Below are 57,671 nucleotides of genomic sequence, written 5' to 3' on the forward strand. Positions count from 1 at the left end.
CACCAACGAGGCACATAACCGGATGATCCGCCAGGACTTCCCTAAGGGCATGTCCCTAGATGACATTAGCCCTAGTCAAGTGCAGGCCACGCAAGACCGCTTGAATCAGTTGCCTCGCAAACAACAGGGCTACTGCACACCCCAGCAAAACTTTGAGGCCGAAGCTCGGCGCGTTCGCCGCATGGCCCAGTAGTCTCTCTAGCGCCACAACTTCTATTTGATAACGGCCTGTTCTGGGATTGTCCTCAACGACTGGCTAACTTGTTCTTGCAATTTACGAATTCTTTTTTCCCCGCTTCGTTCATCAGTAAGCTCCTCTATTATGGTGCTATTTTGACGATAGACATCGTCGGTCGTGTAGTCCCTTGTCCAAGTATATCCATTATAAATTAGGAACTCAATGAACTGCCCAACATAGACTGCACAAAAACAGACTAACATTAGTGGTGAATCATGATTCGACGGAATCGTGGTTCACCACTTTTCTTTTTGGTAAAGTGGGGTCGAAGTTGACATGCCGTGGGCCTTTTTGGCGCATTGACGCCGTAACAAAAACTGGCAACTTCGCTTGATCCACCAAGAAACTCGTTCGCAGTCTGTTGGCGCAAGACGCCGTGTATTGAAAATTGGGATGAGTGAATCGGTGAAACAACTTCAAAAGGTGGTGTTTGTATGGAATGTGTATTTGGTATTGATGTCAGCAAGGCGACCGCGAACGTGGCGGTACTCGTTGATAACGTGGTCATCAAACAGTTTAAGATCACGTTAGACCATCCAGGGTTTAACCGATTAGGCGATGAACTCAATAGCTTCAGTGCACCCCTGATCATTTACGAGGCGACCGCAATGTACTCTCGTCGCTTACGCGCCTTCCTTCAGCGGGACGGCTGGGAATATACGGAGCTCAATCCACTCGCCGCAAAGAAGGCAATGGAGGAGTTCAGACACACCAAGACTGATGCGCTGGACGCGATTGGGTTGGCTAGAGCGATGATCAATAACCACTTCAAGCCGACCTATCAAGAGAAGCCAGTGTACACAGAACTGCGTGACTTGGAGCGGACGTATCAGCAGCACAACGAGGATATTGTGACCAACAAGAATCGTTTGCACAGGGCCCTCCAGCTAACCTTTCCAGAGGTTGAACATTTCATGAGTTCCACCGATGGTGCCCTCTATTGGCACATCGTTCAACGTTTTCCGCACCCAATGTTAGTACTGGCTCATGAAGTGAATGAACTAGCGGAAATCATCTTAGCCGAGACGCCAAAAAGGATGGGAATCAAGCGGGCCATGAAGTTAGCCGATCGGTTACTAGAACTCGCTCAGAGTTCAGCACCGGCAACCGAGCCGCAATCACATGCCGTCAGAGGCGTTGTCTCCTTGGGCATGGAGGTTGAACGCATCGACCGGTTAAAGGCTGAGACGATCGAGGAAATGGCCTTGGTGGGCAAAAATCTAAGCGAAGTGCAGCTCCTAACCTCAATTCCAGGTATCGGCATTAAGACAGCATTATGTCTGATCGCAGAGCTCGGTGATATTCGCCGATTCCACAGTGCCAATGCGATCAATGCCTATATTGGAATCGACTTGATTCGTTATGAATCAGGACAGTACGAGGCGGCGATGCACATCCGAAAGCGTGGCAACGCCTATGCCAGGAAGATTCTGTACAAGGCAATTTTGAACATTATCAGCGCCTCGAAATATCGTCCAACACGAATCAGCACAAACTACAAACGAAAAAAGCAATCTACCCAGTCCCATGGGACTAAGAAGATTGCCATCGCCGCAATGAGTCAGTTCAACCGGCTCATGCGCCACCTGATACTAAACAACGAGCCATATGATTCAACAACGTTCATGCCCGAACAGTAAATCATCACTCGCTTAGTTCGATTGTACCACCTCGCAAAACTAATATCTGTGAGGTCTAATTTGGTGTACACCCAGACAGCTGTACAACCGGTTCAAGTGAAGTGCCAAGTTCAAAAACAAAGTGCAAAGAAAAGAGAAAGCCGATTAAATCAGCTTTCTCTTGACTAACGGTAGAAAATAGACTGCCTCCAGATAGACACATGTATCGCTTTTTTCGTAGATTTGAGTTAAACAAAAAAATCCCCGCCAACTCAGCCCTCAATCGGCCCAAACTTGGCGGGGATTTTGGCGGGGAACGTAACAATTCCCCCGCCAATCATATCCTTTGCATCTCCCGAAAACGCCGTTAAATCAACATTCCGGGTTCAATTTACATGTACCTTTTATTCCCACTCGACAGTTGCCGGCGGCTTCGAGGTGATGTCGTAGACAACGCGGTTGACGTGCGCGACTTCGTTGACGATGCGAGCTGAGATCTTCTGAAGCACATCCCAGTCGATGCGGGCAAAGTCGGCGGTCATGCCATCAATCGAAGTGATGGCGCGAATGGCGATGGTGTAATCGTACGTGCGGCCATCCCCCATCACACCGACCGAACGGAAGCCCGGCAGCACGGTGAAGTACTGCCAGATTTTTTCTTGTAAGCCGGCTTTGGCGATTTCATCGCGCAGGACCCAGTCAGACTCGCGGACGATTTCCAGCTTATCCTTGGTGACTTCGCCAAGAACGCGAATCCCAAGGCCAGGGCCTGGAAACGGCTGACGCCATACCAAGTCATGCGGCAGGCCAAGGCGTTCGCCGAGCTCGCGAGCTTCGTCCTTGAACAGCTTGTTCAGCGGTTCAATCAGTTTGAACTTCAAGTCCTTAGGCAGGCCGCCAACGTTGTGGTGTGACTTGATGGTCTGCGCGGTGTCAGTGCCAGATTCGACCACGTCAGTGTACAGCGTGCCCTGAGCCAAGTACTCGATGCCATGCAACTTGCGCGCTTCATCGTTGAAGACTTCGATGAAGTCGCGGCCGATGATCTTGCGCTTTTGCTCGGGATCAGTAACACCTTTCAGGTCGCCCAAGAAGCGGTCTGCGGCGTTGACCTTGATGATTTTCACGCCGAGGCGACCGTTGAGACTTTCCATGACCTGGTCGGCCTCGTTCTTGCGCAGCAGGCCGTGATCCACAAAGATGCAGGTCAGCTGCTCGCCGATGGCTTTGTGCAGCAAGGCGGCCACCACTGAGCTGTCCACCCCACCGGAAAGGCCGAGCAGGACTTGCTTGTCGCCAACTTCGGCGCGAATCGCGTCAATCTGGTCGTCAATGAAGTCGCCCATGTTCCAGTTGGCCTGGGCACCGCAAACGTCAAAGGCAAAATGGTGCAGGATCTCATGCCCGTACTTGGTATTTTGCACTTCGGCGTGGAACTGGATGCCGTAAAACTTACGCTCATCGTCGTCCATCGCGGAAATCGGGCAGTTGTGCGAGGTCGCGGTTACGCGGAAGCCGGCTGGCGCCTTTTGCACGAGGTCGCCATGGCTCATCCACACAGTCTGCGTTTCCGGAAGATCTTGGAATAGCTTGGCGGTTTTGTCCGTCACCGTGATGTCGACCTTGCCGTACTCACGGTTGTCGGCTGGCTCCACGTCGCCGCCGAGGCGCTGGGCCATCAGCTGCATGCCGTAGCAGACACCGAGAATCGGAATGCCGAGTTCAAAAATCTCGTTGTCCACACCCAGCGCGCCGTCATCGTACACCGAATTCGGCCCACCGGAGAAAATAATGCCTTTTGGCGCGATCTTGCGGACTTCCGCCGCGGTGATAGTATGCGGCTTGAGTTCAGAATAGACGCCAAATTCGCGGATGCGCCGCGTGATCAGCTGATTGTACTGACTCCCATAATCGAGGACGATGATCTTGTCGTAGTCCTGGCCCTGGTTTGCCAAGTGTGCCCACACTCCCTTGTTTTGAATTGTTACTACTATACGGAAAATTTTGGCGCCGGTCAATTTTCAATGAGAAAAGCCTCATTAGTTGAACTTGCGCAGCGCGACCTCATCGATCAAATGATTGGCAGTTTTGTGCAAAATGACGTCCGCGCGGTTCTTGGTCGGCAGAATGTACTCCTTAAGGTTCTTGAGGTTGACGTCGCGCCAGACCTGCTTAGCCATTTTGAACGCATCGTCCCGATTGCCAATCGCGTACTGGTAGTAATAGTTGGTCGGATCGGTGAACGCAGTGTCCAGCAGCATGCCGAACCGCTCCAGGTACCACTGCTCGATGTTCTTAGGGTCGGCGTCGACGTAAATGGAGAAGTCGAAATAGTCGCTAATGTAAATCGGCTGCTGACTCGGCAGCTGCAGCACGTTGATGCCTTCGACAATCAGAATGTCTGGATGGTCGATGACCTCCTGCTCGCCGGGCACAATGTCGTAGATCTGGTGACTGTACTTCGGCGCTCGCACGACCCCGGTATTGTTTTTGACATTGTTGAGAAAATGAATCAACAGGTTCATGTCGTAGCTTTCCGGGAACCCCTTGCGCGCCAAAATGCCTCGTTTTTCCAGCTCGGCGTTCGAGTACAAAAAGCCGTCGGTGGTGATCATCTGGATCCGGCGGTCGGGATATGCCCGCGACAGCAACAGCTGAAGTAAGCGGGCCGTCGTGCTTTTACCCACCGCCACTGAGCCGCAGATGCCGATGATGAACGGATGGCTGTGGTAAGGCAGGCTCAAAAACTGGGCCAGCGTGCGCTCGTCGTCTTGGTAGTCCTTGTAGCGGATGTGGATCAGGTGACGCAAAGGCGAGTAAATCGTCTTCACATCGTCCATGCTGATGACATCGTTCAGCGAGCGCAGCTGCGTCAGCTCATCATCGGTGACCGAGGCAAAATTATGCGCGTGAAAGTTCGCCCATTCCGTGCGGCTGAACTTGTAGTAATTCATTTCTGATTCCATAACGACTCCTTGATGCTGATTTACTCTCTAGTTTAGCGCTTTCGCCCCCGCTTGTGGGCCAACCTGGGTAAAAAGCCTCAGTCTGTCGCCGGCGACCTGGTATGACCGGCGCGGGCGTGATCGTTCAGGGTGAAGTCGTGCACTGCGCGTAGTTCGCCAGCACGCTTGAGCAGCACAGCATCCAGCGCCTGGTTTAAGGTGTTTTTCAGGCGTGCTAGCCGCACCGGGTCGGCCGCCACGTCATCGCCGTACATGGTCTCCAGCGGCGTCCACCACACCGGACCAGCTTTCGCCGTGTCCCCGGCATGCCGTGGGAATAGATGCCAGTGAACATGTGCATCCCCATTGCCCAGCAGCTCGATGTTCATCTTGTCGGCATGAAACGCCTGGCCGCATGCCTCGGCCACTAGACTCATTTCCTCGAGAAATGCGATCTTGGTCTGCGGCGCCAGCTGGTGAAGCTCGGTGACATGCTGCTTGCCCAAGAACAAGGTGTAGCCTTCAAAGTACTGACTATCGGCCAAAACCACGTAGCCGGTTGCCAGTTCGCGAACGAAATAGCGATTTTCATGTTGCTTGATGGCGGCGATTCGTTGACAGATCAAGCATTCTTTCGGCATAGACTGCCTCCTTAGGCGTGAACAGAGTTTTATCTAATGTACCCCTTTCTCTGGGGTATGCCAATTATCAACGGACCGCCTCCGCCTAAACTTCAAAGAATTGTCTAAAGCCAAGTGTTGCCGCTTTCATTTTTTGGCCAGGCCCTGCTAAACTGAGGTTTCTATACCAACCCGGAAGGAAGTATTTCTCATGAAAATTACTGTCTTCGGCGTGCGGCCGGATGAGCGCCAGCACCTCGAGCGATGGACGCAACAGCGCGGTGATGACTTGGTGCAAACCACTGCGCTGCTGACGCCTGACACGGTGGCGAAAGCGGCAGGAAGCGCGGGCATCAGCTGTTTTCAGACGGTCCCGTACGAAGCCGGCGTGTTCAAAGCCATGCGCAAACTGGGTATCAAGACCTTGGCACTGCGCAACACCGGCACCGATAATGTCGACTTTGACGCCGCCCAGCATTACGGGATTCGCATCACCAATGTTCCTGCTCATTCACCGAATGCCATTGCAGAATTTGCGCTGGCCGATATGCTGTACTTGCTGCGGCAAACCGGATTGGTGCAGCGCGACCTGCATCAGGACCACTACCAGCAGGCCACGACGCACATCGGCCGCGAACTGCGCTGCTCGACCGTGGGCGTAATCGGCACCGGGCGCATCGGGCGAAGCTTGATCACCAGCCTCAATGGCATCGGCGCCAAGGTGCTGGCTTATGACGCACACCCCCAAGCTGACCCTCAGCTGCACTTTGAGCCAGTGCCCCTTTCGACCCTGCTGCGGCAAAGCGACATTGTCACACTCCACATTCCTGGCACGCCGACAAACACGCATCTGATCGACCAAGCGGCGATCGCCGAGATGAAGCCCGGCGCTCTGCTGATCAACACCGGCCGGCCAAACTTAGTTGATACAACGGCTGTGATTGCTGCGCTGCGCACCGGTCAGCTAGGCGGCGTGGGCATCGACACCTTCGAACACGAAAGCGAAGACCTGCTTGCCTTGGCCGAAGCCGGCCAGTTCACCGACCCGCAGTGGCAGACCTTGATGGCTATGCCCAATGTCATTTTATCCCCGCACATCGCGTATTACACTGAAACGGCGGTGCGCAAGATGTGTGAAACGGCGATGCAGGCGCTTCACGACATGGTCGAGCGGCAAGCCAGCGACTGCGAGGTCTTCCCCGACCAGCGGCTGCGCCAGGCCCAGTAACGATGAAAAAGACGCACACCTTTTCGCAGCCTTTGCGCTGCGGGCGGGTGTGCGTCTTTTTTATGATGGGACAATTCAATCCAGCGGGACTGGCACTGTCCAGCCTGCTGGGGCCTCGACATCGCCAAACTGGATACCAGTCAGCTCGTTGTAAAGCTTTTGGGTCATTGGCCCGATACCGCCGTCGCCGAACTGATGCACCTCACCGTTGTAAGTGATGCTGGCGATTGGGGTGATCACGGCCGCCGTGCCGCACGCACCAGCCTCGCCAAATTGATCCAAACCGTCAATGGGAATCTGTGTTTCCTCGGCGTCTAGACCGAACCGGTCGCGAGCCAGCGCGAGCAGCGACCGCCGCGTGATGCTCGGCAAAATCGAAGGCGACTTGGGTGTCAGGAATCGTTTTTCATCCTTGGTGATGCCAAAGAAGTTGGCGCTGCCGACCTCTTCAATGTAGTGGTGCTGAATCGGGTCAAGGTAAATCGCATCCCCGAAGCCGTGCTCGTGGGCATACTTGCCGGCCTGCAAGCTAGCGGCGTAGTTGCCGCCGACCTTGCTTTGGCCCGTGCCGTAATGGGCGGCACGGTCGGCGTGATCGGCGACCATGAACTTGGTCGGCACCATACCGCCTTTGTAATACGCCCCCACTGGCATGGCAAAAATTGTGAACAGGTACTCCTTGGCCGGCGCCACCCCGATGTTTGGGCCGACGCCAAGCAGCAGCGGCCGCAGGTACAGCGTCGCCCCGGTGCCATAAGGTGGGACGTACTCGGCATTGGCCGAAACGACCTGCATGGCCGCGTCCAGAAACTGCGCGGCCGAAAGCGGCGGCATCAGGAGCTTTTCTGCAGAGTCGTGGAGCCGTTTCGCGTTCAAATCCGGCCGGAAAAGCTGAATGGTGCCGCTTTTCGTGCGGTACGCCTTCATCCCTTCGAACGCAGACTGACCGTAATGCAGCGCCGGGCTGCCGACATTCAGGGTCAGCTCGTTGCCTTGAACTAAACCGCCCTTGTCCCAAGCCCCATTGCGGTAATGGGCCTCATAACGATACGGCAACTCTATGTAATTAAAACCCAGCGCGTTCCAGTCAATGTTGACGATCACCTTGGCACCCTCCATTCAAATTGACTTACATCGTCCCTATGCATGGTAAGCGATAAGCCGCACCGGCTCAAGCCTTCTTGTCAGCTAATCTGACAAAACGTGGGATTTAATCACACGCACAGCCCGGCCCGCAGAGTCCACCTTTCTTAACGCGCAGTCTTACAATCGCACACGCCAAAAAATGAATGACACGCTGTTCATTTATTTTGATCAGAAGATTTTGAAAGCGCTACAATGGAGGCGCCGGTTCGTTGAAGAATCCGGCAACGGTCAAGTTTTTCGATGCGGGTTGCACTCAGCACGAGAAGTTTGTCCAATTATCCAATCGAGTTAAGAAAGAAGATCATAACATGAGTCAGGAACGTCAATGGGATCAGTCGTACGATGTCGTTGTTTTGGGCTTCGGTGGCGCCGGCGCCACCGCCGCGCGGTTTGCTGCGGACGCCGGGGCCAAAGTCCTGCTGGTGGATTCCGCACCAGAAGGGCATGAAGGTGGCAATACGCGCTACTCCGCTCAGCTGATCGGCGCAGGCCGCGACTTCGACCAACTCAAGGCCTACTACAAGGCACTGACTGCCCCGATGAAGCTGGATGAGGACATGATCGACACATACGTCGACGGCATGATGAAGATGCCCGACTACCTGCGGCACTACTTGAACACGGAGCCGGTCAGTGTGGCCACCGATTGGGATCACAGCAAGTTCGACCTGCGCAGCGCGGTCCACGAATTTCCTGAATATCCTGGCGTCAATGCCTATGACTTTCTGCTCGTTCACCATGGCCTGTTCGATGCTGCGCTGTGGAAGAAACTACGCAAGGAAGTGCTCGACCGCAACGACAAGATCACGGTCTGGTATAGTTCACCAGCCAAGCATCTGATTCAGGACCCGGAAACCAAGGCAGTGCAAGGCGCTCAAATCGAGCACGATCACATTCTGTTGAACATTCAGGCCAAAGGCGGCGTGATCCTGGCTACCGGTGGATTCGAAAACAATCCGCAGATGGTGCAAGATTACCTGAAGGCGTCACGGCTGTCACCAGTCGGCTCTCTGTACAACAAAGGAGACGGCATCAAGATGGGCTATGAGGTCGGCGCCGACATGTGGCACATGGCCAACTACGAATCTCTGGGCATGCTTCATGGCTTGACTATCGCGACGCCGGCGGGTACGCGCGGCCGCCTCATCCTCGACTGGCCAGAGGCCGCCAAGGGCAGTGTCTTTGTCGCCGGTGACGACGGGTCTCGCTACTTCAACGAAGCTGAGGAAAACCGGCATGGCCACATTTACTACCACGGGATGTGGCAAGTACCGATTGCCAATGATCACCCGCACTTGATCTTTGACCAGCAGCAGTGGGAAGACTTCCATCATGCCAAATTACCTGTCGATAACTTCGACGCCCTAACGGTCAAGGCGGACACTCTGCAGGACCTGGCCAAGCTGATTCACGCTAAACCCGAGGCCTTGGCCAAGGCGCAAGCCGACTTTAACCACTTCATTGAAATCGGTGAAGATTACGCCTACGAACGGCCAGTGGACACGATGCGGGCCTTCGCCGACGGCCCGTACTACGCACTGCCGCTTCGCCAAGTCGTACTCAACACGCAAGGCGGCCCGCGCCGCAACAGTCGCGCTGAGGTCCTGAATCCGCAAGGCAAACCGATCCCGCATCTATTCTCAGCCGGTGAGCTCGGCGGCATCAACGCCAACCAGTACCAAGGCGGCAACAACCTGGCCGAATGCCTGATCTGGGGCAAGATTGCCGGAGAAAACGCAGTTCATGGCCTGCCAAAAGGCACGATTAATGAGAAAAACACTCCTGATGCCACCAGTGGTGCTTCTGAAGAAACGCCAACCGACAACACAGCGGACGCAAGCACAGGCGCTTCCGAGCAAACCGAAACGGCGACCTCGGCGCCAACGTCCGACTATCCAACGGGGGCGAATCAGTACATCGGCGTCAGCGACGAAGGCATGGGCAACGAGATCGTGGTTCGTGTGACTTACGCAGACGGCAAGATTGAAAACGTCGAGGTGCTCAAGCAAAGCGAAAGTGCCGACGTCGGGCTGAAGGCAATCAAGACCCTGCCAAAAGAAATGATCGACGCCAACTCTCCTGAGGTGGATGCCGTCAGCGGCGCGTCTGTCACCAGCCACGCGCTTAAAGACGCCGTCGCCGACGCGTTGAGCAAGGCAAAAGCGGCGGCGCCCACGGCTTAGACCTAAACTGAAACAAGATCTGAACAAATTGTCAAAAGAGCCGACTCAAGAAAATTTCCGCGAGTCGGCTCTTTTGTGCTTGGTTGGCGGCCTGTAAAGGACTGCGCCAAACATTAATCGACTGGAATTTCAGGCATGGCTGCGCGCGCCGCCTTATTGGCTGCAGTCCGGGCCGCATACCCCGCTGAAAGCTGTTGGCCCAGCGGTGTGTCTGCCTCAAGTGCGGGCAGCTGACTGCCTTTTTCGACGACGAAGGTCATCAGACTCCAAGCTGCCAAATACTGCTTGCCCGTGTCCAAGTCCTCGCCCACCATGCGGGTGAACACTTCGATCGAGCGGTGACCAGAGCCGGTAACAAAGCTTTCATAAGTCAGCGCGTGGCCGATCTGCACCGGGTTCACGTACACCATCCGGTCCAGCGACCCCGTGACCATGTGGCTCCGCGCAAACCGGTGCGCGGAGATGCTGGCGGTTTCGTCCAGCCATTCCAGCGTTTGCCCGCCGAACAGGCTGTTGTGCTCGTTCATTTGCCCCTCAAAAATCCGGTGGGTCGTGATCGATAACGTTTCAGACATTTTCATTACTGACTCACTTCGTTTCGTAGAGGTCACTTGGCACATCGGCCAACAGCGGCGACAGGGCCGGGCTGGCAAAAATCGTCAGGCGGTGCATCGCACGGCTGGCAATGGTGTACAGCAGCTCGCGTTCGTCCTCGTGATGGAACATCGCCGAATTGGCCTGCCAGAGCACGACCGCGTCAAACTCCAGCCCCTTGGCCAGGTATGACGGCACGACGATGACCCCGGCGGCCAGACGCTGGTTTTCAGAGCGAATCAGCGTGGTCTTCACGCCTTGGTCAAGCAGCGTTTGGTGGAGCTTTTCGGCCTCTTCCAGCGTTTTGGTGATGATGGCCGTGGTTTGCTGAGCGGCGTTGTCGATCTTGATCTGGCCGCGGAGTGCCTCAACCAGCGCCGCCTCATCCTGGCGCACGTACAGCACCGGCAGCGGTCCCTGCCGGTCGAACGCCTCGATCTTCTGACCTGACTTCAAAATTGCCTTGGTGAACTCGGTGACTTGCTTCGTCGACCGGTACGACCGGGTCAACTGCACGACCCGTGTTTTCTCCGGATCGAAAAGCTTGGACACGTCGGCGATCAGCGAGTGCGAGTTCTCCTTGGTGAAGATGGCCTGATTCAAATCGCCAAGCAGCGTGAACTTGGCTTTCGGGAAGCTGCGCTGCAGGTATGCCAGCTGGTACGGCGTGTAGTCCTGGATCTCGTCGATGAAGACATAGCGCATGTCGCGCTCGCCGTGGCGGCCAGTGATCAAGTCGTACAGGTAGATGTAAGGCGTCGCGTCAGCAATGGCCAGCCGGCGCGCCTTGAACTCGGCGACGAAATGCTCGACCTCGTCTGCCCACTCGGCTTCGGTCAGGTCAAACTGGCCAAGGTCCAGAACGTGCGGCAGCTCGCGCAGAAAGGCCACGTACTGGCCGCGCACGTTCAGGAAGTGATTGCGCACGATTGCCTGCTGGATCTCGCCGAACGCGCGAATCACGATTTTGCGGGCGAAAAAGCCGTACTCCGCATCGCTGTCCTTAAACTCCTGCGGGCCGTCCTGCTGAAGGTCGCGCAGCTGCTCCTGGGACAGGTTCTGCACCGTCTCCTGAACCCAGTCCGCCTTCATTTCGCTATTGACCTTGCGATTAAGCATGGAGATCAGGCGATTTTTAGTCGCATCCAGGCGATTGCCCAGGTGGTAATTCTCATTATAAGAATAGAAAATATCCTCGATCCGCTTACGGGAAATGAAGACCTTGTCCCGGAACCGGATGTCGCGAAAGCGCATGCCGCCTTTTTCCAGTGAAGAAGTGTACTTACTGGTGGCCTGGAAAAACGCGAGGCTGGCCTTGAGGCTTTGAATCTTCTTCTGGCTCGGCGTCAGCTTGGCTTCAAACTGGGAGAACAGGTCCTGCACCGTGATGTTCGGCACGCGCCGGGTCACGTACTGGTAAAACGTGAACTGCACCATGTTCTGCTCGCCGAGCTCTGGCAGCACGTTACCGATATAGTCGGAAAACAGCTGGTTGGGTGAAAACATGATGACCTGGCTAGAGGACAGGTTACCCCGGTAGCGATAAAGCAGGTAGGCCACCCGTTGCAACACAGCCGAGGTTTTCCCCGAGCCAGCGGCGCCTTGCACGAACAGCAGATCCGCTGTCGTGTCGCGGATGATCTGGTTCTGCTCGCGCTGAATGGTCGTCACGATGCTCTTCATCTGGGTGTCCGACTTCTCGTTCAGGACCTCCAGCAGCATCTGATCGCCGATGGTTTCCGTGGTGTCAAACATCGTCTGGATCTGGCCGTCTGCGATCACGAACTGACGTTTCAATGACACGTCCACGGTTTGCGGCCCGTCCGGGGTTTGGTAGGTGACCTTGCCCAGGCCGCCATCATAGTAGATGGAAGAAATCGGGGCACGCCAGTCGTAGATCAGAAACTTGCCAGCGGCGTTGGTGAAAGAACCCAGGCCGATGTAAATGGTCTCGGGCTTCTCCTCGCCTTCCTGAAAATCGATGCGGGCAAAGTACGGATTGTGCTTGAGGCGCCGCACAGTCGCCAGTTGCAGGGTCGACTGCTTCCAGGCGTTGCTGCGCTCATCCAGCATCTGTTGCTGCTGCTGAATGCTGGCCGCAGTTTCAATGGTCTCCGCGTCGTTCGTCAGGTTGATCTTGGTATCCGCGAAAAAGTTCTTGTTGAGATTGGTTTCCTCTGCCTTGGTCCGTGCCACTTCTGCACTGAGCCTCGTGTCGGCTGCCGCCAGTTCCTGCATTGTGGTGTCAAGATGTGCCTGTTCGAGCTGTTTCTGATCTGCCACGCAAGGGCCCCCTTAAGGTAAAATAATCGTTGAACAATCATACCACTTGCGCGGCGCCACTGCAATGAAAACAGCGCCTTGCGCCCAGCGTAGTCCACCCCGCGCTTTCCCTTTTACGCCAAAAAGGAAGCCGACCGGTGCATCGACTTCCTGGAGGTGCTTGCTTGTGAAGATCAGGTTGAGCGCCCAGAGGCGGTAACGGTTGGACCAGCGCTCGCTACTTGACCGCGGTTAAATACTTGATAGTGCGCGCCGTGACCTCGGCCGGGTCGGTCAGTCCGACAAACGCCTCGGTCAGCTGCACCCCGGCGACCTTTTGGGCCAGGGCCTGAATGGTTTGCGGATCGTCGCTCGCGGTATTGATCACGATTGGCAAGTCTGTAGCCGCGTGGACAGCATCGAGCTCCTGAGTAAGCAGCGGTTCTGGCAGCGCCGGAAAAAGCGTCAAAAACCCCACGGCAGGCTTCACAACGGTGGCCGTGCGCACCGAGCTCGCCGGCCCGACGATCGTGATGAAGTTGACCCCCTCCTTGGCCAGGTATGGCGCAAACAGGTGCGCCTCTTCATGTGGCATGTCCGGTACAATCACCCCAGTGATGTTCAGTGCCGCCGCCTTATTGGCGAAGGCCTCAAAACCGTAGACAAAGGCAATGTTCGTGTACGTCACCAGTGCGATCGGCACATCGGTTTGTGCCCGAATCTCAGCAATGGCGTCAAACGCTTCTGGGATACTGATCCCACCATCCAGTGCCCGTAAGTTGGCGGCCTTGACCGCCGGCCCGTCGGCAACGGGGTCGGAAAATGGCAGCGCCAGTTCGACCAGCGAAGCGCCGGCCTTGGCTTCGGCGACGACATTGGCCACGGTCGTCTTAACGTCCGGATCGCCGATTACCTGAAACGGGATCACCGCTTTTTGCTTAAAAATATCTGTGATGTTAGTCATTGAGATCCACCCCCCGATAGTCTGCGACTTGTGCAACGTCTTTATCCCCGCGGCCCGACAGTGTGCAGATAATGATCTGATTCGGGCTCATGGTCTTGGCCAATTTACGGGTATAGGCCACCGCATGCGAGCTTTCAATAGCGGCGATGATGCCTTCCTTTTGCGCGATGTATTCAAACGCCTGCACCGCCTCTTCGTCGGTGATGCCCACGTAAGTGGCGCGCCCGCTGGCCTGCAGTGCCGCGTGCTCGGGTCCAATGCCCGGGTAATCCAACCCGGCCGAGATGGAATAAACCTTGGCGATCTGGCCGTCCTTGTCCTGCAGGAACTTGGACGCCATGCCGTGGAAAATCCCATCGGAGCCCAGCTCTAGCGTGGCCGCCGTCTTGCCTGAGGCCAAGCCTTGGCCGCTGGCTTCAGCCCCGTAAAGCTTAACTTCGGGGTCGTCCAAGTAAGCCGCAAAGCTGCCAATCGCGTTTGAACCGCCACCACAGCAGGCCACAATGGCATCCGGCAGGCGGCCCTCCGCCTTGAGAATCTGGTCCTTGGACTCGGTGGAAATCACGCTTTGGAATTCGTGAACCATGGCCGGGTATGGGGCGGGGCCAACCGCGGAGCCAATGACGTAGAAGGTGTCCTGGGTGTGCTGGGACCAGTCTGCCAAAGCGGCGTTGACCGCATCCTTCAGCAGGCCCTGACCGTCAGTGACCGCCACGACCTTAGCACCCAACAGCTCCATCCGAAACACGTTTAGCTTCTGACGCTCGGTGTCTTCTTTGCCCATGAAAATCTCGCACTTCATGCCGAACAACGCCGCGATGGTGGCCGTGGCGACCCCATGCTGACCCGCACCAGTTTCGGCGATCAGCCGTGTTTTGCCCAGCTGCTTGGCTAGCAGTGCCTGGCCGATGACGTTGTTGATTTTGTGCGCCCCAGTGTGGTTCAGGTCCTCGCGCTTCAGGTAAATTTTGGCGCCACCGATATCCTCGGTCATGCGCCTGGCGTAGTACAGCAGGCTCGGCCGCCCGGCGTAGTCGTTCAGCAGCCGGTGGAACTCAGCCTGAAACTTCTCATCAGTTTTGCAGGCCTGAAATGCCTCGTTCAGCCTGATCAGCTCCGGCATCAGTGCCTCAGGGACGAACTGGCCGCCGTACTGGCCAAAATGCGTATCTTCTTGTGCCATGTGACTCTCTCCTTTGTTGGTCCAGAATTTTTACCAACAAAAAAATCCGCCCCAAACCAGCCGACATGACTGATTAAGGACGGATTGACTCCGCGGTGCCACCTTAATTGCGCGCTGCGCAAACCCAGCGCGCCCCTTGACGAAGGGCCAACACCCTTCCGGTAACTGACGTATACCTCACGTACAGACTGACTCGACGGCGAGCTACGGAATGGCAACGGGCTAGCGGCTAGCGACCATTCGCTTGCGTGCTCTGCACGCCGCGCTCATGGTCCGCTAGCCTTAGCCCTAAGAACGCCATTCCTCCGCTCTTGACTTTTGGTCTGTCCCTCAGTGGTCCATTTAACTGCCTGCGTTCGGCGACACTCTCAGCTGCGGTCGCTCTCTGTGCGTGCACGACAATCTTGATCTCCACTTCAACGGTTTAGGACGAATTATTTTGTTACTCCAGAGTCTAATGGCCCGCTCATCAAACGTCAACCCTTTTCACAGAATTTATGTTATCGTTTTTCAAGGCCGCGCTGGCCGCCTGACGCAATCAACGGAAACCTGCGGTAAAATGGGCACAAATTCTTCTTGTTTGGAGGAAGCGACATGCAAAGCATCTCACTGCTGGTCGTTTTGTTTGCGGCGCTGCTCACCCCGCTGCTCATGGCCAAATTCAATATTCACAGTCTCCCCACCGCGGTGGCCGAGATCATTGTCGGGATCATTTTGGGCAACAGCCTGCTGGGCTGGGTGACCAGCAATGCCGTGCTTGAGGAACTGCGCACCCTCGGTGTCATCGTCTTGATTTTTCTGTCGGGGATGGAAATCGACTTTTCTCTGTTCCGGCCGCAAAAACAGGCTGGCAGCAAAATCGGCGTGGCCCCGCTGGCCTTTCTCAGCTACGGCAGCATCGTCCTCATGGCACTGGCTGCGGCCTGGGTGCTTGACTTGCTCGGGCTGTATCACCACATCGTGTTTGCCGCGATTATTTTCGCCACGGTGGCGCTGGGCGTGGTCATCGCCGCGCTGAAGGAAAAAGAGCTGCTGAGCAAACCGTTCGGGCAAACGGTCCTGCTGCTGGCCGCACTGGGCGAGGTGCTGCCGCTGATTGCACTGACCGTTTACCAAAACCTCAACGGCACCTCCTCACGCAGCGTGTGGCTATTGCTGCTGATTTTCGTGGCCGCCATCTTCCTGCTACACCGTTTTCGCAAGCCTTACCAGTGGTTCGCCGAAATCGATAAAAGTACCACGCAGCTGGACATTCGACTGGCCTTTTTCCTGATCGTCACGCTGGTCACCGTGGCCGAGTCCGTCGGCGCCGAAAATATTCTGGGCGCGTTTCTCGCCGGCATGGTGATGAAGCTGCTCAAACCGCGCGAGGAGACGGAGGATAAGCTGACCAGCATTGGCTACGGCTTTTTCATCCCGATCTTCTTCATTATGACCGGTGCGAACATGAACCTGCCGGCCATGTTCAAGGACCCGGCCAGCCTGGCCTTGATTCCTGTGCTGCTGATCGCCTTTTATGCGGCCAAAGCGCTGCTGATCCCGCTGCTTTTGATGCGGTTTCGCAAGCACAACGCGCTGGCCGGCATGCTGCTGACGTCGACCACGATCACGCTGGTCATTCCGGCGCTGTCGATCGGCAAAAGCTTGGGCATCATCTCCAGCACCCAAAGCGCCGCTTTCACGCTGGCCGCGGTCATCACCTGCATCGCCAGCCCGATTCTATTCAACACCTTCTACGTTGCGGAAAAAGACGACGTCAAAAAGACGCGCGTCCACATCATCGGCGCCAACCTGATGACCGTGCCAATCGTCCAGCAGCTGACCCGCGGCCTGTACGAGGTGCGCCTGTACACCGACGACCCGGTCAAGTTCAAAACCTACAACTCCGAAGCGCCGGTCACCTTGCTGGCCGACGTGACCGAGCCAACGCTCCAGAACGCCGGCGTGTTTGACGCCGACATCATCGTCCTCGCCCACTTCGACGAAGATAAGAACTTTGCCGTTGCCGAACTCGCCTTGGCGGCCAAGGTGCCGCGCATCATCGCCCGCTTCGACGCCAAAAACGCCACCGATGGCCGCTACGATGAGCTGGCCGCGCAAGGCGTTGAGGTTTACAACACCTTCGAGACCAACATCGCAATGCTGCGCAGCCTGATTGAAACACCGTCGACGCTCAAGATCCTGCAGGACACCACCGCGGGCATCTTCGAAATCGTCGTCAACAACCGCCGCTTTGCCGGCCTGGAGGTCAAGAACCTGCCCTATGTCAACGACATCACCATCAGCCAGATTTTCCGCGGCGACCACTTCATCGCCCCGCATGGTGACACCCAGCTCCACCTGGGCGACCACATCATTTTCTCCGGCGACAAGGCGCAAATCGGCCAGATGCGAGCAGAATTTGAAAAGGTCAACTAAGCTGAGGCAAGTGTGATGCATCCCACCATGCCTGCAGTGAAAGTGATAGAATGAGACTATTATAAGGAAATGCGGTGACCACAATGAAGCAAGGAACCACGATTTTGACGCTTGATAACGGCTACCACCTTTGGACCAACACGCAGGGCGAGGGCGACATTCACCTGCTCTGCCTGCACGGCGGCCCTGGCGGCAACCACGAATACTGGGAAAACTTCGGCGAGCAGCTGAGCGACCTCGGCGTCCAAGTGCACATGTACGATCAGCTCGGCAGCTGGTACTCGGATCAGCCGGACTACTCAGACCCAGAAATTGCCAAAAAGTACCTGACCACGGACTACTTCTTAGGCGAAGTTGAGGAAGTCCGCCAAAAGCTCGGCTTGGATCATTTTTACCTGATTGGGCAAAGCTGGGGCGGTGCCTTGACGCAGCTGTACGCGCTCAAGTACGGCGAGCACCTCAAGGGCGCCATCATCTCCTCCATGATCGACAACATCGACGAGTACGTCGACCACGTCAACTATGTGCGTGAAGAGTGCCTGCCGCCCAAGGCCGTCAAGTACATGAAGAAAATTGAGGCAGAAGGCAACTGGAAGGACGCGCAATACCAGAAGTACGTCGACGTGCTGAACCGCAGCTACGTGGACCGCAAGCAGCCGCCTGCCATTTCCCACCTGATCGACACCACTGGCACCCCAGTTTACAACGCTTTCCAAGGCGACAATGAATTTGTCGTCACCGGCAAGCTGAAGGACTGGGACATTCGCGACCAGATTCACAACATCACCGTGCCGACCCTGTTGACCTTCGGCGAGCATGAAACCATGCCGCTGCGCTCGGCTCAGCGCATGGCCGAGGACATTCCGCATGCCCGTTTGGTCACCACGCCAGACGGTGGCCACCACCACATGATCGACAACGCCCCGGTTTACTTCGCGCACCTGAAGCAGTTTATCAAGGACGTCGAATCCGGCAACTTCAATGATTAAGTCATATTGCCAGCCCATTGCGGCTGGCTTTTTTCGTCCTGCAAAGGGCTATAATGGGGACAAACTTTAACGGAGGCACAACATGGCAGACATCGATAAAATTATTGAGCGCGCGGAAAACGACGCCAACATTCTCGCTATCGGGACTGAAGGATCAGGCAACGATCCTGACCAAACGCCGGACGAATGGACAGATCTGGACGTCACCTTGTTTGCCGCTGACCCGGACCAGGTCGACGCTAAAGCCTGGGTGAACGCGCTGGGGGCGACCAAACTGGTCCAACACCTGCACGACACTCACCTGTTCGGCCCGGCCACCGGCGCCTGGGAATCCTGGCTGACCCGCTACCAAGGCACGCGGCGGATCGACTGGAAAATCGCGCCCGCCGCTGACGAAGCCGCGTACCTGGCTGCCGACCACTTGAACGCGATCATCTGGCGGCAGGGCCAAGGCCGCGTCACCCCACGCGCCACCGACGCGTCCAGCCATTTTCTCACTGCGCCGACGCAGGCGGACTACGAGGCGACCCTCAATGAAATCTTCTGGATCGCCGGCAATGTGATCAAGGGCCTTTCGCGCAATAACCTGCTATACGCCAATGAGCAGTTCAACGCCCACCTGCGGCCGCAGGTGCTCACGCTTTACGCCTACCGGGAAACGCTGGCGCAAGATGGCCACTTTGACCCAGGCGTTAACTTCAAGAACGTCTGGCCCAAGCTGGCGTCCTATGAGCAAAGTCAGCTGGCGGCCACATATGACCAAAGCAGTCGTGCTGCCACCCTGGCCAGCCTGAAAAACTGTGTGGTCATCGTCGAAAGCCTGGTGGACGAGTTTAACGACGACCAGACGCTGCTGCGTCCGGCCTGGCTCGGGCCCGCCGACGCCCAGGTCACCAGCTGGTTCTTCGACCTGACCGCACCGCTGAACGCCGAGAAAAAGGCGCAGGAAGCCGCAAGCGCCAAGCAGAAGGAAGAAATTGCCAAGCGCCACGCCGCCAAGCGTGCGGCGTATTACGAAGGCAATCAGCAGAAGTAGTTCGACCTAAGGGGACGGCCGCCAGCCGCCCCCCTTTTTGGGCCTCAGCGGGGGCTTGTGCTGTGGTAAACTTGAAGTAAATCACACGGAGGTGCGCCATGAAAACTGTTACGGTTTACCTGGTCCGGCACGGTCAGACCTGGTTCAATAAATTCAACAAGATGCAGGGCTGGTCGGACTCACCGCTGACCGAAAAGGGTATCGCAGACGGCAAGCGCGCCGGCGAAGCGCTGCGCCACGTGACGTTCACCCGCGCCTACTGCAGCGACACCACCCGCGCGCGGCGAACGGCAGGCTACATCCTCGAGCAAAACTTCAACAGCAACGTTGCGCTGACCGAAACCCCGCTGTTTCGCGAGCAGTTCTACGGCTACTACGAAGGCGAGGATTCGCCGAAGACCTGGTACGCGGTGGGCATGCCCCACGGCGCCCGCACGTTCAAGGAACTGATCGAAAAATTCGGCGTTGACGCAACGAAGGACTTCATGCATGAGGCCGACCCGTTCCATGACGCCGAGGACGCCTTGACCTACTGGAACCGTCTGCAGAAAGGCTTCAAGCTGCTTCGGGACCAGAATCAGAACGGCGACAATGTGCTCTTGGTCACGCACGGCACGACTATTCGCAGCATTATCGACAAGTTTGGCAAAGACGACGGCTGGATCGTCACTGATTCGCCGCGCAACGGGTCCATTTCGCGCATCGCCCTCACCGACGAAGGCATCAAGGTCCTCGGCTACAACGAGCTGAAGCTGGTTTAGGCCATGGCGACGGACACGACCAAGCGGCGCCTGGCTCACACCCTGCGCGAGATGATGGCGACCACCGCGCTGGACCACATCACCATCAGCGCGCTGACGAAAAAGGCCGGGGTGACGCGCAACACGTTTTACTACCACTTCGAGGACATCTATTCCCTGCTGGCCTGGATCTATGAGCAGGAGATCATCGTCCAAATGGCCAAGTACGCGCAGATCACCGAGTGGCAAAAAGCGCTGCGCATGCTGCTGGACTACATCGATGACAACCGTTCATTCTGCGTCGCCTCGTTCAACTCGGTAGGCCGCGACCTGCTGGAGCAGCTGCTGGCCACCGTTGCGGAATCCCTGGTGCAGCGCGTCGTAAACGATGCCGACCCCAACCTGCCAAAACCGCTGACCGATGACATCTGCAATTTTTACGGCCTGGCGATTGTTGCACAGATCATTCAGTGGCTGATGGAGGGCTTGACCGAGCCGAAGCAGGCCATCGTCCACCGCTGTGACATCATGCTGACAGGCGCGGTGCAAAACGCTATTCACAACGCGAATACATTACATTGAGATTTTTGGGCAATCCCCTCGGGTTGCCTATTTTTTTGCGCCATTTTTCCTCATACACTGAAAGCGTAAACAGAAAGGTGGTACATCTGATGAAAAAGAAAACCCTACTCCTTGGCCTAGTTGCCGGCGTCCTTGCCGGCGCCACCGTCTACACCTTGAAGAAACTGGACTGGTTCCACGACGACGCGAAGGATTACGCCATTTTTGAATCACAGCGCAGCTAGATTAATGCGTGCCACACTCGCGCTTCGTGCCGCCAACGCGGAAGTACGACGCAGCCGCAAACGAAAGGAAGCTTTTGATATGATCAAACACAAGGCAATTATGATTGGTGCCGGCCTGGCCAACATGGCCGCGGCCGTGTACTTGATTCAGGAAGGCAAATGGGATGGCTCGGCCATCACCTTCTACAGTCTGGACGACCACGGCTCCAATGACGGCAGCGCCGCCACTGACCAGGCCGCTGAATACTGGAACAAGGCGCACCCGCTGGACAACACCAAGGGCTACATCGCCCGCGGCGGCCGCATGCTCAACTACCGCACCTACGTCGATTTGATGGATCTGCTCAGCCGCGTGCAGTCCGTTACCGAACCCGGCATGACCGCGGCTGAAGACACCCGCGATTTTGACAGCAAGCACCGCACTTTCGATAAGGCCCGCCTGCTGCGCCGCGGTGAAGGCATCGTCAACGCCTCGCACCTCGGCCTGAATAACCAGGACCGGATGCTGCTGACCAAGCTGGTCATGATGCCGGACAAGGACGAGGAGCAACTCGATAACGTCACCATCGCCGACTACTTCCAAGACGACCCGCACATGTTCACCACCAACTTCTGGTACATGTGGGAGACCACGTTTGCCTTCCGCACCCAAAGCAGTGCGCAGGAGCTGCGGCGTTACATGCACATGATGCTGTACGAATTCACGCAGATCGAGCATCTAGTCGGCGTCAACCGCACGCGCTACAATCAGTACGAAAGCATCATGATGCCCCTGATCAAGTACTTACAGGATCAGGGCGTCAACATCGTCCTGGACAAAATCGTCTCCGACTGGAACTTCAAGGACTCCAAGATGCAGGATGAAATTACGGTCACCGATCTGGAAGTGACTGACGCCAACACTGGCGACGTCGAACATGTCAATGTCGACGATGACACGGCGGTGATTTTCACCAACGGCTCAATCACTGATTCTGCCACCATTGGCGACTACCATACTCCGGCACGCGAGAATATGGACTACGGCATCGCCGCCAGCCTGTGGAAAAAGGCCGCGAGTCACTTCTACAACCTCGGCAACCCAGACAAGTTCTTTGCCGACCGGGATGCATCCGAGTGGGTCAGCTTCACGTTGACCACCAAGGACCACCTGCTGCTCAACGAGATCACGCGCATCACGACCCAGGTGCCTGGCAACGCGCTGAACTCATTTTTGAGCACGGCGCCGATTACACCGCTGGGTCAGCCCGACGTCAACATGTCGATTGTGGTTCACCATCAGCCCCATTTCACCACGCAAAAGCCCGACGAAAGCGTCATTTGGGGCTACTTCCTGTACCCGCGTCGCACCGGTGAGTTTGTGCAGAAGCCATACATCGAGATGACCGGCGAGGAAATGCTGAAAGAGCTGCTCGGCCAACTGTCGATGGTCGATCCGGGTCCCATCAACATCAAGGAACACGAGCAAGCCATCATGGATTCGGTGATCAACTGCATCCCCGTTTACATGCCTTACGCCTCTGCCCTGTTCAACAACCGCGCCAAGGCTGACCGGCCGCTAGTCATTCCGGCGCACTCGACCAACCTCGCCTTCACCGGTGAGTTCGCTGAGCAGCCGTACCAGATGGTCTTCACTGAGCAAAGCGCCGTCCGCTCCGGCGAGATCGCCGCGTACCACTTCGCCGGCATCCCGATGAGCCACTTGGTCAAGACGCCGCGCTACGACAAGGACATCCCGACTTTGTTGCGGGCCACCAAGAAAATGTTTGAATAACTCCGCTGGTTTGCGGGAACCAACGAGCCTGATAATCGGTCGTCATCGTGACGGCCGGTTTTTTGATTGATTTTTACACCACGAAAAAAGCGGCCCTCATCACGAGAACCGCTGCGCTTGATTACAGAAATTGAGGGTGAAACTTGAAGCTGACCTCAGGATCCGGGGACAGATCGGTCAGACTCAGGTGGAAGGCGTTTTGCCGATCAAACCGTTTGGTGTTGCCGGCCACAAAGATGTACACATCCTTGGTGTTGATCTCCAGCTGCAAGGTTTCGCCGTTTTCGATTGGCAGGCACTGGGCAAAGCCGTTGAGCATCACGTACACCGTCCCACCTAGCCGATTCTTCTCGCGGGTGATGGTCAGCGTATGCGGCACGGCGAGGCGTTCTTCAGCGCTCGCATCATGCGGCTGCGCGTCAAAGCGCCGGCCGCAGACGAGGCACTGCACTTCGATGGGTTTGAAGGCGACCGGTTGCACCGAATCATCTTCCATCACCATATCCATCCGCAATTTGCGGTGCGAAAGACGCACCGGCACAAAATGGTCAGCCCCGCAGTGCGGGCAGGAAAGCCCAGCCAAGCTTGGATATGTGATCGCACCAATATCATCGATTGGCGCGAACGCCATGTCTTGCGAAATCATGATAGCCCCCCTGACTCGCCCCAACGCGAGCCGCTGTAATTTGAAAACGAGAGCTAGCATACTGCTTGCCTCTGGCAATGTCAAGCATTCGGCTCAGACCGCATCAGAATGGGGCTGCCGGCTACTTTTCCCACATCAAAAAAGGCGGCTAAACAGCCGCCTTTCTGAAAAGTCAAATATCGATTCGTGATTGTTCAAGTCGCCTCAATCAGTCGCGATATCCTTCTGGATGACAATGCGCTCATACAGCCACACGGTCAGCAGGTAGTATACAGCATACAGCACTAGGAACAACCCGAACGGCAGCAGCAAGTGACCATAAGGCTCCTGAAGTAGACCGACAAACATCTTCAGGCCAAACAGCACGTGGATCACGCCAAGTAGGCCAGGAAAGAAGAACAGGGCCCCGATCTCCTGGCGCACGGACTTGCGCAGCAGGCCTGGCCGCACGCCGATTTTTTGCAGCATCAGATAGCGGCTTTGGTCATAGGACGCTCCGCTGAGAATCTTGAACATCAAGGTCGACGCGAGCATGGCTAGGAACGCGATGCCCAGGAAGAAGCCCATAAAGGCCATCCCCGAAAAGGCGCCGTTGATCATGTCGTAATAGGTAAACTTCTGCCCGTAAACGGCGGTGCTTTCTTTGCCGTACTGGGCGACGATGGCCTTGTTCAACGCTGAGAGCTGGTCGTAGTTAGCCGTGAAGTCCTTCAGCCGCCAGGTGTGCGCAGTTTGCACTGGACTAGTCAAGGCGGCAAATTGGCTTGCGGTCAGTACGGCGAGCTGCTTGCCCTGCGCTTTGGCCGGCAAAAACTGGCCTAACTGGCTATCGTAATCGCCGCTCTTCTGAGCAAAATTGGCGGCGGTCAGCTTTGTGAATTTGACCGGCCCACGGGCAAACTGAACCACCAGCACTGGGTCACGGTCCAGTTCCGAAGCGTTGAAGTAAACGTGCTTGGCGTCTTGTTTGAGGTGGTAGTTGATCTGGGCCTTGACCCCGGTCAGCTGGCGCGCCTTGGCCATGGTGGCCGCATTCGGATCAACGACGACCGTATCGTACGCATTTTGCTTCGAGGCCAGGTCCGGGATGTCATGCTCAAATCCCAGCCCGACGGTAATGGCACCGAGGGCCAGCGCAAACAGAATGGACACGACAGCCAGAATCCGAGTGTAATCTCGGATGCGAAAACTGAGCTGGCTGAGCGTGAACGTGTGCAGGCCCTTGGCGGCAAAGCGCTTATTCTTTTTCAGCAGGCCGATCAGCCACACCAGCAGCGCATTAAACAGAAAATAGGAACCCAGCACGATGGTGACCAGCGCAATTGCGATGCCGGCCAGGACCAGCTTGGCCAGCTGGCTCATCGCCCAATACCCGATTGCCAGCAGCACCACCGCCAAAACGGCCTGAATCCCCAGCACCCATTTTTTTGTCTTCAGCCGGTTCGGGGTCGTGGCCGCGTGCAGCAGGTCCAGCAGCGGTGTTTTAAGCAGGTTGTGCGCGTTGATCAGCGCGCCGACCACAAACATCAGCAGGAAAAAGACAAACGTCCACATGATTGCCGGCGGCCAAACCACGGAAAAATGCGTCGCCGGGGCGTGCAGCTGCGCCATTAAGACGTGTCCGGCCACGCCGGTCAGGCCCATGCCTAAGGCGATGCCGACCACGGCGGCGAGCACGCCGACCGTGACCGTCTCAATAAAAATCAACTGCGCAATTTTGCGACTTTTGGCGCCGAGCATCATGAACATCGCGTAGTCGCGCTGGCGCATACTCATCAGGAAACTGTTGGCGTAAACGATGTACACCGTTGTGATGATCACCAGCAGAACCTCCCCAAAGCCGAAGATGAACGAGGTCATCCCCACCATGGTGTTGGCGGTCAGAAACGCCTTGTTGGTTGCGAGGCTGAGAAACATGTAAAACACCGCGCTGCCGATCACCAGTCCGGAAAACAGGACCGCGTAATCGCGAAAGCGGGAGCGGATCCCGCCGAGTGCTAATTTGCGTAACATCTTCCCGCCTCCTTACTGCTGAAATGTGCCCAGGGTCGTTAAAATCTCCTGGTAGAACTGCTCCTGCGTCTTTTCGCCGTGCACCAGCTCCTGGCCGATTTGGCCATCCTTGATGAACAGGATGCGCTTGGCGTAGCTGGCAGAAAACGGGTCATGCGTCACCAGCAGGATCGACACATGCTGCTGGTCATTCAGCTGCGCCATCGTATTCAGCAGCTCGCGTGCGGACTGCGAGTCCAAGGCCCCGGTCGGCTCATCGCCAAACAGGATTGCCGGCTGCTGCACCAAGGCGCGGGCGGCCGCGACGCGTTGCTTTTGGCCGCCGGACAGCTCCGTTGGGTAGTGGTCGAGCACCGCATCGATACCTAGCGTCTGGGCGATTTGGGTCACTGCCGTCTGCTGCTGGGCACTTTTGACGTTTTGAAGCGCCATCGGCAGCGCAATGTTTTCGCGGGCCGTCAAGTTCTCAAGTAAGTTGAAGTCCTGGAAAATAAACCCGACTCGCTTGGCCCGAAAATCAGACAGCTGGTTGCCCCGCAACGCGGTGACGTCCTGGCCGTTGATTGCGACGCTTCCGGAAGTCGGCCGGTCCAGTGTGCTTAAAATGTTGAGCAGCGTGGTTTTACCGGAGCCGCTGGCCCCCATGATGCCGACAAATTCGCCGGGCTGCACATCAAACGTGATGCCTTTCAAGGCCTGATACTGCTTTTCGCCGCGCTTGCCATAAGTTTTGGTGACGTCCTTAACGCTGACGACCGGTTGCTCTGCCATGTTGATTCCTCCATTTGAGGCGAGTGCCCCCTAATTTGTCCATGCCAATATCGTAACGTAAAACGCCGCGCTGTGACCTTACGTTTTGCGGGTGGCCGCTAACAACTCTGTAAGTCGCTTAACCATTTCTCAACATATTTTCTGAAATGGCCTAGAATTTTCTGAAAAGACGTCTAGAATTAATCAATAGTGTCATAAGTAAACTGTGCAAGTTTGCCGCACAGTGCCCGTGAGGAGAGTGGTCATGGCCCGCAACAAAGCCCCCGGCCCTCGGTTTGTTGAACGTCACTGACAGCTGAGGAGTAATCAAATGAATAATGAATTAGACGAAAAAAATCATTACATTCCATGGTTCATCATCGCCCTGATGGACTTCGTCACCGTGATTGGCTTTGATGATATTATTTATAATTTTCGCAATCAGGGCTTGGTCGCGCTGTTCACCTGGGTGCTGATGACGTTCTTTTACGTCATCCCCTACAACCTGATCGTCGCGCACATGGGGTCGACCTTCTCTGACGAAGGCGGCGGCATCACGTCCTGGATGCGCCGGACCAACGGCGATACGGTCGGCTACTTTGCCGGCTGGTTTTACTGGATCACTGAACTGCCTTACGTTGTGGACGTGGCCAACTCAGTCATCATTTCCGCCGGCTGGATCCTTAACGGCGACGGCAACATTCAGTCGCACATGGGGAACGCGTGGTTCGGAATTCTGTCCGCCTTCGTGTTCGTGGTCTTCATCTGGCTCGAGCACCTCTTCAAGAACAAGAGCTTGGAGGTCATGTCCACTATCGGCGGGATCGCCATGTTTGGGATGACGGTGATGTTTGTCATCATGACGTTCGTCGGCCTGAAGCAGGGCCGGCCGATCGCCACCCATCCGTTCAACCTGCAGGCCTTCATGCCGAAGCACTTCTGGTCCTTCCGCTTTCTGTCCACGTTCGGCCTGTTCGTCTTCGCGATGAACGGCTCCGAAATGGCCGCGCCGTACACGGGCAACATGAAGCACCCGAGTCGCGATTTTCCCAAGTCGCTGAAGATGATCGCCATCATGACCATGTTCCTGACTCTATTTGGCACCTTCAGTCTGGGCGTCTACTTTAACGCCCACCACCTGCCGAACGACCTGAAAATGAACGGGAATTACTACGCATTTCAGCTGATCGGTCATCAGTTTGGCCTGGGCAACACGCTGCTGTACACCTTCACGGTCACGCAGCTGCTGTACGACCTGGCGCAGCTGGCCATTCTGCTGGACGGTTCTACTCGGATTTTCCTGGCCGACGTGAACAAACGCTTCCTGCCCAAGCAGCTGACCAAGAAGAACAGCGATGGCCTGCCGATCAACGGCTACTGGCTGACCACCGCGATTTGTGGCGTCATCATGGCTCTCGGCGGCCTGCTGCCGAAAATCAACGACATCTTCAACTGGCTGCTGGACCTGAACGGCATTGTATCGCCGTTTGCGACTTGCTTCCTGTTTTGGGCCTTCATGATGCTGCGGCGGCACTCCGACCAATTCAAGACCCCGGAATACACCTACATCAAGTCTGACAAGCTGGGCTTTCTGGTCGGCCTGTGGATGTTCGGCGTCACCTTCATTCTGGCGGTCATGGGCTTCTTCCCAACCGATTCAGATCCGAAGACCTTCGCCACCATGCTGACGCTAAATTTTGCGGTACCGGCAGGGATGATCATCCTGGGCTTCATGATGCCTTGGCTCGCCAAGCGGCAGCAAGCCCGCGGGGCGGCCTTCAGCGTTCGCGGCTGGCAGATCATCACCGTGCTACTCGCGATTGGGGCGGTCGCAGCCGTCAGCTACGGCATCGATGTGCGCCTGTTTGCGAGCCTTGCCGCCCTGCCTAAGCTGGCACTGGTCATTGTCTTCGACCTGCTTGCAGTGGGGCTCGTGCTGCTGATCACGCGCAACGGCCGCAAAGGCGTTAGCGCCGCGTGAAAGAATTAGTCACCATTTTACGCCACCATCGGCCAGACGGCTGGTGGCGTTTTTGTTTGGGCTCACCCAAATGTGTCCGAGTTTATTTTCATGCGGTTCAACATTCGTGGGACAATTTTCTCCAGTCACACCGGGTCCTTCATTTTAGGTGTTTACTGAAAACCAATATAGGGTAAAATGGGTAAGACAAAATTGTCTGACTTGGAGGAGCCCTATGCGCAGAAATAAAGCCCCGGGCCTTTGAGAGTTGACCGCACTTAGTCACACTCGGAGGAAAAAATGGATACTAAAGATAGAAAAGAATATATTCCATGGGTCATTGTCGGCCTGATGGATTTCGTCACCGTCATCGGCTTTGATGATATTATTTATAACTTCCAGAACCAAGGACTCGTCGCCGTCACCTCATGGGTCCTGATGACGTTCCTGTACGTGCTTCCTTACAACCTGATCGTCGCCCACATGGGCTCGACCTTCGCCGAACGCGGCGGCGGCATCACCTCATGGATGCGCGAAACCAACGGCGACACCGTCGGCTACTACGCCGCTTGGTTCTACTGGATCACCGGCCTGCCTTACGTTGTCGATGTCGCCAACTCGGTCGTCATCTCGCTGGGGTGGATCATCTCCGGTAACGGCAACATTCAGGCCCACCTGGGTAATGCCTGGTTTGGGATCACCACCGCCGCGATTTTCGTGGTCTTCATCTGGATCCAGCACCTGTTTAAGAACAAGTCACTGGAAGTGATGTCCACCATCGGCGGCGGGGCCATGTTCATCATGACCGTGCTGTTCGTCATCATGACCTTTGTGGGGCTGGCTAAGGGCAACCCGATTGCCACCCACCCGTTCAACTTCAAGGCGTTCATCCCCAAGGACTTCTTCTCACTGGGCTTCCTGTCCACGTTCGGTCTGTTCGTCTTCGCGATGAACGGCTCGGAACTGGCGGCGCCATACACCGCTGACATGAAGCACCCGGCCAAGGATTTCCCCAAGGCCCTGAAGATGATTGCCATCATGACGATGTTCCTGACTCTCCTTGGCACCTTTTCTTTGGGCGTGTACTTCAATGCCCACCACCTGCCGAACGATCTGAAAATGAACGGCTCCTACTACGCGTTCCTGCGTATCGGGGAGCAGTTCGGCATGGGTAAGAGCCTCATGTACGTGTTCGCCGGCGTGCAGGGCATTTACATGCTCGCCCAGCTGGCCGTCATCCTGGACGCCTCGACCCGCGTCTTCTTGTCGGATGTGGCCAAGCGCTTCATGCCGCGTCAGCTGACCAAGAAAAACAGCGACGGCCTGCCGATCAACGGCTACTGGATGACCACCATCCTGTGTGCCTTGATCATGGCGCTGGGCGGCCTGCTGCCGAAGATCAACGACATCTTCAACTGGCTGCTCAACCTGAACGGCATCGTGTCACCGGCCTCGACCTGCTTCCTGTTCTGGGCCTACCTGATGGTCCGCATTCACCCGGAGCGGTTCCCGAAGCCAAGCTACACTTACCTGAAGAACCGCCACGTGGCCATTTTCGTCGGCGCGTGGATGCTCGGCATCACCGCGCTGCTTGCACTGTTGGGCTTCTTCCCGACTGACGCCACTGCTGATACCTTCGCGCTGCAGCTGGCAATGAACATCATCGTGCCAATCGGCATGGTCGTGCTTGGCTTCATGATGCCGTGGATCGCCAAACGCCAGCAAAGCGGTAATGCGTTCAAGCCGACCACCTGGGTCTTGATCACCATCGTGACCGACGTTGCCTTGATTGCGCTTGTCAGCTACGGCTTAGCCACCAGTATCCTGGCAAACGCACCGGTCGCCCTCAAGTGGGGCGTCATCCTTGTGATCGACATTGTGATGGTCGCGGTAACCTTGTCCGCCACGCGCAACGGCCGGCGGGGGATCGTCACGGAAGAGAACTAACCTAAATTCACAACATCACGCAAAAGCCCCTGGCAAGTTTTCTAAACACTTGTCAGGGGCTTTCATTAGGTCGCGGCGAGGACCGATCCGCACCTCGAGCCTTCACAAAAATTCAACGGCGGCGAGCGACCGGCATTGGCACCGGCACATTGGTCCGTCTGCGCACGACCGTCAGCACAGCCACGGTACCGATGGTGAGCGCTCCTGCAATGATCAGCGTCGTGTGTAACATGGCGATTCCCCCTTTTTCTAAAGTATGCGCTGGTGAGTGCCCGCTTTTCACGTCTAACGCCTCGGCCCCAGCGTGTTACACTGGAGCTATTGGAGGGATGCGCGTATGACTTCTTACACACTGATTTACAATCCGGAGGCTGGGCGCAAAGGGGCCTCGGCAGTGGCTGAGCACATGGCCAGCCGCATCAAAGCAGCGGGCCACACCGCCCTCCTACAGCCGACCAAAGCCCCGGGCGACGCCACTGACTTGGCCTTTCACGCCAAAAGCGAGGTGGTCGTGGCCATCGGCGGCGACGGCACGATCAATCAGGTGGCCGGCGGGCTGGTCAAACGCCGCACCCCGCCGCGCCTAGGCATCATCCCCCAAGGCACCGTCAACAACTTGGCCAAGGTGCTGCACATCCCGCTGATGCCCGACCTGGCTCTGGTCAACCTGCTGGAAGGCACGCCGCATGACCTGGACATCGGCATCGTCAACGACCGCGTCATGATTTCAACGCTGACGCTGGGCGTGTTGGCCAACGCGGCGGTGTCCGTTTCGCAAAAAGACAAGCAGCGCTTCGGACCGATTGTGTATCTCACGCGCGGGCTGAACTCGCTGAGCCGCAACCAGCACTGGCACTTGAAAATCGCCGGAAACGGGACCACTTGGGAGCGCAACACCAGCTTTCTGTTGGTCACCATGACCAACTCGGTCGGCGGCTTTCGCAATTTTGCCCCGCAGGCCAAGCCCGACGACGGCCTGTTTCACGTCTTCGTCGCGCCAAAACCGACGCTTGGCGGCTTTTTGCTGATGCTGCCGTACTTTCTGACCGGGAATTTTGCCAAGCTGCCGGGGATGACGTACTTTGCCGCCGACAGTCTGACCATCGAGAACAAGACGCCGAATACGAAGCTCAAGAGTCGCATTGACGGCGACCCAAGCGTGGGCCTGCCCCTGCGCATGCAGGTAATCTCGGGCAAGGTTCAGGTCCTGACCAAGCCGGTCGAGCCGCTGGGCGAAAAGCTGGGTAAACTGGCCCAAGGCACGTCGCCAGCGCCGAAGGCCTAATTGGCTGGAATCGCCTAATCGTGTTAGACTGAAGGCATCTATAAGGAAAGGAGCCGACTTGCGATGCGCTTAAGAAAGGCAACGCCGACCAATGACTAATCGTTTTTGCGCTGCTTGCGAGCCGGTTTCACACGTCTGGGGAGCTTAGTGCGCCCCTTTTTTTGTGAAGTGCGGCAAGCAGTGCCCAATGGAGGATTTATGCAAGAAATACCTGAAAAAGTAATTATCGCCGGGATCTCCCGGATGCAAGAAAATTTTGACTACTCGATGCAGGAACTCAAGGAGCTTGCCTTGGCCCGCCACTATGACGTGGTCGGCGACACTCGCCAAAACCTGGACCGGCCAACCGGCGCCACCTATTTTGGCTCTGGCAAGGTTGAGGAAGTCGCGGAACTGGCGCGCGCCAATGACGCGACCACCGTGGTCATCAACGATGAGCTGTCCCCGTCGCAGCTGCGCAACCTGGAAAAGGAAATGAAGCTGCACGTCGTCGACCGCACTCAGCTGATTCTCGACATTTTTGCCTCGCGCGCGGCCAGCAAAACAGCTCAGGCGCAGGTCGAAATTGCCCAGCTGCAATACGCCCTGCCGCGTCTGCACCCGTCAGCGAATAAACTGGACCAGCAAGGCGGCGGTGGCGCCGGCGGTTTGGCTAACCGCGGCGCCGGTGAAACCAAGCTGGAAATGGACAAGCGGGTGCTGAACAAGCGCATCGCCCGGCTGCGGCGCGAGCTCAAGGACGCCGATGTCGGCGAGGAAGTGCGCCGCGCCCAGCGCAAAGAAAACAAGCTGCCTGTCGTCGCCTTAGTCGGTTACACGAACGCCGGCAAGTCCACAACAATGAACGGACTGCTGGACCGCTACACCGACCGCGGCGCCGACAAACAAGTTTTTGAAAAAGACATGCTGTTTGCGACCTTGGACACCTCGGTGCGTCAGATCAGCCTGAAGGACAACCGGAAGTTCCTGCTGTCCGACACGGTTGGCTTCGTGTCCAAGCTCCCGCATAACCTGATCGACTCGTTCAAAGCGACGCTGGCCGAGGCGGCCAACGCCGACCTCCTGATCCAGGTTGTCGACTATCACGACGAGCACTACCCAGAAATGATGAAGGTCACCACCGACACCCTGAAAAGCATCGGTATCGAGAATATCCCGATGATCGAGGCCTACAACAAGGCAGATCTGCGGCCCGGCACCCGCTTCCCTGAGGAGAACGGCAACACGCTGATATACTCCGCCAAGGATCCGGCGTCGCTGGACAAGCTGGTTCAGATGATCACGGCGCGTGTCTTCGCGGACTCCGCCGTTCACACCTACCTGATCCCGTTTGACCAGGGTCAGCTCGTCGATTTCATCAACCGCGAAACCGGTGTGATCAAGACTGAGTACGTGGAAAATGGCACGAAGGTCAAAACCACTGTCAACCCGATTCAGGCTGGCAAGCTGCGGCAGTATCTGGTTGAGGAAGACTAAGTCCCCAAACTCAATTGAATTAAGATTAAGGGCTAACTTCCGCTCTAACCGTCATAGGTAATCTGGCTTCGGCCTTACTGCCTGTGACGGTTTTTGTAAACTTTCTGAGTACAGGAGAAAGTTGGTATCTGGCGTATTCTTTATAAGATAATCAAAACATTTCACCCAGTCACATCAGTTGACGAATTCAGCCTTAAGGAGGACAACAGTGTGAGCTTATCAGAGCATCATCTCCTACTGAGCGCCGGCAACTCAGATGACGGCACCATTTGGTTGGACGTGACAACCGGGCAGTTAAGCTACGAGAATTACCTTGCCATCTTAGAAATGCTCTTTGATGAAATGAGAGATGATTTGGACCTGAAACTCAACGATGAAAAATTTCAAAGTGCTATTCGTGACTTAACCAGTGGCTAACTCGTTTTGTCAATTTGCAAATAGAAAAATACCGTCACACCAATGCCTTTTGTTTCCCGTTAAATCAGGTAACGCCACCATTTCGAATGATGCACCAGACACAGTCGAAAAATTCAATCTTCAAATCGTAATCTTGATGAACAACGCAAAGTGGCCAGCGGGGGCAAAAAGTCCCTCACTGGCCGCTTTGTACTTTTGGGAAGAAGCATAACCTAATCTTCGCTGTCGAGCGCCTCGTAAGACTGATCTCGCAGCGGCTGGCCGGACAGCTTAGCAATCAGCGTACCGCCGATCAGGCCGATCAGCATAAACGGCAGGAAGTCCATCGAAATGTTAAACAACGGAATGTAGGTGCTGGCAAACGCATCGATCCCCTTGAGCAGCGAAAGCGCTGGAAAGGCCGTGTAAAGTGAGTGCAACGCGTCGAGGACGGCCGGAATCAGCGTCATGAAGACGGTCGTTTTATAAATGATTGGGTTCTTGCCGATGAACGGGTGCAAGATGCCCAGCACGATCAGCGCGATGGCCAGCGGGTACAGCAGCATCAGCACTGGTGTGGACAGCGTGATGATGTCATTCAGCCCGAAGTTGGCGATGATGAACGAGCCCGTGCAGGTCAGTGGCAAAAACCGCTTGAAGCCGATTTTAGGAAAGCGGTGACCCAAGTCCTGCGACAGCGAGGTCACCAAACCGATAGCGGAGGTCAGACAGGCCAGCAGCGTCATCGCCGCAAGCAGCCCCGTGCCAATCAGCCCGGTGTAATGCGTCATGATTGCTGTGAACGCCGGGCCGCCATTGGCTGACAGCTTGGTAAAGTTCAGCGAGAGCACCCCCAGCGCGATCAGCAGCGCGTAGATGATTACCTCCAGACCCATGGCCAAGGCGCCAACCTTCGCCACATCCTTCGAGCGCTGAAGCGGCCGATTAACGCCGAAGAACCCAAGCGCAGTGACAATGGTGACCCCAAAGCCCAGGCCGGCCAGCGCATCCATGGTGTTGTAACCCTGCAAAAAGCCGTTGGTGAGGTTGCTGCCCGCCGCGGTGGCGTGCGTGGCGCGAAGCAGCGTCCCACCGTCCCCTTTGATGAGAAACGCCGCAATGAACGCGCTGGCCAGCAACAGCAGCAGCAACGGATTTAGGATTTTACCCACGTAATCGGTCATCTTCGACGGCTTGCGGGAAAAGAAGTACGCGGCGGCAAAGTAAAGCGCCGTGAACCCCAAAAGCCACCAGCGAGTATTTTCTTGGCCGATGAACGGTTGGACCGCCATTTCAAACGCGACCGTTGCCGTGCGCGGAGTCGCGATCAACAGGCCCAAGCTGGCGTGCGTGGCAATCAGGAAAAACAGCGCGAACCCGCGCCCGACCGGCCGGGCCAGGTGGAACATCGAATCGGATTCGGTCATCGAAATGGCGAGAATGGCCAGCAGCGGCAGCAGCACGGCCGACAGCAGAAACCCCAACGTGGCCGGAAGCCAGTTGCCGCCTGCCAGCTGACCTAAATGAATTGGGAAGATCAGGTTGCCGGCGCCAAAGAACAGGCCGAATAGCATGGAGCCTAAAGTGATGTACTGACGCTTGGTCAGCTTCGGATTAATGTTTGCCATAATGCTGCCTCCAATGAAAGATTAACGAAAAGGCGCGAGCTAGAGAGAATCCCGGAAGACAGGAAAAGCGCCCCTAGCAAATGATTTGCTAAGGGCGCTTGCGCGCGTTACCACCTTAATTCGCCTAGTCGTCGCCAACTAGACCTCTGAGCGTACGGCCGATTCATTCGGCAATATGCCATTGCTGTAATGGGCGCAATCCCAGGTGCAACTTCCGTAGTCGCCGCACCAACTCATAGCCTACTTTCGCTGATTGACCATCACCGCTTTCCACTCACCGCGGCTCACTGACATGGCTGACTCAGCTACTCTGCTACTCTTCGTCTTTATTGACAGTCATACTAAATGAAAATCTGATAAGTGTCAAGCACTTATGTGAGAAAAGTATGAGAGCTTCCGAGATTAATTCCGCTTGAAGGCCACGGTCAAAATCTGGTACGGCTTCAGCGCCAGGTCAAACGCGCCATCATCCCCAGCGGTCAGCTCAGCCACTGGCGATTCATCCAGCTCCACCCGCTCGGCACTGGCAAAAGCGAAGGTCGGCGAAATGCGCAGCTGCGTGTCGCCAGGCGTGTTGTTGTGCAACCGCAAGATGACCGCATCACCGTCCTCGCTCGCCTTGATGGCATCGACCTGAACCGCGTCCGCCTTTTCAAACGTGAACAGCGGCGTCAGGCCGCTCGCCGCATTTTGCCGCACGACCACGGGGTCGTTCAAGTCCGCGGCTGCTTCCGCCACGCGCCCTTCGATGAAGTCGCCACGGTGCGGCAGCAAGCTGTAGGTGAACTCGTGCAGTCCCTGATCCGCATCAGTATCCGGGTAGACCCCACACTTGATCAGAGACAACGACAGCCCGCGGTCAGTCGCCGCATAACCGTACTTGCTGTCGTTAAGCAGCGCCACCCCAAAGTTGCGCTGGGAGAAGTCGGCCCACTGGTGGCCGACGACCTCGAACTTGGCTTGTTCCCAGGAGGTGTTGCGGGCAACCGAGCGCTGAATGTTGCCGAACTGGATGTCGTACGTCGCCTGATCGGTCAGGACGTTCAGGTCAAAGCTGGTCCGCAGCAGCAGTTCGTGCTGATGCCAATCAGCCGTCGTCTTGAAGTCAAGCCGGCGTGAGTCATTTTCGGCAATCAACGTTTGCGTGACCGTCGACTGGTCAAACCGGTACTTGAAGACCACGCGGCAGCCGGCCGCTTCCTGATACGTCGTGATCGACTCAGCAGAAAGCGTGCGCGACTTATCCGGATAATCGGCATCAATGTTCCAGTTGGAAAATGAGGTCGGCCGGTCTTCATAAATGGTCAGAACATTGCCCAGGCCGCCTGTTTTGATGGCTTCCCGGTCGTTGTCCTTGTCGTACACGGAGGTCAGCTGCCCGGCCGCATTCCACTTGATCAGATAATGCGGGGTTTCGATCTGGTTCGTCTGGCTAGGGGTCGGTGCGGCCGCTTCACCAATTGGGGTGAAGGTCAACGCGGTTGTCCCCAAGGCCGGCACGGTGACATTAGGCAACACATAACCCGTGCCTAAGCGCTTCGCCTGAACCGTCGTCCCCGCCGCGGTCTTAAACTCACCTGCTTGTTTCTCAGGCACAAATGCCGCCGCTTTTTCGCCAAGCAGGGGATTGCTCAGCTCAATGCCGCTAGTTTCAGCAGTGCGCGCAGCCGTGATTTTGGCCAGTAGGTCAAAAGCCTCGGCGTAAAGCTTATCAACATCCTCGTAGGCCTCGCCAATGGCGGAACCCGGCAGCACGTCGTGGAACTGGTTGCGCAGTAAAATCTCCCAGGCCCGGTCGAATTCGGCCTTCGGGTATGGCGTCCCCTTTTCCACCAGCGCAGTAGTCGCCAGGATTTCGGCGCGGCGCAATGCGAGTTCAAGCTTGCGGTTGTTGCGCTTCGTCTTCGCCTGCGAGGTGTAAGTGCCGCGGTGGAACTCCAGGTAGAGCTCACCGTTCCACTCCGGATAGGTCTCCTCGTTGCCTTTGACTGACTGCTCCAGGTCATTGAAGAAATCGGCGACCGTCTTGTTCTTGGCGTGCGGCAGGCCTGGCAGCGCGTCGATCACGTGCAGGTTCTCAATCATTTCCTTGGTCGGACCGCCGCCGCCGTCACCAAAGCCATAAGGCATCAGCAGCACGTTGGACTTGTCCTTATCCTTGTACTCGTGGTAAGAGCCCATTACGACATGCGGCGAAATCTCACCGTTATAGGTGTAGTTCCAGACCTTGGACTGCGAGTAATCCTCGGTGCGTTCAACCGTGGTTAAAAATTGTGTCAGCACGCGGCTGCCATCCAGCCCGGTCCACATGAACAAGTCATGGGGCATCCGGTTGGTGTCATTCCAAGAAATTTTGATGGTCACAAACCGTTTGATGCCAAAGCCTTGCATGATTTGGGGCAGCGCGTACGAGTACCCAAAAACATCCGGCAACCACATCACGGTTTGCTTGTGGTGGAATTTTTGCTCAAAGTAGCGCGTCCCGTACAGGAATTGGCGCACCAGGGCCTCACCGCTTGGCAGGTTCGTGTCCGGCTCCAGCCAGGTGCCGCCGTCCGGCTCCCAGCGGCCTTCTGCTGCGCGCGCCTGAATCTGCTTGAACATCTCCGGGTCGTCTTCTTCAACAAACTTGTGCACTTGCGGGGTGGAATAGAAGAACTTGAAGTCGGGATAGCGGTCCATCAGGCGCAGCGCCGTCGCAAACGACCGGCGCGCCTTTTCACGCGTGTGGCGGTACCGCCAGAGCCAGGCCACATCGATGTGCGTCTGACCAATAGCATCGACAGCAAAGTCCAATTTTTCGTTTTGGTGCTTGGCAATGAAAGCATCGATCAGACTCAGCGCCTGCTCGGCGTCCTGTTCAGTTTCCGCAGGGGTCGCCGTCGCCCAGAAAAAGCCCTTAAACGCGTGCTTGACCAAGCGAATGTAATCGTAGCGCAGCGGATTATCTTCGCTGAGTTCCGGAATCAGGTTGACGATGTTGCTCAGGTACCGGTATGCTCGGCGCACGGTCCGCCGCTCCGGCCCGCGCTGCGCGGTCGTGAAGACGTAATGCTGAATCTTTTTGGGCCCGCCGCCTTCCAGCCCGGTCCACATCATGATCTGAATATCGACGGTTTGGCCATCATACTCAGGCCCCAAAAACACCTCTTCGTGATTTGAGTCCACGGCCTGACGCGGCTTGCCGTTCAAAAACAGCAGTGCTTCAAACCCGGAGTTGTTGCCTTCCCCAGTCCGTCCCAGATCCAGGCGCAGCACGGTCTCACTGGCCTTGCTGGCGTGCACCTGCACCTTGAAGCGCAGCCAGTAGTAATCGTCGCGGCCGGACCAAGTATCGCCCACCTTGACGGGCTGCCAGTCGGCGTCTACCGGTGGCACGTCCCGGTGGTCTTCGCGGGTCTCATGCCAGATCTGCATGTCCTGAAGATCGCTGAAGCCAGCGTAAATGGCCTGGTGCAGCAGACGCACCTGCTGGTTCGCTTTGCGCTGATTAAATTCCTCTGTCATTGTTTGCCTCCTTGCTCACATTGGGGCAAGTATAGCGCATACAAATTTAAGTGAAAACATTGACATTTTATTTTAATTTGTTCCACCAAAAAACGCCATCTCCGAGCCGGCGATGACGTTGTGGAACTAGTTGAGGCGCCGGTCGATCACATGCGACGCGACCGACAACGCATAATTGACGATGAAGTAGAGCAGCGCCAGCGCGGCGAACATCGGAATCGTGTAATTGACGTTCTGCCCGTAAATGATCTGCGCGTGCTGCGTCAGTTCAGGCAGCAGGATGATCGTGGCCAAGCTGGTATCCTTAACCAGGGAAATGAACTGAGAAACCAGCGGCGGGATCATTTTCTTAAAGGCCTGGGGCAAGATGATCTGAATCATCGCCTGCGAGTAGGTCATGCCGTTGCTGCGCGCGGCCTCCATTTGACCGATCGGCACTGCGCCGATCCCGGACCGAATAATCTCGGCCAACATGGCAGACTCAAACACCGTCATCGCGATGATCGACGCCGGGATGACGGACAGCCGGATGCCGATGTTCGGCAGCGCGAAGTACGTGAAGAACAAAATCAGAAGCAGCGGCAGGTTGCGGATCAGGTCGATGATGAACCCAACGATGGCGCTGAAGTACTTGATTTTGACGTACCGAGCGACCCCCAGCAGCGTGCCGATGATGAAGCTGAAGAAGATGGACACCACCGAAACTTCGACGGTGACCCACAGACCGCGGAGCAGGTAGGACAGGTTGACAGCAGAGTAAGCATTAATAAAGTTTTGCATATTCTCGCTCCCCCTTCCTATGCCCGTGACCAGTGTTTTTCAAGGTACCGCATCGCGTACGACATCGGCATCGTGACCACCAGGTACAAGACCCCGACCACCAAGTAGGTGTCAAAGGTGTTAAAGGTGGTGGCTGCAATGATCTTGCCTTGATACATCAGGTCAAAGCCCGCAACGAAGGCCAGAATACTCGAATTCTTGACCAAGTTGATGAACTGATTGCCAAGCGACGGCACCACGATCTTGATGGCCTGCGGAAACACGATGTGCACCATGGCCTGCGTGTAGCTGAGGCCGTTGCTGCGGGCGCCTTCCATCTGGCCGGCGGGCACGGCCTGGATCCCGGCACGCACAGTTTCGGCGATGAAGGCCGAGGTGTAGATTGTCAGGCCAATGGTCCCGGCAGTGAAGCCGTCCATCTGCATCACAAACTGCGGCACGATGACGTAAAAGGCCATTGTGATAACCAGCAGCGGAATGTTGCGAATGAACTCAACGTAAGCCTTGCCGATGACGCGGACCCATTTCTTGTGCGAAATCTCAAGCAGCGCAAACACCGTGCCGATGATCAAGCTGGCGACCAAGGCGATAATCGAGGAAAGCAGCGTGTAACCCAGCCCGGAAATCAGGGTGCCAAAATTGTTCGTCAAGATGTTGATCATGGCTGCACCTCCTGAACGTCAAAGCCCGGCACGTCGCTGAACCATTTCTTAAGCAAGCGTTCGTAAGTTCCGTTTTTTTGCAGCGTGTCCAGCGCCTGGTTCATCGCGTTGGTCAAATTGGTCTGGCCTTTGTTCATCGCGATGCCATACGGCTCCTTGGTGAAGGTGCCGCCGACCACCACGTAACGCGGATCCTGCTGCGACATCCCGTAAAGGATGCCGTTATCAGTCGTCAACGCGTCGCCTTGATGGGACTTCAGCGCCGTGAACGCCTGCGAGTAATCGGACAGCTGCAGCACCCGGGTATCTGGCGCCGCCTTTTTAATGTTGTCCACCGAGTTTGAGCCCTGAACCCCGATAACTGAGGTGCCCTTCTTCAGGTCCTTGACTGACTTGATCTTACTGCCCTTGGCAACCAGCAGCGACTGGCCGGCAGAAAAGTAGCTCTTGGAAAAGTTGAGCTGCTTGAGCCGCTCTGGCGTGATCGTCATGGTGCCGATCACGGCGTCGACGTTACCCGCCTTTAGCATTGGCACGCGGGTGTCCGAGGTGATTTGGGTCAGCTCTGCCTTGCCATTTTTGCCCAGGATCTGTTTGGTCAAGGCCTTCGCCATGTCTACTTCAAACCCTTGGATCTGGCCAGTCTTAGTATTCATCAGCCCGAACAGGCGGGTGTCGGCCTTGACGCCCCAAACGATCTTATCGGTCCGCTTGGCGCGGGCCAGCGCATCGCTATCTGCCACGGACTTGCCGCAGCCGCTCACCACCAGGAGCATGGCAAGAGCGGCAAAAAGCACGCCGAGGCGGCGAATTCTTTTAGCCATAGTCTCCCCTCCTAGTGGTTCAAGATCTTACTGATGAATTCCTGCGCCCGCGGTTCCTTCGGGTGATCGAAGAAGCCGGCCACGTCGGAAGAGTCCTCGAGGATCTGGCCGTCCGCCATGAAGACGATGCGGTCGCCCACGCGCTTGGCAAAACCCATTTCGTGGGTGACCACGACCATCGTCATGCCCTGCTTGGCAATTTTTTGCATGACGTCCAACACGTCGCCAATCATTTCCGGATCAAGCGCCGACGTCGGTTCATCAAATAAAATGGCGCGCGGATTCATTGCGAGCGACCGTGCGATGGCGACCCGCTGCTTCTGGCCCCCGGACAGGGCGGCTGGCAACTTGGGCGCCTGGTCGGCGAGCCCGACCATGTCCAGCAGATCCATGGCCTCCTTCTTGGCTTTTGCCTGATCCTCTTTGAGCACCAATGTCGGCCCCAGGGTGATATTTTCGAGCACCGTCTTATTTGCGTAAAGATTGAAGTGCTGGAAAACCATGCCGACGTTCTTGCGGATGCGGTTCATGTCCGTTTTTTTGTCCGCCAGATCGAAATCGTTGACGATCAATTGACCGGAAGTGATTCGCTCCAGGCCGTTAATCGTGCGCAGCAGCGTACTTTTGCCCGAGCCAGAGGGCCCGATGATGGTCACGACCTCACCACGGTCGATGGTCAGATTGATGTTCTTTAACGCGTGAAACTTTCCATAGTATTTCTCGACGTCGTGAAATTCGATCATTGACATCGTGATTCCCCCTTTACGCAAGCAAAATATAGTGCGCAGTGCTTGCGTCTAGAATACCGCGTCAGGACAACTGTTTGCAAGAATAATGACCTGCAAATTAGGTGTCAAGTCACGGCTTGATAACCACCCGCACGCTCTGCTAGCCTGGAAGCCGTTTCAGCGTGCCGCATCCGGCCACGGTTTCAAGACGCTTGTCAGCCATTTGAGAACAATCTAGCGGACAAAAAAACGTCTGAAACATTGGTCGAACTATCATATCTATTAAATAATTCTACCAATATTCAGGCGCGGTGCAAGTTTTATTGCGGCGTTGTCACTTTTGGCCGCGGCGTGTACGCCACTTGGACGCTGATCGTATAAGGCGCGTGTTCGGTCAGCAACCCGGCGCGGCCGGGCCGCTTCGATTCGCCGCCTTGCAGAAAAACGTGGGCAGCAGCGAGCTGATAATCCTTTTCTGCCTGCTTGACCGGCATCAAACCGACCTGTGTGATCTCGCCCAGCACCACCGGCTGCAGGGCATTCAGCCCGCCATACACGAGCAGGTGGCCATTTTCTTGGCTCAAGCGGAAGTATGGCAGGTCAAACGGACCGCCCATCGCGGACACCGGCTTGTGTGAGTGCTGCGCCACCCGCAGAACGGCCCGCTCATCAAGCCCTTGATAATTTAATGTGAGCGCGCCGGTTTTCACCAGCTGGTCGACCAGGACGGCCAGCGCGTGCTGCTGCGCGTCTGAGCTGATCACGGTCGTCGGCAGCAGCTGCTGGTCAGCGAACAGCCCGCTGGCCGCGCCGGACTGATTCTGCCGCGTCAGGGCGGATTCGGCCTCTTTCATGCGTTCCGGATTCCCACCAAGGAGTTTTTCCACCTTGGGCGAGATGTCAAACGGCACCGTTTTGTCCGTGTAGTAATAAATCACATTCAGCACAACGAAATACAGCAGGACCAAAAACAGTAGCAGAAACAGGACCCCTTTGATGCGGTAACCGGGATAGCGGAGGCAAGTGATGGCTAGATACAGAATGTAAAAGTTAGCGGCACCCGCCACCACCGTGAACGCCTTGCCTTTGGCCTTATCTTGAATGTTGAAATAACTGAGCAGTCGGTTGAGGACGTCTAAAGCCGTCAGCATGTACTCACCTCCTATTGATTGGTGCTGGTTGCGTCAGTGCCGCCCTGGGTCGTGGTGCCGGTCTGGGTGCTGGAGCTGCTGCTCGAGGCTGGCTTGCTGCTGGACGTGACGCTGCTTTCGCTGCTGCTCGAGGACTCTGCCCCTTCGCCGGTGGTGGTTTCAGGCTGGCTTGATGAAGTCGAGGCACTCGAGGCCGCCGGCGCGCTGGAAGACTCGGCCGGCTTGCTGCTCGACGATGAGGCCGGACTGCTGGACGACGACGAGCTGCTATCTTTAGCCTTCATGCTGGACACCAGGGAGCTCTGTGCCGCCGGGGACTTCGGCGTGCTGGTCGGGTTGACCGTGTTATTGATCCAGTTATAGCCGCTGATCAAAATGATCAGCGACACGATTGCCGCCGGTGACAGCAGCGGCGGAGTACGATAGGCCATTACTGGTCCTCCTTTGAAAACTTGCTACCTTGATTCTAACTTAAACGACCAAGGTGTGCGCTTAAGAAAGCCGAAAAGCACACAATCATCGCATTTTGGCCACTAAAAAATCCCGCCACCGCGGGATCGATTATCGGCCAAGCTTCTGCGCACAGGCCGCGCACAAGCCATAAAGCTCAAAGTTGTGGCTGGCGATTTTGGCGCCGGGCAGCTGGTCTTCAAAGTATTCCAGCGGGCACATTTTGACTTCCTGGACCCGGTGGCAGTTGGTGCAGATGAAGTGGTGGTGGTGCGGGTGCTGGAAGTCGCACTGCAGCTTCACAATAGCCTGCTCGTTTTCCACGTCGCTTTCTAAAATTCCAAGCTGTTCAAAGGCCTTCACATTACGATAAATCGTGTCATGGGACAGCCCCGGATACTGGCTGCGCATGTACCGATCCAGCTGGGTCACCGGCACGAAGCGCCCACTTTCGTCCAGATAAGCGACCAACGCCCGGCGCTGCTTGGTGACCCGCATTCCGCTTTGTTTCATTTTTTCAATTGCAATTGTTGCCTGTGACATAGTGGCCTCCGTTTTAATCGGACTGATTACGATTTAGTTCAGTCTATCATATCAGGCGCCTAGCCGCAATTACCCCTTGGCCACTGCCGCCTGAGTCAGCTGCTGCATGAACGCATCGATCTGGCGGCACGCCTGCTGCCAATCGTCATTTTTGATGACCGTCGCGACGTCAGTAAGCCCTGCTGGCAGCTGCAAGTCGCGCTTATACTCCGGTGAGGCCAACCGCTTGGCCACCATTTCCTCGGGATCCCCGCGACTCAATAAACGCCGCCTCAGAATCGACGGATCCTCAATCGTGAGATAAAGCACGGCCAGCCGATTGCCCAACTGACGCGCATAGGTCAAGGCCCCCTTGGTGTCCAGCACGATCGAGACAAAATCGCCATGGGTCCACGCGCGATTCAGAGACTCGTAAGAACTGCCGTACTCGTAGCCCGCATAGGTGACATGCTCGATGTAATGATTCGCGGCAAAGCTTTCTGGCGTTTCAAAAAAATAATCCACACCATCCACCTCGCCTGGCCGCCGCGGCCGGGTGGTGTGGGTCATCACCCGGTCAACGCCGTAGTGCTTTTTCAGGTAGGAAGAAACGGTGGTCTTACCAGTGCCGGTCGCGCCAGTGATCACGATCAATTTGCGCTGCATGAGTGCCCCTCCTTGGTTGTTAGGCCCATTTTACCTTAAAACCAGCAATCAAAAAAGCCGGCAAATCGCCGACCTCGTTGAGTGAATGTTTAATTGGTTAGATCCGGCGAGCATTGGTTGGCGTCCATGAACCGACGCTCTGAGTCGTCACGGTCTGGCCAGGATTTGGCGCGTGAACAAAAGTGCCACCGCCGATGTAAATCGCAACATGGTAAGCTGGCGCACCCCAGAACAGCAAGTCACCCGGCTGCAGATTGGAAAGTGATACCGGTGACCCAATCTGCTGCAGTTGTGAAGCCTGGTGAGGCAGGCTGCCAAGCCCGGCGAGCTTAGCAGCCTGGTGAGGCAGGCTGCCAAGCCCGGCGAGCTTAGCGGCGTAAACCACTAACCCGGAGCAGTCAAAGGATGAAGGACCAGCAGCGCCCCAGACGTAAGGTTTCCCGCGCTGAGCCAGTGCCGCGGCCACAAAGCCGGACATGTTACTGCCGTAATGAGCGGCCGGGGTCGCCGATGCAATCGTCGTCGCAGCGGAAGCGGCCGTGTGATGACTCGTTGCCACCACTGCAGCTTGTGGCTGGGCCTTAGCCGTGTTGGCCTGGGCAACCAGTGCGGCAGCAGCATCAGCAGTTGCCTTGGACACCGAACTCTGCAAATTGGTCAACTGCGCTTTGTTTGCTTCGACCTGAGCAGAAAGATCGTTAGCCTGCTTGGTGGCGCTAGCCTTCATTGTCTCAAGTTTGGCCTTATCGGCAACCAGGGTGGCTTTGCTGGTAACCAGCTGCTGCCGCTTGGCTTCCTGCTCGGATTTCAGTGATGCGACCTTCGCCTTTGCTTCCTGAACCGCAGACAGGGCTTCCTGGCTAGCTTGGTTCAGCTTGTTGACGGTGAAGCCGCGAGAAACCAAATCGGACAAGTTCTTGGCGTTCAGCATGAAGTCCATGTAGACATTACCAGTAACGGAATCGCCCACCTGCTTTTGCAGCGAAACCAGTTGGCGCTTCAAAACCGCTTTACGACTGTTGACCTCAGCGGTGGCCTTCTGAATCTGGCCATCGTAATCGGCGATCTTAGTCTCAGCGGCATCGATACTGTCCTGGGTGTTTTGAATCGAAACGACCTTGTCAGAGATTTGGTTGTTGATCTTGCTGACATTAGCCTGTGCATCCTGCAGCTTGGTCACAAGTGCCGCTGTGGCCGACTGGTTCTTCGAAACGGCACTCTTCGCGTCGCTGACAGAATCGGCGGAAACGATTGTCCCGGTACTTAAGGTGCCGGCACTCAGCAGTGCAGCCACCGCGATAACTGATAAGGCTTTGGAAATTTTCATTAAACATTCACTCCTCAATGAATCAACTGTAGACGAGTGTAACAAGCGAACGTTACAGAGGTGTTACAGCGAGGTTAACAATCAAAGACTGTCAGGTCGCCATTTGTTGCAATATGGCAAATGCAACATTTCCCCCACTTTCGAGAGGTGTACATGCACAAACCAGAGAATAAAACAAGCCAAAATTGGCACAGAAAAAAGCTCACACCGAGATGCGAGCTTACATTGCGAAACCGATTAAAGCCGCCGCGCAAAATTCGGTCGGTAGCCGTTGATACTGGCAGTGTGTACGCGATCGCCAGGCTTAGGCGCGTGCACGTAGGTGCCACCGCCAACGTAAATGGCGACGTGGTAGGCCGCGCCAACGCGGCCCCAGAAAAGCAAGTCTCCCGGCTGCAGACTGCCCATTGAAACATTTTGCCCCATCGAGCTGAGAGCCTGGGAAGTGTGGTAAGTGCTCAGCGCCGGAATGCCAGCTGCTCGTCCAGCCACGTACACTAAGCCGGAACAATCAACCCCAGCAGTGGTCTTACCACCAGAAACGTATGGCACCCCTTGCATCGCCAGGGCATTTGCCACCAGTGAGCCGCCATTGAGGGTCGGCCGGGACGGCGCAGCCTGAGTGGCTGGTGTTGCGGTCTCCTGAACCAGCGCCTTGGCTGCCGAAGCAGTACGCTTACTCTTGGCGCTCGTCAGCGCAACGAGCTGCGGCTTGCTGGCGGCCACTTTTCCTTGCAACGCAGTGGCGTCCGCTTTGGCCTGTGCGGTGGCCTTATCCAATTGAATTTTAGCCGCTTCCAGCTTAGCCTGATTGGCCACTAACTCGGCCTTTTTCGCTATTTCCGCCTGCTTCAACGTCTCCGCCTTCGCCTTGGCGTCTTGAATGGACTGAAGCGCCTCCCGTGAGGCCTGGTTAAGCTTGTTAACCGTAAAGCCCCGGGCAACCAAGTCTGAGAAGTTCTTGGCATTGAGCAAAAAGTCAACGTAGACGTTGCCTGTGGCCGAATCGCCGATCTGCTTTTGCAGCTCAACCAGCTGGTTTTTCAGCACCGCCTTGCGACTTTTCACCTCAGTAGTGGCGTTATCGATTTGCACCTGATATTTGCCAATTTTACCTTGCGTATCATCGATAGCCGCTTGAGTTTGAGCAATTTTTGTGACCAGGTTTGAGGCCTCATTACTGGACTTTAGGACCTGGTCCTGAGCTGCTCGCAACTGTTCGATCACGTCAGTTGGCTGACTCGTGCTTGCCGTCGGGGCCGCCGAAACCATCGTTTGGGATCCGCCGGCAATCCCGATCAGCGCGGCAGCCCCCAAAGCGGCCGCAATCTTCCCTAACCTCATATTGACACACTCCTCTGTTTTGACTGTCATCAACATATCAGTTGGAAGTTACACCGGCGTTACAGAGTAGTTAATAAACCGAGTCAATTCCCGGCGGGCAAAAATGTTTTTAGCCCAAAGCAAAAGCACTCCTGCACCACGATTCATTGATCGAATCGCGGTGCAGGAGCGCCTGTCAGTTGGGCGTCGTTTTGTGAAACGCGACAAAGGCAATTTGGCCTGCTCTCAACCTGAGCAAAACCACTTATTCAGCCCGAACGGGGACGACCTCCAGGTGCAGCTGAAAGGCCTCGGTTCGATCCATCACCGCGATGATGAAGTGATCATCGGCAAACCAGCTGACCGAAAGTGCATCGCCGGTGGCTTCCTCCAGCCGATGCAGGTCGACCGGCCGCTTGATGGCAAACGTCAGCACCTGCTCAGCCAGCTCATGGATATCCGGCAGCGGGCAGGCCGAAAGCTCCGCGTTGAGCAGCCGCAGGGCTTCGTGGCCCGCCGCCTCAAAACTGAGCAGCCGCTGGCCGTCCAGCCCAGAATAAAAGACGGTCAGCGACTGATTTTGATAAGTCGCACCAATCACCGAATAGGCCATGCCGAATTCCCCCTTTTTTATTAGTATAGCATCCTGACCCGAGGCCACGCTGGTGGCGGCCACGAAAAAAGCGACGCTGCCGTCGCTTTATTGACCTCTTCTGGGCCGGACGCTTACTTTTGAATCCGGACCAGAAAGTACTTCTTCTTGCCGCGGCGCACGATTGTGAACGCGCCGTCAAAATGCGCGCTCGGGTCCACGGTGAAGTCAAGGTCGCGCCGCTTTTCACCATTAATGGTGATAGCACCGTTTTGGACGTCTTCGCGTGCCTGCCGCCGTGAAGATTCGATGCCGGTGGTGTCCACCAGCCAAGTCACAATGTTCTCAGGGGCGGCCGGCGCCGTTTTGCTTGGAAACTGCTTGAAGCCCTGCTCGATTTCCTCAGCCGTCAGGTCCTGCACATCGCCAGAGAACAGTGCGGCGGAGATGGCTTCAGCCTGGTCGACGGCTTTCTGGCCGTGCACGAACTTGGTGACTTCCTGGGCCAACCGGCGCTGCGCTTCCCGGTTTTCCGGATGCGTCTCAGTTGCCTCGACCAGATCCTGAATCTCTTCTTTAGATAAGAAGGTGAAGAACTTCAGAAACTTTTCAACGTCCTGATCATCCTGGTTGAACCAGAACTGGTAGAACTCGTAGGGCGAGGTCTTTTCGGGATCGAGCCAAACCGCGCCGCCGGCCGACTTGCCGAACTTGGTGCCATCCGACTTAAGCATCAGCGGGTTGGTCAGCCCGTACACCTTGGCGTCCGGACCTTCCACCTTGTGGATCAGGTCGATGCCGGCGGTGATGTTACCCCACTGATCGGCGCCGCCCAGTTGCACCTGCACGTCCTCGGTTTGGTACAGCTTCAAAAAGTCGATCGACTGGAGGATCTGGTAAGTGAATTCGGTGTATGAGATCCCGTTTTCCAGCCGGCTGGCCACCACTTCCTTGTTCAGCATCTGGTTGACCGGGAACAACTTGCCGTAATCGCGCAGAAAATCAAGCAGGCTGAGCTTACTAAGCCAGCTGTAGTTGTCAACGATGCGGAAATTGTCCGTGCCAAACAGGCGCTCCATCTGCACAGTCAGCTTTTTCTTGTTCTCGTCAATGGTGGCCATTGTCTGCAGCACGCGCTCGGAATTGCGACCGGAGGGGTCACCAATCGAGCCGGTGCCGCCGCCAATAACGATCACGGGCTTGTGCCCCATCAACTGGAAGCGCTTCAGCATCATGAACGGGATCAGGTGCCCCACGTGCAGCGAGTCGCCGGTCGGATCAGTCCCCACGTAAATGCCAACATGCTTTTCAGACGTTAACTTGCGCAGACCGTCCTCATCGGTGAGTTGATTCAAGGCGCCACGCCACGCCAGCTCGTCTAAAATATTCTCTGCCATTATGTTCCTCCTATTAAGGTTACGACCGAAAAAAAGCCCTGTTCGCATCTGCAAACAGGGACGGAAAATTCCGCGGTACCACCCACGTTATGGCTAACCAGCCATCACTCTCGATGAATAACGCCATCACCCGTAGGCCATGCTGCGAAGGTGTAATTCGTCAGGCAGCGAAGGTCGGCTTTCATCCCCCGCCGACTTTCTGAGGCATCCGTTGCTAAACTACTGAACTTCCGGTCGAAATATTGTCCTTAGTGTCCCACCATAGCGGCCTACTGTCAATCTTCGTCTGCCGTTTCGGCCGCCCGCGCCCGCAACGCCGCGGTGATCCGCTCCAGCCGGTGAATCGTGTCGTCAAGTGTCAGATAGTAGTACACAACGTTGCCTTCTTGGCGTGACCCCACCATGCCAATATCGTGCAGCGTCTTCAGGTGGTGCGAGGTGGCCGGCTGCGAAAGTCCTATCTCTTTCGCCAAATCGTTGACCTTGACTCCTTGACCGTCTGAACTCTGCCCCAAAATCATGAGTAATTTCTGCCGATTTGCATTGGCCAGCGCGTTCAAGTGCCCGATATCCGCCTTAAACTCAGTCAAGGCCGCCTCGTGGGCCGCCGTGTAATTGATCATCACCAACACCTCCAAAGTATTTATTGATTTATATAATACTACTTTTATTTGCCCTGTCTTGACATTTTTTAAAAATATTTTTTGCCAACAATAACTTTAGTCCCCGTCGCTTGAAAACGTTTCCCAATGGCAGGATAATAAGAGCGAATAGCGTGCCGGCATCTGGCACTCAGAAAAGAGGTTTCCCAATGACATCTACCTTTCAATTCGACGGCCTCGGCGCCAAGAACACTTTGACTATCTACAGCGGCGGTGAGCCTGGCACGTTTGACAGAAGTGTCGCCCTCGTCTCTGCGTACGCCAAGCTCCTGTCCTTCTATGACTCGACCTCGCTGCTCGCGCAAATCAATCAACAGGCCGGCCTATCGCCGGTGCAGATTCCGGTGCGGCCGGTGTTCAACCTCATTGCGCGCGCCGTGGCGTGGAGCAAGCGTGGACTGGGATATAACGCCTTGATTGGCCCGCTGGTCGGGTTGTGGCGGATCGGTTTTGACGACGCCAGCGTCCCCTCGTCCGACCAGATCAAGGCAAAACTGGCACTGACGGATCCCGACCAGGTCATTCTGGACTCTGAGGCGCAAACCGTGTTTCTCAGCCAGCCCGGCATGGCCCTGGACCTTGGCGGCATCGCCAAGGGCTTCATCCTCGACGAGCTGGCTCACTTGTGGACGCGCCGCGGCGTTACCGGCGGCCGCATCGACCTGGCCGGCAACCAGGTGCTGATTGGCAACAGTGAAGGCGGCGTGCCACTGTGGCAGGTTGGCCTACCGGATCCGCGCGACCCGAAGAATCCGCCGATTGCCACCTTGACCACGGCCCCCAAGGCGCTGGTCACGACCGGTATTTACTTCCGGCACTTCGATCGCCGCGGCCACATCTATCACCATTTGCTCGACCCGCAAACCGGCAGCCCGGTCGAATCCGACATGGCCAGCATCACGGTGGTCGCCGATTCCGCCGAAAAGGCCGACGTGCTATCCTCTATTGGCTTCTATGCCGGCCTGCCAGAAGGCCTGACCCTGATGGAAAACGAAGGCGCCGAGGCGGTCTTCATCACCAAGGACACGCGCATCAGCCAAACCGGTGGACTGCGCGAAACCCTGATGCCGGAGATGGGCCATTAACTCAATCAGCCGTGAGTCTCTTCAACCAAGAGGCCCACGGCTTTTTTAGTCGCTAGATTGAATCACCTGACCATGCGGCGAGAGCGTTGCCGCCCGCAACAGCGCCTGCTGATCAGTCGTCAAATACCGCAGATCCGCCTGCGCCGGGGTGAAGGTCATCGGCTGATCGGTCGGGTTAAACAGCGCGACCAGCGATTGGCCGGCAGACTCACGCACCACGCCCAGCCCGGCACCAAAAGTGAAACCGGTGAACGCGGCGGTATTTTGCAGCACTGGACGCCGACGCCATGCGGCGGCCTGCTGATAAATGGCCAACACCGCCTGATTTTCTCGACCCCACGGGTAGAACTTGCGATTCTGCGGGTCGGCCCCGCCGGTCAGCCCAGCCTCGTCGCCATAATAACCGACCTGATCGCCAGGCAGCATCGTCCACAGCATCACCGCCTGCGTTAAGGCCGCCATGTTCTCGCCCAAAACGGTCAGCACCCGCGGCGTGTCGTGCGTGCTTAAACTTGTGAAATTGGACTGGAAGACAGCGGGCGGATAGTTTTCCTGCAGCGTCAGGAGCTGCTGCAAGACAGCGGCGGCCGGCTGCTTGGCCAACACAAAATCCAGAATCAAGGCGCGCTGGGGATAATTCATCACGCTTTGCAGCATGTCACCCATCAGGTACGGCCTCCGTGCACCGTACGCGACCTTGTTTGAGGCATCCTCCCAGACCTCGCCGATCAAGACGCGTTCGGGATACTGGTCCAGCAACCGGCGAATCTGACGCAGAAAGCCCAAATCGAGCTCATCGGCGACGTCCAGCCGCCAGCCGTCAACCCCCAGCCCCGTCCAGTAGCCGATCATCGAGTCAGGGCCTTTGGCAATGAAGTCGTGAAAGGACTGGCTCTGCTTATTAATCGCCGGCAGGTCCAAAACGCCCCACCAGCTCGCATAATCATCGGGAAAATGCTTAAAGGTGAACCAGTCCGCGTAGGGGCTCCTCGGATCCTGCGCCGCGCCGACCGTCGGGTAATGGCCAAACGCGTTGAAGTAACGGGAATCGCGGCCAACGTGATTGAAGACGCCGTCCAAGATCAGATGCATCCCCCGGGCGTGCACGGCCGCCACCAGCGCCTTAAAATCCGCAAGCGTCCCCAGCACCGGGTCGATTTTGAAGTAATCACCCGTGTCATAGCGGTGGTTGCTGGCCGCCTCAAAAATTGGACTGAGGTACAGTGCGGTAAAACCACGTGCCGCGATCACGTCCAGCTTTTGAATGATGCCTTGCAGGTTGCCGCCGTAAAAGTCCCAGCGCACCACCTCACCGGCCGCATCCTTGATGTAGTATGGGTCATCACTCAGCTGACCGTACAAAAAAGTGTTGGCCTTTGGGGCGTTCACGTGGCCATCTGCATTGCCGTTGTTAAAGCGGTCGACAAAAATATGGTAGATCCGCGCGTTTTGATACCATGCCGGCACCGTCTCTTGGCGTGCCACCACGGTCAACTGGTACCACGGCGCCTCGTCTTCGCCTTGGTACCAGCTTGCCGAACCGCCGACGCCGCTGCGGCTGGGGGCGAGCACACCATCGCCGGTCGGGCCAGCCGCGGCAAACTGGTACCACCACAGCCCCACAGTCAGCGCCCGCGTGCTGCCTTCAAAGGCCTCGGCGGTGTGCGCCAAATGATAACTGGCCGCCGCTTCCCCGTCTTTTCGGAGCACCAGCGACACCGTGTCGGCGTCACGTCCTTGCACCATGAAGTGGATTGCGGTCCCGGCCACCACTGCACCGCTTGGCGTACGGTCTAAAAACGAATCGTATTCCATCAGTGCCTCCTACTCGTCTGCCGGCTGGCTTGGCAGCACCTGCCAGATTTCGCGGCCGTAGCGGGCAACCGTGAAATCCGCCGCGAACTGCCCGCTAGCGGCGATGTTCGCCAAGGCGACCTTGGCCCACGCCAGCGGCGTCTGGTACAGCGCATCCAGCCGGCGGGACGCCGCGACATAGCTTTCAAAATCGGCCAGAACGAAGTAATTGTCGTTATACTCCAGCAGCTCGTCTTGAATCTCGCGGCCCTCACTGGCGATTCCGGGAATGGACCCGTCTGTCAGCATGTCCACAATGCGGTGGAGCAGCGGATCTTGCTCATACAGCTTTCGCGCGTGATAGCTGTGTTCGCGCTGCGCCGCTTCGACCTGCTGGGCCGTCAGTCCAAACACGGCCATCGTGTCCTTGCCCGCCGCATCGCGGATTTCAATATTTGCGCCATCCAGCGTGGCCAGCGTCAGTGCCCCGGTCGCCATCAGCTTCATGTTGGACGTGCCCGACGCCTCGGTGCCCGCCAGCGAGATCTGCTCTGAGATGTCCGCCGCCGGAATGATCTGCTCGCCCAAACTGACGCCGTAATTGGGCAAAAAGGCGACCCTGAGTTTGGCGTTGACCGCCGGATCGTGGTTGACTAGGTCGGCCACCGCGTTGATCAGCTTAATGACCGCCTTGGCGTATTGGTAGCTTGGCGCTGCCTTGGCGCCGAAGACATGGACCCGCGGCGGCCGCTCCTCACCGTTTTTCAAAGCGAGATAAGCCTCCAGAATGCCGAAAACGTGGAGCAGTTGACGCTTGTACGCGTGCAGCCGCTTGATCTGCACGTCAAACAGCGCAGCCGGAGCTACAGTCAGCCCTAGCTGGCGCTGAATCAAATCGGCCAGTCGCTGCTTATTTGCCTGCTTGGCGGCCATCAGCGCTTTCAAAAAGTCTTCATCAGTTTCAAACTGGCGCAGCTGCGTCAACTGCAGCGGGTTGCGGCGCCACGCTGGCCCGATTTTGCGATCGATCAGCGCTGCCAGCGCGGGATCCGCGATCTGTACCCAGCGCCGCTGCGTGATGCCGTTGGTCTCGTTGGTGAAGCGCTCCGGAAAAATCTGGTAAAGGTCCTTCAGCACGCTTTGCTTCAGCAGCTCGGAATGCAGCTTGGCCACCCCGTTGACCTGATGGCTGCCGATTACCGCCAGAAACGCCATGCGCAGCTGACCGTCAGCAAGCGGGGCCGCGTTGTTCACCACCAGCTCGCCATAGCGTCTGGCGTACGTCAGCCGAAACCGCCGGTCGATTTCCTGCGCGATCTGAAACAGCCGTGGTAACAGCCCCTGGAACATCGCCTGAGGCCAGCTTTCGAGCGCCTCGGCCATCAGTGTGTGATTGGTGTAACTCATGGTGTTGACCGTCACATTCCAAGCCTGGTCCCAGCTCATTTCCTCTTCGTCCAGCAAGATGCGCATCAGCTCCAGCACCGCCATCGCCGGATGCGTGTCGTTGATATGGATAGCGACAAAGTGCGGCAGCACCACCAGGTCGCTATGGAACCGTTTGAAGTGCGTGATGATACTTTGAATCCCCGCCGAGACGAAAAAATACTCCTGCCGCAGCCGCAGCTCGCGGCCGGCCGAATCGGAGTCATCCGGGTACAAGATCTGCGTGATCTGGTTGACCCGCGCCTTTTCCGCCAGATTGTGAACCCGGCCTGGCACTGTCTCGGCGGCCCACAGCCGCAGCGTGTTAACCACGCCGGTGTGGTAGCCGACCATCGGCGTGTCGTAGGGCACCGCCAGCACGTCGTCGGTGTTGTGGGTGATGGCCTGCAGCGTACCGTTTGGGCGCGGCCGCAACTCGACTTGCCCGCCGTACTTCACGATGACCGCACGGTTTTCCTTCCGCGTCTCCCACATGTCCGGATCGCGCAGCCAGTCATCCGGCAACTCGACCTGATAGCCGTCTACAAAGCGCTGCTGGAACAGGCCATACTGGTAGCGAATCCCGTTGCCGTTGCCGGCCATGCCGATACTGGCCATGCTGTCCAGAAAAGCCGCAGCCAGCCGGCCCAGGCCCCCGTTGCCCAGCCCGGGGTCGGCCTCTTGCGCGTAAATGACCGCCGGATCAAGTCCCAGCTTGCGCAGGCCGGCTTCCACCGTGTCCTTAATGCCCAAGTTCAACAGATTCGAGGCCAGCAGCCGCCCCGGCAGAAACTCGATGGAAAAATAGTAAACCTGCTTTTGCTGCGTGCGGTCGTAGTGGTCCTTGGTCTTGGCCCAGTCCTTGGCGTAATAGCGCTTGACCGTTACTGCCAGCGCTTGGTACTGCTGCTGCGGTGACAGCTTGGGCATATCGTCGGCAAACAAGGCCAAGGCATTATCTTCAAATTCGCGGATAAATTGTGCTGTCGTCAGTGCCATGTGTGTCCCTCCACTTTGCTACAGCTGCTGGTAAGTTGCCAAATAGTCCTTCGCCGCGTGGACCCAGTCAAAGTCCTGGGCCATTGCCTGCTGCTGCAGCTGTAAGTATACTTTGGGCTGATCCCGCCAAATTGTTGACGCGCGCACCAGCGTCTCGGCCAGCACCTGCGGGGTGAAATCGTAATACGAAAAACCGGTCCCACCCCCAGTGGTGGCATCGTACGCCTGAACGGAATCGCGCAGGCCGCCGGTTTCATGGACGATTGGCAGCGTGCCGTACCGCATCGCCATCATTTGCGCCAGCCCACTGGGCTCAAAGGCACTTGGCATCACGAAAAAGTCTGCCCCGCCGTAAATTTTCTGGGCCAGCCCTTCGTCAAAACGCACCAGGCTCGCCACCTTGCCGGCAAAGCGGTCATGTAAGTGATTGAAGCCCTCTTCTAGGTCGCTGTCACCAGTGCCCAGCATGACCACCTGAATGTCTTCGCCCGGCAGCAGCATCGCCAGTGCGTCAAGTAGTTGGTCCATCCCCTTTTGCTGGGTCAGCCGTGACACAATGCCAAACAGCGGCACGCTGCGCTGCGGCAGGCCAACCGTTTTCTGTAGGTCGCGCTTGTCCTTGGCTTTGTCCTTCACCGTTTTGGCCGAATATGGGACCTTGAGATTTTGATCCTTGGCTGGGTCGTACAGTTTGGTGTCGATACCGTTCAAGATCCCGCGCAGCTTCCAGGCCTGCCGGCGCAAGGTGCCGTCAAGGTGCTGGCCAAATTCAGGGGTCTGGATCTCCTGTGCATAAGTCGGGCTGACCGTCGTGACCAGGTCGGCAAAGTTGATCCCGCCCTTGAGCCAGTTGACCTGCCCGTCCTGCGCGAACCCGTCATCGTTGAAGAACTGGCGCCCGATGCCAAAGACCGTATCCAAGATGCTGGCCGGAAACCATCCCTGAAACTGCAGGTTGTGAATCGTCAGCTCGGTTTTGATGCTCTGGTACGCTTCAATCCAGGCGTACTTGTCGTGCAGCAGCACCGGGATAAACGCGGTGTGCCAGTCGTTGACATGCAGGACGTCCGGGAAGAAGTCCAGCACCTGAAGCATTTCGATAATCGCCATCTGGAAAAAGCCAAACCGGCCGCCGTCGTCCCAGTAGCCGTATAAGCCATCGCGCCCGAAAAATTCCTCGTTGTCGATCAGATAATAGGGCACGCCGTTCAGGCTCAGCGTTTTAATCCCAACATACTTGGCCTGATCGCCGACTTGCACCGTAAACTGGGCGCGGTCCTTGAGCTTGGCCGCGTACTGCGTTGGCATTTTCTTGCCGTAGTACGGCAGCACCACCCGCACATCAACGCCGGCCTGGTGCAGCGCCTGCGGCAAGGCGTAGGCCACATCACCCAGCCCACCGGTTTTGTAAAACGGCGCGCCTTCCGCCGCCGCAAATAACACTTTAGTCATCGCGTTTCACCTCCATGGAACCTGCTCCTTGCGTCTTCTCTGTCAGCGGCTTGATCAACAGCGCCCCCATCGCCGGCAGCACCACCGCCACGCTGTCTGGCTGGCCACGCTCTAGCTTGCCGCGGGTGCGCAGGCGCCGCTGCAGGTGCGTCCACGTGCCGCCAAACCGCGCACTTTCTGTGTTTAGGACAATCTCGTAAGTCCCGGCGCGAGGGACCGGCACAATGAAGTTATCGCGCTGCTCTGGCAACAGGTTCAACACCACGATCAAGCGGTCCTTGTCTGCTCTGGCGCGCCGCTCGTAGGCGATCACATCACTGCGGTCGCCAATCGTGATGTTAATGCCATGCGCCTGAAAGTCTTCCTGCCACAGCGCCGGGGTCGCCTGGTACAGGTGGTTCAAGACCGTCGTGAAGGTCTGCATCTTCTCATTCATCGGGTCGTTTAGGTCCACCCACTCGAGCTGGCTCCAGTCGCGCCATTCAAGAAACTGACCCCACTCGCTGCCCATAAACAGCAGTTTTTTGCCCGGGAAGGTCATGTGCCAAACTGCCATGGTCCGCAGGTTGGCAAACTGGTTGTAACGGTCGCCGGGCATTTTATGCATCAGCGACTTTTTCCCGTGCACCACCTCGTCATGTGAAAACGGCAGAATGAATTGCTCGTTTTGCATGTAGACCCAAGAAAACGTCAGTTGGTCAATGTGCGCTTGGCGCGCATACGGATCCGTGCTGAAGTACTTGAGCGTGTCGTTCATCCAGCCCATGTTCCACTTGTAATTGAACCCCAGGCCCCCGGTGTCAATTGGGGCAGAAACCTTGGGGTAATCCGAACTTTCCTCGGCGATCATGAGTACATCTGGGTGCGCGGCGAACACCTGCGTGTTAAGTCGCTTCAAAAAGGCGGTGCCTTCCAGATTCTCCCGGCCGCCAAAGCGATTGCGATCGTGTTCTTTGCCGGCATCGTAATCCATGTACAGCATGTTCGACACAGCGTCGACGCGCAGGCCGTCCAGGTGGCACCAGTCCAGCCAGAACATCGCCGATGATAGCAGGAAGATTTGCACCTGCGCCTTGCCCAAGTCAAAGTTCCAAGTCCCCCACCGGACATTGTCGGCGCGGTGCGGATCGGCGTATTCAAAGGTCGGCGTGCCGTCGAACTGCGCCAGGGTGTCGGTGTTGCGAATGAAGTGCCCGGGCACCCAGTCCATGATCACGCCCAGCCCCAGCTGGTGCGCTGCGTCGATGAAGGCCAGAAAATCCTCGGGCGGGCCAAAACGGCTGGTCGGGGCGAAGTACCCCATCAGTTGATACCCCCAGCTGGCATCCAGCAGGTGCTCCATCAGCGGCATCAGCTCCAGGTGCGTGTACCCAAGCTTTTTGACGTAGGGCAGCACTTCGTTGATGGCCTCGCGGTAGGTGATGTAACTGCCGTCATCGTGCCGTTTGAACGACCCCAAATGCAGCTCGTAAATGTTCA

The 57,671-nt window shown here is 56.7% G+C and carries 46 protein-coding genes and 1 pseudogene (1 of these 47 running past the window's edge); 17 read left to right on the forward strand and 30 right to left on the reverse strand.

The window, feature by feature from the left end; translation table 11 throughout:
- Both JUF21_RS05100 and JUF21_RS05105 read left to right on the forward strand, forming a co-directional pair.
- Positions 1-193, forward strand: a pseudogene (locus tag JUF21_RS05100) (IS30 family transposase); the annotation flags it as partial.
- Between the two features lie 479 nt (positions 194-672).
- Positions 673-1,878, forward strand: a complete 1,206-nt coding sequence (locus tag JUF21_RS05105; RefSeq protein ID WP_203663298.1) for an IS110 family transposase — start codon at positions 673-675, stop codon at positions 1,876-1,878.
- Positions 1,879-2,261: 383 nt separating this feature from the next.
- Here the strand turns inward: JUF21_RS05105 and guaA are convergent, their stop codons facing one another.
- The 3 genes from guaA to JUF21_RS05120 all read right to left on the reverse strand — a co-directional run bounded on the left by guaA (position 2,262) and on the right by JUF21_RS05120 (position 5,443).
- Complete coding sequence (guaA, locus tag JUF21_RS05110; RefSeq protein WP_203624347.1) at positions 2,262-3,812, reverse strand: glutamine-hydrolyzing GMP synthase; 1,551 nt, start codon at positions 3,810-3,812, stop codon at positions 2,262-2,264.
- A gap of 84 nt (positions 3,813-3,896) precedes the next feature.
- Positions 3,897-4,823, reverse strand: coding sequence for a type I pantothenate kinase (gene coaA / locus JUF21_RS05115; RefSeq protein ID WP_203624346.1), 927 nt, complete (start codon positions 4,821-4,823; stop codon positions 3,897-3,899).
- A 77-nt stretch (positions 4,824-4,900) separates the two neighbouring features.
- The gene (locus tag JUF21_RS05120) at positions 4,901-5,443 is read right to left on the reverse strand and encodes an HIT family protein (protein WP_203663300.1); all 543 of its coding nucleotides are present in this window, start codon (positions 5,441-5,443) and stop codon (positions 4,901-4,903) included.
- Between the two features lie 190 nt (positions 5,444-5,633).
- Between JUF21_RS05120 and JUF21_RS05125 the strand changes: the two genes are divergently transcribed.
- Positions 5,634-6,650 (forward strand): NAD(P)-dependent oxidoreductase, encoded by a 1,017-nt coding sequence (locus JUF21_RS05125; protein ID WP_203663302.1) that lies wholly within the window; start codon positions 5,634-5,636, stop codon positions 6,648-6,650.
- Between the two features lie 75 nt (positions 6,651-6,725).
- On the opposite strand, the gene JUF21_RS05130 is transcribed toward JUF21_RS05125, so the two are convergent.
- Positions 6,726-7,754, reverse strand: a complete 1,029-nt coding sequence (locus JUF21_RS05130; RefSeq protein WP_203663304.1) for a branched-chain amino acid aminotransferase — start codon at positions 7,752-7,754, stop codon at positions 6,726-6,728.
- A gap of 350 nt (positions 7,755-8,104) precedes the next feature.
- Between JUF21_RS05130 and JUF21_RS05135 the strand changes: the two genes are divergently transcribed.
- On the forward strand, positions 8,105-9,979 hold the full coding sequence (locus tag JUF21_RS05135) for an FAD-binding protein (protein ID WP_203624342.1): 1,875 nt from the start codon (positions 8,105-8,107) through the stop codon (positions 9,977-9,979).
- A gap of 113 nt (positions 9,980-10,092) precedes the next feature.
- On the opposite strand, the gene JUF21_RS05140 is transcribed toward JUF21_RS05135, so the two are convergent.
- The 4 genes from JUF21_RS05140 to trpB all read right to left on the reverse strand — a co-directional run bounded on the left by JUF21_RS05140 (position 10,093) and on the right by trpB (position 14,982).
- Entirely contained in the window at positions 10,093-10,554 is a 462-nt protein-coding gene (locus JUF21_RS05140; RefSeq protein WP_203663312.1) for an acyl-CoA thioesterase, read from the reverse strand.
- Positions 10,555-10,567: 13 nt separating this feature from the next.
- The gene (gene helD, locus JUF21_RS05145) at positions 10,568-12,856 is read right to left on the reverse strand and encodes an RNA polymerase recycling motor HelD (protein ID WP_203624340.1); all 2,289 of its coding nucleotides are present in this window, start codon (positions 12,854-12,856) and stop codon (positions 10,568-10,570) included.
- A 217-nt stretch (positions 12,857-13,073) separates the two neighbouring features.
- Entirely contained in the window at positions 13,074-13,799 is a 726-nt protein-coding gene (gene trpA / locus JUF21_RS05150) for a tryptophan synthase subunit alpha (protein ID WP_203624339.1), read from the reverse strand.
- Positions 13,792-14,982 carry a tryptophan synthase subunit beta gene (gene trpB / locus JUF21_RS05155; protein WP_203663314.1) on the reverse strand — a complete coding sequence of 397 codons (1,191 nt, stop codon included), beginning with the start codon at positions 14,980-14,982 and terminating at the stop codon, positions 13,792-13,794. The genes trpA and trpB overlap by 8 nt, the downstream gene beginning before the upstream one ends.
- Before the next feature lie 594 nt (positions 14,983-15,576).
- Here trpB and JUF21_RS05160 point away from each other — a divergent pair.
- The 7 genes from JUF21_RS05160 (at position 15,577) to JUF21_RS05185 (ending at position 22,745) form a co-directional block, all read left to right on the forward strand.
- Entirely contained in the window at positions 15,577-17,400 is a 1,824-nt protein-coding gene (locus JUF21_RS05160; RefSeq protein WP_203624337.1) for a monovalent cation:proton antiporter family protein, read from the forward strand.
- 83 nt (positions 17,401-17,483) lie between these two features.
- Positions 17,484-18,389: a proline-specific peptidase family protein gene (locus JUF21_RS05165; protein ID WP_125754683.1), complete on the forward strand. Its 906-nt coding sequence runs from the start codon at positions 17,484-17,486 to the stop codon at positions 18,387-18,389.
- A gap of 82 nt (positions 18,390-18,471) precedes the next feature.
- The gene (locus JUF21_RS05170; protein WP_203624336.1) at positions 18,472-19,425 is read left to right on the forward strand and encodes an aminoglycoside 6-adenylyltransferase; all 954 of its coding nucleotides are present in this window, start codon (positions 18,472-18,474) and stop codon (positions 19,423-19,425) included.
- 98 nt (positions 19,426-19,523) lie between these two features.
- On the forward strand, positions 19,524-20,186 hold the full coding sequence (locus JUF21_RS05175) for a histidine phosphatase family protein (protein ID WP_203624335.1): 663 nt from the start codon (positions 19,524-19,526) through the stop codon (positions 20,184-20,186).
- A gap of 3 nt (positions 20,187-20,189) precedes the next feature.
- Positions 20,190-20,747: a TetR/AcrR family transcriptional regulator C-terminal domain-containing protein gene (locus tag JUF21_RS05180; RefSeq protein WP_203624334.1), complete on the forward strand. Its 558-nt coding sequence runs from the start codon at positions 20,190-20,192 to the stop codon at positions 20,745-20,747.
- Positions 20,748-20,836: 89 nt separating this feature from the next.
- Positions 20,837-20,971 carry a hypothetical protein gene (locus JUF21_RS12015; protein ID WP_255533303.1) on the forward strand — a complete coding sequence of 45 codons (135 nt, stop codon included), beginning with the start codon at positions 20,837-20,839 and terminating at the stop codon, positions 20,969-20,971.
- A 4-nt stretch (positions 20,972-20,975) separates the two neighbouring features.
- On the forward strand, positions 20,976-22,745 hold the full coding sequence (locus JUF21_RS05185) for an oleate hydratase (RefSeq protein WP_203624333.1): 1,770 nt from the start codon (positions 20,976-20,978) through the stop codon (positions 22,743-22,745).
- Between the two features lie 121 nt (positions 22,746-22,866).
- Here JUF21_RS05185 and JUF21_RS05190 read toward each other — a convergent pair whose 3' ends face one another.
- The 3 genes from JUF21_RS05190 to JUF21_RS05200 all read right to left on the reverse strand — a co-directional run bounded on the left by JUF21_RS05190 (position 22,867) and on the right by JUF21_RS05200 (position 26,175).
- Positions 22,867-23,391 carry a hypothetical protein gene (locus tag JUF21_RS05190; RefSeq protein ID WP_125754689.1) on the reverse strand — a complete coding sequence of 175 codons (525 nt, stop codon included), beginning with the start codon at positions 23,389-23,391 and terminating at the stop codon, positions 22,867-22,869.
- A 204-nt stretch (positions 23,392-23,595) separates the two neighbouring features.
- Complete coding sequence (locus JUF21_RS05195; protein WP_203624100.1) at positions 23,596-25,404, reverse strand: FtsX-like permease family protein; 1,809 nt, start codon at positions 25,402-25,404, stop codon at positions 23,596-23,598.
- 12 nt (positions 25,405-25,416) lie between these two features.
- Positions 25,417-26,175, reverse strand: coding sequence for an ABC transporter ATP-binding protein (locus JUF21_RS05200; RefSeq protein WP_203624099.1), 759 nt, complete (start codon positions 26,173-26,175; stop codon positions 25,417-25,419).
- A 310-nt stretch (positions 26,176-26,485) separates the two neighbouring features.
- Between JUF21_RS05200 and JUF21_RS05205 the strand changes: the two genes are divergently transcribed.
- The 5 genes from JUF21_RS05205 (at position 26,486) to JUF21_RS05225 (ending at position 33,239) form a co-directional block, all read left to right on the forward strand.
- Entirely contained in the window at positions 26,486-28,135 is a 1,650-nt protein-coding gene (locus JUF21_RS05205; protein ID WP_203624098.1) for an APC family permease, read from the forward strand.
- Positions 28,136-28,414: 279 nt separating this feature from the next.
- Complete coding sequence (locus JUF21_RS05210; protein ID WP_203624097.1) at positions 28,415-30,061, forward strand: APC family permease; 1,647 nt, start codon at positions 28,415-28,417, stop codon at positions 30,059-30,061.
- 337 nt (positions 30,062-30,398) lie between these two features.
- Entirely contained in the window at positions 30,399-31,346 is a 948-nt protein-coding gene (locus JUF21_RS05215) for a diacylglycerol kinase family protein (RefSeq protein ID WP_203624096.1), read from the forward strand.
- 198 nt (positions 31,347-31,544) lie between these two features.
- Positions 31,545-32,822 (forward strand): GTPase HflX, encoded by a 1,278-nt coding sequence (gene hflX, locus JUF21_RS05220; protein ID WP_203624095.1) that lies wholly within the window; start codon positions 31,545-31,547, stop codon positions 32,820-32,822.
- 210 nt (positions 32,823-33,032) lie between these two features.
- Positions 33,033-33,239 (forward strand): hypothetical protein, encoded by a 207-nt coding sequence (locus tag JUF21_RS05225; RefSeq protein ID WP_203624094.1) that lies wholly within the window; start codon positions 33,033-33,035, stop codon positions 33,237-33,239.
- Positions 33,240-33,451: 212 nt separating this feature from the next.
- On the opposite strand, the gene brnQ is transcribed toward JUF21_RS05225, so the two are convergent.
- The 15 genes from brnQ to JUF21_RS05300 all read right to left on the reverse strand — a co-directional run bounded on the left by brnQ (position 33,452) and on the right by JUF21_RS05300 (position 49,398).
- A complete protein-coding gene (gene brnQ / locus JUF21_RS05230; protein ID WP_203663321.1) occupies positions 33,452-34,846 on the reverse strand; it encodes a branched-chain amino acid transport system II carrier protein in 1,395 nt (464 codons plus the stop codon).
- A gap of 402 nt (positions 34,847-35,248) precedes the next feature.
- Positions 35,249-38,353 carry a glycoside hydrolase family 38 C-terminal domain-containing protein gene (locus JUF21_RS05235; protein ID WP_203663328.1) on the reverse strand — a complete coding sequence of 1,035 codons (3,105 nt, stop codon included), beginning with the start codon at positions 38,351-38,353 and terminating at the stop codon, positions 35,249-35,251.
- A 126-nt stretch (positions 38,354-38,479) separates the two neighbouring features.
- Positions 38,480-39,133, reverse strand: a complete 654-nt coding sequence (locus JUF21_RS05240; RefSeq protein WP_203624091.1) for an amino acid ABC transporter permease — start codon at positions 39,131-39,133, stop codon at positions 38,480-38,482.
- A gap of 17 nt (positions 39,134-39,150) precedes the next feature.
- A complete protein-coding gene (locus JUF21_RS05245) occupies positions 39,151-39,795 on the reverse strand; it encodes an amino acid ABC transporter permease (RefSeq protein WP_125756870.1) in 645 nt (214 codons plus the stop codon).
- Positions 39,792-40,619 carry a transporter substrate-binding domain-containing protein gene (locus tag JUF21_RS05250; protein ID WP_203663331.1) on the reverse strand — a complete coding sequence of 276 codons (828 nt, stop codon included), beginning with the start codon at positions 40,617-40,619 and terminating at the stop codon, positions 39,792-39,794. The genes JUF21_RS05245 and JUF21_RS05250 overlap by 4 nt, the downstream gene beginning before the upstream one ends.
- Before the next feature lie 11 nt (positions 40,620-40,630).
- A complete protein-coding gene (locus tag JUF21_RS05255; RefSeq protein WP_304599160.1) occupies positions 40,631-41,368 on the reverse strand; it encodes an amino acid ABC transporter ATP-binding protein in 738 nt (245 codons plus the stop codon).
- Positions 41,369-41,667: 299 nt separating this feature from the next.
- Positions 41,668-42,498 carry a DUF6681 family protein gene (locus JUF21_RS05260; RefSeq protein WP_203624089.1) on the reverse strand — a complete coding sequence of 277 codons (831 nt, stop codon included), beginning with the start codon at positions 42,496-42,498 and terminating at the stop codon, positions 41,668-41,670.
- An 11-nt stretch (positions 42,499-42,509) separates the two neighbouring features.
- The gene (locus tag JUF21_RS05265; protein ID WP_203624088.1) at positions 42,510-42,929 is read right to left on the reverse strand and encodes a hypothetical protein; all 420 of its coding nucleotides are present in this window, start codon (positions 42,927-42,929) and stop codon (positions 42,510-42,512) included.
- Between the two features lie 130 nt (positions 42,930-43,059).
- A complete protein-coding gene (locus tag JUF21_RS05270; RefSeq protein ID WP_203624087.1) occupies positions 43,060-43,491 on the reverse strand; it encodes a Fur family transcriptional regulator in 432 nt (143 codons plus the stop codon).
- A 69-nt stretch (positions 43,492-43,560) separates the two neighbouring features.
- Positions 43,561-44,136 carry a guanylate kinase gene (locus JUF21_RS05275; protein WP_203624086.1) on the reverse strand — a complete coding sequence of 192 codons (576 nt, stop codon included), beginning with the start codon at positions 44,134-44,136 and terminating at the stop codon, positions 43,561-43,563.
- Positions 44,137-44,233: 97 nt separating this feature from the next.
- Positions 44,234-45,463 (reverse strand): C40 family peptidase, encoded by a 1,230-nt coding sequence (locus JUF21_RS05280; RefSeq protein ID WP_203663340.1) that lies wholly within the window; start codon positions 45,461-45,463, stop codon positions 44,234-44,236.
- Positions 45,464-45,700: 237 nt separating this feature from the next.
- Positions 45,701-46,807 (reverse strand): C40 family peptidase, encoded by a 1,107-nt coding sequence (locus JUF21_RS05285; RefSeq protein WP_203624084.1) that lies wholly within the window; start codon positions 46,805-46,807, stop codon positions 45,701-45,703.
- Positions 46,808-47,051: 244 nt separating this feature from the next.
- A complete protein-coding gene (locus tag JUF21_RS05290) occupies positions 47,052-47,399 on the reverse strand; it encodes a hypothetical protein (protein WP_125756887.1) in 348 nt (115 codons plus the stop codon).
- 113 nt (positions 47,400-47,512) lie between these two features.
- Positions 47,513-48,775, reverse strand: coding sequence for a tyrosine--tRNA ligase (tyrS, locus tag JUF21_RS05295; RefSeq protein WP_203624083.1), 1,263 nt, complete (start codon positions 48,773-48,775; stop codon positions 47,513-47,515).
- A 275-nt stretch (positions 48,776-49,050) separates the two neighbouring features.
- Entirely contained in the window at positions 49,051-49,398 is a 348-nt protein-coding gene (locus tag JUF21_RS05300) for a helix-turn-helix transcriptional regulator (protein WP_125756890.1), read from the reverse strand.
- A gap of 188 nt (positions 49,399-49,586) precedes the next feature.
- On the opposite strand from JUF21_RS05300, the gene JUF21_RS05305 reads away from it, so the two are divergent.
- A complete protein-coding gene (locus tag JUF21_RS05305) occupies positions 49,587-50,522 on the forward strand; it encodes an FAD:protein FMN transferase (RefSeq protein WP_203624082.1) in 936 nt (311 codons plus the stop codon).
- A 45-nt stretch (positions 50,523-50,567) separates the two neighbouring features.
- Here JUF21_RS05305 and JUF21_RS05310 read toward each other — a convergent pair whose 3' ends face one another.
- The 4 genes in view from JUF21_RS05310 to glgB are tightly spaced (at most 18 nt apart) and all read right to left on the reverse strand, a layout consistent with a single transcriptional unit that may run on beyond the window.
- Positions 50,568-52,340, reverse strand: coding sequence for a glycoside hydrolase family 13 protein (locus JUF21_RS05310; RefSeq protein ID WP_203663371.1), 1,773 nt, complete (start codon positions 52,338-52,340; stop codon positions 50,568-50,570).
- A 6-nt stretch (positions 52,341-52,346) separates the two neighbouring features.
- A complete protein-coding gene (locus tag JUF21_RS05315) occupies positions 52,347-54,740 on the reverse strand; it encodes a glycogen/starch/alpha-glucan phosphorylase (protein WP_203624081.1) in 2,394 nt (797 codons plus the stop codon).
- 18 nt (positions 54,741-54,758) lie between these two features.
- The gene (gene glgA / locus JUF21_RS05320) at positions 54,759-56,192 is read right to left on the reverse strand and encodes a glycogen synthase GlgA (RefSeq protein ID WP_203624080.1); all 1,434 of its coding nucleotides are present in this window, start codon (positions 56,190-56,192) and stop codon (positions 54,759-54,761) included.
- Positions 56,185-57,671 carry the 3' portion of a 1,4-alpha-glucan branching protein GlgB gene (gene glgB / locus JUF21_RS05325; RefSeq protein WP_203663347.1) on the reverse strand. 418 nt of this gene lie beyond the right edge of the window, so 1,487 of the gene's 1,905 nt are visible here — the last part of the coding sequence; its start codon lies beyond the right edge, outside the window; the stop codon is at positions 56,185-56,187. Before glgB ends, glgA begins: the two co-directional genes overlap by 8 nt.

Origin of the sequence: Lacticaseibacillus sp. 53-4 (assembly GCF_016861805.1) — a bacterium.
Lineage (GTDB): Bacteria > Bacillota > Bacilli > Lactobacillales > Lactobacillaceae > Lacticaseibacillus.

Bases quoted from the DNA above. Each gene is read 5' to 3' on its own strand.
- JUF21_RS05105 (WP_203663298.1), top strand. From the start codon at position 673: ATGGAATGTGTATTTGGTATTGATGTCAGCAAGGCGACCGCGAACGTG.
- coaA (WP_203624346.1), bottom strand. From the start codon at position 4,823: ATGGAATCAGAAATGAATTACTACAAGTTCAGCCGCACGGAATGGGCG.
- JUF21_RS05120 (WP_203663300.1), bottom strand. From the start codon at position 5,443: ATGCCGAAAGAATGCTTGATCTGTCAACGAATCGCCGCCATCAAGCAA.
- JUF21_RS05125 (WP_203663302.1), top strand. From the start codon at position 5,634: ATGAAAATTACTGTCTTCGGCGTGCGGCCGGATGAGCGCCAGCACCTC.
- JUF21_RS05135 (WP_203624342.1), top strand. From the start codon at position 8,105: ATGAGTCAGGAACGTCAATGGGATCAGTCGTACGATGTCGTTGTTTTG.
- JUF21_RS05140 (WP_203663312.1), bottom strand. From the start codon at position 10,554: ATGTCTGAAACGTTATCGATCACGACCCACCGGATTTTTGAGGGGCAA.
- trpA (WP_203624339.1), bottom strand. From the start codon at position 13,799: ATGACTAACATCACAGATATTTTTAAGCAAAAAGCGGTGATCCCGTTT.
- trpB (WP_203663314.1), bottom strand. From the start codon at position 14,982: ATGGCACAAGAAGATACGCATTTTGGCCAGTACGGCGGCCAGTTCGTC.
- JUF21_RS05160 (WP_203624337.1), top strand. From the start codon at position 15,577: ATGCAAAGCATCTCACTGCTGGTCGTTTTGTTTGCGGCGCTGCTCACC.
- JUF21_RS05165 (WP_125754683.1), top strand. From the start codon at position 17,484: ATGAAGCAAGGAACCACGATTTTGACGCTTGATAACGGCTACCACCTT.
- JUF21_RS05170 (WP_203624336.1), top strand. From the start codon at position 18,472: ATGGCAGACATCGATAAAATTATTGAGCGCGCGGAAAACGACGCCAAC.
- JUF21_RS05175 (WP_203624335.1), top strand. From the start codon at position 19,524: ATGAAAACTGTTACGGTTTACCTGGTCCGGCACGGTCAGACCTGGTTC.
- JUF21_RS05180 (WP_203624334.1), top strand. From the start codon at position 20,190: ATGGCGACGGACACGACCAAGCGGCGCCTGGCTCACACCCTGCGCGAG.
- JUF21_RS12015 (WP_255533303.1), top strand. From the start codon at position 20,837: ATGAAAAAGAAAACCCTACTCCTTGGCCTAGTTGCCGGCGTCCTTGCC.
- JUF21_RS05185 (WP_203624333.1), top strand. From the start codon at position 20,976: ATGCGTGCCACACTCGCGCTTCGTGCCGCCAACGCGGAAGTACGACGC.
- JUF21_RS05190 (WP_125754689.1), bottom strand. From the start codon at position 23,391: ATGATTTCGCAAGACATGGCGTTCGCGCCAATCGATGATATTGGTGCG.
- JUF21_RS05195 (WP_203624100.1), bottom strand. From the start codon at position 25,404: ATGTTACGCAAATTAGCACTCGGCGGGATCCGCTCCCGCTTTCGCGAT.
- JUF21_RS05200 (WP_203624099.1), bottom strand. From the start codon at position 26,175: ATGGCAGAGCAACCGGTCGTCAGCGTTAAGGACGTCACCAAAACTTAT.
- JUF21_RS05205 (WP_203624098.1), top strand. From the start codon at position 26,486: ATGAATAATGAATTAGACGAAAAAAATCATTACATTCCATGGTTCATC.
- JUF21_RS05210 (WP_203624097.1), top strand. From the start codon at position 28,415: ATGGATACTAAAGATAGAAAAGAATATATTCCATGGGTCATTGTCGGC.
- JUF21_RS05215 (WP_203624096.1), top strand. From the start codon at position 30,399: ATGACTTCTTACACACTGATTTACAATCCGGAGGCTGGGCGCAAAGGG.
- hflX (WP_203624095.1), top strand. From the start codon at position 31,545: ATGCAAGAAATACCTGAAAAAGTAATTATCGCCGGGATCTCCCGGATG.
- brnQ (WP_203663321.1), bottom strand. From the start codon at position 34,846: ATGGCAAACATTAATCCGAAGCTGACCAAGCGTCAGTACATCACTTTA.
- JUF21_RS05235 (WP_203663328.1), bottom strand. From the start codon at position 38,353: ATGACAGAGGAATTTAATCAGCGCAAAGCGAACCAGCAGGTGCGTCTG.
- JUF21_RS05240 (WP_203624091.1), bottom strand. From the start codon at position 39,133: ATGCAAAACTTTATTAATGCTTACTCTGCTGTCAACCTGTCCTACCTG.
- JUF21_RS05245 (WP_125756870.1), bottom strand. From the start codon at position 39,795: ATGATCAACATCTTGACGAACAATTTTGGCACCCTGATTTCCGGGCTG.
- JUF21_RS05250 (WP_203663331.1), bottom strand. From the start codon at position 40,619: ATGGCTAAAAGAATTCGCCGCCTCGGCGTGCTTTTTGCCGCTCTTGCC.
- JUF21_RS05255 (WP_304599160.1), bottom strand. From the start codon at position 41,368: ATGTCAATGATCGAATTTCACGACGTCGAGAAATACTATGGAAAGTTT.
- JUF21_RS05260 (WP_203624089.1), bottom strand. From the start codon at position 42,498: ATGCTGACGGCTTTAGACGTCCTCAACCGACTGCTCAGTTATTTCAAC.
- JUF21_RS05265 (WP_203624088.1), bottom strand. From the start codon at position 42,929: ATGGCCTATCGTACTCCGCCGCTGCTGTCACCGGCGGCAATCGTGTCG.
- JUF21_RS05270 (WP_203624087.1), bottom strand. From the start codon at position 43,491: ATGTCACAGGCAACAATTGCAATTGAAAAAATGAAACAAAGCGGAATG.
- JUF21_RS05275 (WP_203624086.1), bottom strand. From the start codon at position 44,136: ATGCAGCGCAAATTGATCGTGATCACTGGCGCGACCGGCACTGGTAAG.
- JUF21_RS05280 (WP_203663340.1), bottom strand. From the start codon at position 45,463: ATGAAAATTTCCAAAGCCTTATCAGTTATCGCGGTGGCTGCACTGCTG.
- JUF21_RS05285 (WP_203624084.1), bottom strand. From the start codon at position 46,807: ATGAGGTTAGGGAAGATTGCGGCCGCTTTGGGGGCTGCCGCGCTGATC.
- JUF21_RS05290 (WP_125756887.1), bottom strand. From the start codon at position 47,399: ATGGCCTATTCGGTGATTGGTGCGACTTATCAAAATCAGTCGCTGACC.
- tyrS (WP_203624083.1), bottom strand. From the start codon at position 48,775: ATGGCAGAGAATATTTTAGACGAGCTGGCGTGGCGTGGCGCCTTGAAT.
- JUF21_RS05300 (WP_125756890.1), bottom strand. From the start codon at position 49,398: ATGATCAATTACACGGCGGCCCACGAGGCGGCCTTGACTGAGTTTAAG.
- JUF21_RS05305 (WP_203624082.1), top strand. From the start codon at position 49,587: ATGACATCTACCTTTCAATTCGACGGCCTCGGCGCCAAGAACACTTTG.
- JUF21_RS05315 (WP_203624081.1), bottom strand. From the start codon at position 54,740: ATGGCACTGACGACAGCACAATTTATCCGCGAATTTGAAGATAATGCC.
- glgA (WP_203624080.1), bottom strand. From the start codon at position 56,192: ATGACTAAAGTGTTATTTGCGGCGGCGGAAGGCGCGCCGTTTTACAAA.